Genomic DNA, 56667 nt, shown 5'->3' on the forward strand with positions numbered 1-56667 from the left:
ACGCTCCGCGGCGGGTGCAGCAGGGGAACGACATGGGCTGGCACAAAGAGCAGGTCGGGCCGATCGCGCGTCAGGGCCGGGCCGAGGCGGGCGTGCGTCCAGAGCCGCGGTAGAGGTATACTGCGGAGGGTAAAGTTGGGGCCGAGGGGTGGCAGCGCCGGAGGCAGACCGTTGGTGTACAGCGTGTAGGCGTTCCAGCGGTCAATACGGGCCAGAGCGGCGAGCAGTTCATAGGTGTAACGCTCGGTGCCGGTGCGTTCAACGACGCTGATCCGGCTGGCATCAATGGCGATGCGTGGGGGCTGCATAGCCTCTATTGTAATACACTACGAGCCCCGCCCCCTTCTCCTCACGGAAACCAGACAGTGACACAACCTGGAGAGGTTGTGCTCAAGATTAAAAGACCTCCTATGCCTCGCGTCCTGATCCTGTACGCCTCCCTCGGCGCCGGCCATGGCAGCGCGGCCAACGCTCTGGCCGCGGCGCTTGCCCGTCTCGGCGCCGCGCCGCGGGTCGAAGATGCGCTGGAGTACGCCAGCAGCGTGGTGCGCGCCACCGTCACGCGCGCGCACCTCGAAATGGAACTGAGCGAACGGGGCCAGCAGTTCTATCGGGTGATCTACGAGCGCAGCAATGAGAACGACATCGCCACGGCCTTTCGCCAGAATCGCCTGCTGGGGCTGCTAACCCGGCCCTTTCTCGCCCGCCTGGAGCAACTGTTCGCTGAAGCGCGGCCGGATGCCGTGGTTTCGATGCATCCGATTGCCGGCTACATCCTGGCCCTGCGCCGGCAGCAGGGCCGCCTGAACGCGCCGCTGTACGTGGTGATCACCGACTTCCTGGCCCACAGTAGCTGGCTGGTCCCCGGCGTGCGGCGCTATTTTCTGGCCAGTGAGTTTACCCGCCGGACGCTGGAGCGGCGCGGCCTGGCGCCGGAGTTGTTAGAAGTGACGGGCATCCCCATCAACCCGGAGGTCGCCGAGCCAAAGCAGCGCGCCGAAGTGCGCGCCCGGCGCGATCTGCCCCCGGATCGGCCCGTCATCACCCTCTTTGGGGGCGGGATCGAAGCCCGGCGGGTGCGCCTGGTGGCCGAGGAATTGCTGGCGGGCGAAACGCCGGGCGTCCTGGTGACGGTCGCCGGGCGCAACGCAGAACTGAACGCTGCCCTGCGCGATCTGCGCGATGGCCCATTGATGCGTCTCAGACGCCTGGGGCGGATTGATTACGTGGACGACCTGCTCGTCGCCAGTGATGTGGTGATCACCAAAGCCGGCGGGCTGATCGTTAGCGAGGCGCTGGCCCGCCGCGCCCCGCTGGTGATTGTGGACCCCCTGCTCGGCCACGAGGAGTGGAACGCCGACTTCGTAACCGGCGTGGGCGCGGGCATCCAACTGCGCATGCCGGAGATGGCTGCGCGGGCCGCCCTGGTGCTCCTGCAACAGCCCGAACGCCTGGCGGCGATGCGCCAGCAGGCCGCCCGCGTCGGCTTCCCCGAGGCCGCGTTAACCATCGGGCGCAGGATCATCGAAGATCTTGGTCCAGCTTGAGAATGCGACAACCTTCACAACATTGACTGTTGGCAGAGAAACGGTTACGATAGAAGGTAACTCCATTATGGCGTAAAACTAGAATGTATGGAAAGGCGGGCAGAACAGGTTTCTGCGCGCCCTGGCTGCCGGGAACCGTGACAGCACGACCCTGCAGATCGCATCCCAGGAACGGTACGTTCTTCCTGCCCACAGGGAAGCATGGCGGCTTGTCTTCCAGATTGCACGCCAGGGAACCGCAGGTTTTCCACATCGCAGCTCAATGCAATAACGCTGGCGCCTCAACGTCGCAATGGCGGCTCGTGCGGTGGAGCAGAGCAAGCGTATGGCGCGACGGCATCGAGCACGCGTGGTCGGAGCAGGCAATCTCACCGCTTCAAACCGTCTTGTTGCCGGCCAGCGGTCACGGTTGGACATAGCGAGACGGTTGTTGACCCGGTTGGGTGATGCGGCATTGCCGGAAGCAGTGCTCCAACTGGGGTGTGAGATCCTGGGCGCGGATCGGGGCCTACTGCACCTCCCCCACCCACGGCACGGAATCGAACTCGTCGCGCGGTATCCTGACGATGCGACCCTGCACCCCGCAGATGCGCTCGACAGCCGGCGTCTGACCTGGCAGACGCTCCACAGTTCTCTCCCGCAGATCATTGACTGCGTCCACGATGACGAGGCGCGCTGGGAGTATTGTCACGGCGAGGACTGCCGACTGACTCTGAGTGCGCCGTTGCAGTGGGAGGGCCAGAATATCGCCGTCGTGCAACTCTCCTACGATGGCCGACGACCGGCAATCGAAACCACGCTGTTGAGCCTGGTGTACGAATACGCCGAACTGGCGGCCCTGGCGCTTGTGCAGCACGAGCGCCTTCGCGTCGCACCAGATCGACTGTCGGGCCAGACCGTTTGCTTAGCCGACGCCAATCAGCACGCTTTCGGGTCCGGCGTCTCAGCGGTGCTGGCAGCCGGTGAGGCGGAGCGTGCCAGGATCGCCCGCGATCTGCACGATGGCGCGCGACAGGCGCTCCTGGGCGCGCAGTTGCACCTCGAAGCCATGCGTGAAGCGTTGCAGCGCGGTGATACCAGGGCAATACAGGATCATCTCAGCCACGGGCGGACTGCGCTCAACACGGTCGAACAGGAGCTTGCACGCATTGTCCGCAATCTCCACCCGCCACGGCTGGATAAAGGCGATCTCTCGATTACGCTGACTGAATTGGCCAGACAGTGGACTGCCGCGACGCAGACGCTCACGCTCTGCACGGTTGATCCGTGCCTGCCCCCACTGGAAGCGACGCAGGCCATCGCGCTCTACCGGATTGTCCAGGAGGCGCTGGCCAACTGCAGCCGTCACGCCCGTGCGTCACGGGTGGCGATCAGCCTGCACTGCGACGATAAGAAGCATGTAACCCTGGTGATAGATGATGACGGGCGCGGCGGCGCGTCTCCGCGGGGCGGCGCTGTCGGCCTGTTGAGCATGGCTCAGCGCGCCCACGCCATCGGCGCCGAGTTCTTGCTAGACTCGCCCCCCGGACGGGGAACCCGCGTCGTTGTCAGGCTGCCTCTGGAGCATCGCTGCCCGCGGCAATCGGCGGGCGGCGATGCCTAGCGGCGCCGTTTGGTACTGCGGCCGGCCAGGACGCCGGTTTGCTTCAGGGAGCCGGGGTGCAGAAACCCGGTTTCTCTATTTTCCCGTTACACACCCATACGGTTGTGCTACCCGGTAATGTTCAAGATACAGGAGGCGCTCGTGATACGAGTCTTCGTTACTGATGATCACCCCATCGTGCGCGAAGGGTTGCGCAGCCTGATCTGTTGCCAGAATGATATGACGCTCGTGGGCGAAGCGGATAACGGCACACAGATGCTGGCCTCGGTTGCCGCCGTAGCGCCTGATGTGGTGCTCATTGATGTGCGTATGCCGCGCCTGGGCGGTCTTGATGTTTTGCGCCGCATCCAGGAACAAACGCCCGTGCCGGCCTGTCTGGTGCTTTCGAGCTACGATGATCCCGCCTATGTCCTGGCCGCGATTGAGGCCGGGGCGCGGGGATACCTGTTGAAACACAGCGCCTATGGGGCCATTCTGGATGCCATCCGCGCTGTGGCGCGCGGCGAGCACGTCGTCTCGCCGGCCCTGGTCGGAACCCTGTTCAGCAGCGTGACGGAACTGCGGCGGGAGCGGGTGCGCCAGGATCTGGGCGGCGACGTCAGCGCCCTGCGCATGCTGCGGGCCCTCGCCGACGGCGCGACCACCTCCGAGATCGGCTCGATGCTACACGTCAGCGAAGTCACCGTCAAGCGGCGCATCCAGGAACTCACCGATCAACTAGGCGTCCGTAACCGGACCCAACTGGTCGCCGAGGCCATGCGCCGAGGCTGGATTTGAGCCTCATCAGGCAACATGATCCCTTCGGATCACAGGATTGACCCCTTTGGATCTTCCCTGATGCCGGGTCAGGCGATTAAGCTCATCACGACCTGCGTATATCGTGCCTGGCTGATACTACGGAGGGTGATTGATGGAAGATCAGAGGGCTACTCCGCCAGATGAGGTTGTTGCCGGGACGCAGCCACCGCCAGACGAGGTTGCCGGGACGCAGCTACCGCGTCTCGGTCGGCGCAGTTTCCTCAAACTCGGTTCCGTCGGCAGCGCTGCTGCGGTCCTGGCGGCCTGCGCTGCGCCTCCCGCGCCTCCCACAGTGGCGCCTCCGACGGCCGCGCCGGCGCCCACGGCGCCCCAGGCGCCCACTCCCGTCGCCGTAACCGAACCGGCGCCCGCACCGATGATCGGCGATCTTTTGCCCTACCCGCGGCTGAAGATCGCAACTATTGCCGATCTTCAAAAAGGTGTATTCTTTGCTACTTACCCGGATCAGTTTTCGCCGGTTCAGATCCTCAAGCTGGGTGTAAAGACGGTCGGTGGCGTCGGTCCGGATGAGGATATCGTCGCCTACAGCGGGCTGTGCACCCATATGGGCTGCCCGGTCAGTTATGACCCCGCCACCAGGATATTTATGTGTCCCTGCCACTACAGTTACTTCGACGCCGCCGCCGATGCGATGTTGATCAGCGGCCCGGCCACCCAGCACCTCCCCCGGATCGTGCTGGAAGTGGAAGGGCAGGACATTTACGCCATCGGCGTGCAGGGACTGATCTATGGCCGGCCGCATAATCTGAGTCTGACCAAGCCATAGGAGGTATCGCGATGCCTGTACATCGTCCGGCGGATCGGCTGGTGCTGCCGCCTCCTGATGCCGAGAAGTTTCAGACCGTGTGCCACTACTGCATTGTCGGCTGCGGTTACAAGGTCTACAAGTGGCCCGAAGGTCAGGCAGGAGGCCTGCGCCCTGAGGAAAACGCATTAGGCGTTGATTATACCAAGCCGGTGGCCCCGCTGAGCGCGGATTGGATCGCCCCGGCCCACCAGACGGTCATCACCGAACGCGATGGGCGGCGCTTCCACATCGCCGTCGTGCCTGATAAGGAGTGTGTGGTTAACAAGGGCAACCATTCGGGGCGCGGCGGCACCCTCGGCGCCAGTCTCTACCGGCCCGACGGGCCAACCAGCGTGCGCCTGACCCATCCGCTGGTCTATCGCGCCACTGATCAGGTGGTGACGACCTGGGATGATGCGATCGATCTGACCGCACGGGTCATCTACGGCAGTATCCAGCGCGATGGCAACAACTCGATCTTTATGAAGGTCTTCGACCACGGCGGCGGCGGCGGCGGATTCGAGAATAACTGGGCGGTTGGCAAATTCTTCTTTGAGGCGGTACAGACGGTCAATTGCTCGATCCACAACCGGCCCGCCTACAACTCGGAAGTGCATGCCTCGCGCGACATGGGCGTGCCAGAATTGAATTACGCCTACGTGGACGCCCAGTTGGCCGATACCATCGTGCTCTGGGGAGCCAACTCCTTCGAGACCCAGACCAATTTCTTCCTGGTCCACATGGTGCCTAACCTGCGAGGGGTGACTGTGAAGGATAAGGAGGCCGCCCGCCCCGGTGAACTGGTCGGACCGGGCCGCATCATTATCATTGATCCGCGCCGCACCGGGACAGTGGTAGTGAGTGAGCAGGCCGGCGGTAAGGATCGCGTGCTGCATCTCCAACTCAATCCCGGCACCGACATTGTCGTGGCCAATACGCTGGCGCGGATCATCTACGAGCGCGAGTGGCACGATAAAAACTTCCTGGCCAACCGCGTCGAAGCCGAGACCGTGCAGCCGTTCCTCGACCAGAGCCTGCAGATGGCGAAGGGTCTGGATGAAGTGCTCGCCGAGGCGGAACGCATCACCGGCCTCTCGCGGGCTCAGCTCGAGCAGGCGGCAAGCTGGATCGCCGAGACCAAGGTTGATGGCAGTCGCCCGCGCACCCTGATCCTCTACGAGAAGGGGGTTATCTGGGGGTTGAAAAACTACCAGAATGTCGGCAGTGTCGTCAACCTGGCCCTGCTGACCGGGAACTTCGGCAAGCCCGGCACGGGTTGCGGGCGTCTGGGCGGCCACCAGGAAGGCTACACCCGCCCGAGCTATAAGGGGCCGCGCCCTGCGCCATATATAGACGATCTCTTGAGCCAGGGTCAGGGAAGTGTGTTTTATGTGGCAGGGTGCAATCCGGCGGTGACCACGCTCAACGCTCAGCGTATGCGCGAGACCCTGCAGACCCGTGGTAAACTGGTGCGCGATGCCCTGGACGCCAATTTCGCCGCTGACAATGCCGCCAGAGCGCAGGCTGTGCTCGACGCGATCAGCCGGGGGGGGCTATTCATCATCGTTCAGGATATCTACCCGATCGCGACAGCGCGCTTCGCGCACGTGGTCTTTCCGGCAGCGGCCTGGGGTGAAAGCCCGCTCACCTCGATCAATGGCGAGCGGCGCCTGCGGCTCTTCGAGCAGTTTATGGACCCGCCCGGGGTGGCCGAGCCAGATTGGAAGATCTTCGCGATGCTGGCACAGCGGATCAAGGCCCTGGCCGAAGCCGATGGCAATGCCGATCTGGCCCGGCGCTTCAGCGGCTTCGAGTGGAAAACCGCTGAAGAGGTGTTCCTGGAGGGTGGCGAGGCCTTTGCCGATGGCGTGAAGGCCAGCCCCGAGCGCTACAAAGGGGTGGACTACGCCTTTCTGAGGGCGGCGGGCAACAACGGCATCCAGACCCCGGTCACGATCGTGAATGGAAAACCGGTAGGCCGGGTGCGCTACTTCGAGAATGGCGAACCCTTTCATACCGAGAGCGGCAAGGCGAAGCTCCTGCCCACCCCCTGGCCCGGTTTTCCGGCGATAGTTCAGGCGCAGATCGATAAGTATCCATACTTTCTTATCGATGGGAGGAACAATAACTGGCAAACCTTTTATAATGACCTCCACATTCCATTTCATGCGGAAAGAACGCCCATGTCCTACATCGAGATCAATCCTGAAGATGCGAAAAAAGAGGGGCTTGCACCGGGCGATATCGTGCGACTCTACAACGACTACGGCGAAGCCACGGCTTACACTATAGTGAGCACGAGTGTCAAACCCGGCATGCTCTTCAAGCTCTTCGCCCACCCTCGTTCCACGGCCAACAGCCTGAGTACGCCCTACGTCGATCCGGAGACGACCAATCCGTATTTCAAGGGGACGGCGGTCGGGTTGCAGCGGCTTGGTCGGCTTGAGGATCTCGACAAACGGCTGACGTATCAACCGACGAATTTCGAGCCGATTGTCTGACGCAGAGAGCTTTGCCCGGGTTCCCCGTCCTCCACCCTGCGCGAGCATGGGGAACCCCGGCTGTGTTGTGCGCGACCCGGAGGGTAGAGCGACCATGCCGCCCTGCGGGCGTGAGCGTGGGGAAGCCCGGTTTTCCCCCGTCCCTCTACCGGGCGATGTTCACGTTTGTTTTATCTAGAAGGCCGGAACCAGATGACCCTGTTGATCACTTCAACACCGCTGCGCGCAGTCCTGGAACAATCGGCGGCCATGCACCGCCATCTTTGCCCCCGGCAGGTGCTCGGCGCGCGCATGGGGATGTATGCCAGCGAGCTGCTGGGTCTGGAGTTGCCCCGCTCCGATAAGCGTCTGTTTACCTTCGTGGAAACCGATGGCTGTTTTGCCGACGGGGTGAGCGCGGCGACGGGATGCTGGCTGGGTCGCCGCACGCTGCGCCTGATCGATCTGGGCAAGGTCGCGGCAACGTTTGTGGATACGCGCAGCGGGCAGGCCATCCGCATCCATCCCCACCCGGAGGCCCGCGCGCTGGCTCGCTCCTACGCTCCAGATGCCCGGAGCCGCTGGCATGCCTATCTCGAAGCCTACCAGATTATGCCGGTCGCCGAATTGCTGGTGGCGCGTCCGGTCAGCTTGAATCTGGATCTGGCGGCGCTGATCGGTCGGAACGGCCTGCGCACGCAGTGCCAGCAGTGCGGCGAGGAGATTATCAACCAGCGCGAGGTGCTGCGCGAGGGGCGCACGCTCTGCCCCGGCTGCGCTGGCACGGGCGTCTACTGGTCGGAACTCCAGGCTCCAGAGGTGCTCGAACTGCCTTATAATAAGAAGGAGAAACGTTACGAATTCGTGCCGGCCGTCCCGCTGGCGCGGCGCAATGGGTAGAACGGAACGGCCAACCTACGGAGCGGCGCCCCGCGTTGCCCTCTGGGCAGGCATCCTGCTGACCCTGATCGGTCTGGTCAGCCGTTACCTTATTGGCGCGCGAGAGTTCAGTTCCGTCACCCCCCTGCTGTTCGGCATGCCTATCGCCTTGCTGGGCGTGGTGGCTCTGGAGCCGCAGTATGCCCGACGCGCCATGCAGAGCTTGCTGGTTCTATCGCTGCTGGGCGTGCTGGCGACCTCTTACGTGCTGCCCCTGTTCCGTGACGCGCTCCAGGGCCAACCTCTGCGCGGCAATGTCGCCGTTGTCCTGGCCAACGGCGTGACGCTGCTGCTCTGCGGCCTCCTGCTGGTCGTCTCCTTTGTCGCCTTGCTACGCGCCTGGTGGAAACGGGCGCGTCGCTAGCAGGCCCCCCATCCCTCCTCCCTGCCTCGGTGTGGTCTTCAAATTGCCGTGGCGAGGTGTCGCCGCTGACCGGCGGCGCCCTGTCGCCGCGCATATCATCTTGCTGTAAGAGACAGCCGGAGCGTTTTCTTGTATGATCGCCACAGGTGGCGCGACGTGCGCCGCGCTGTTGTGCGAAAGAGGGTATGGTGCAAGAGGAACTGGCCTATCGCATCCACGGCGGCGCGCCCGTGGTGGGGCAAATCACCTGTCTTGGCGCCAAAAACTTCGCTACCAAGGCCATGGTGGCTGCGCTGCTCGCCGATTCGCCGTCTGAACTGTTCAATTGCCCGCCGATTGGCGACGTGGCGATTACCCATGCCATGATCGAGGCTATCGGCGCCACAGTGCAGGCTATGGAGGGGTGGCTACGAATTGACCCCCGCGGCATCCACACGTCGCGCGTTCCCATTCCAGACTCGGGCAGCAACCGGATACCGATCCTGCTGCTGGGCGCGCTGCTCCACCGTTTCGAGGAGGCGGCCGTGCCCGTCGTCGGCGGCTGCCGCATCGGCGAGCGTCCGGTGGATTTTCACCTGATGGCCATCGAGCGCTTCGGGGGCGAGGTGAGCACGACTGCGGAGGGCTACGTGGCCCGCCGTCGCAGGCGTCTGAAAGGGGCGGTGGTGGAGTTGCCCTATCCCAGCGTCGGCGCCACCGAAACGTGCCTGTTTCTCAGCGTCCTGGCGCAGGGGCGTTCGGTGATCGTCAACGCAGCCATCGAGCCGGAAATCATCGAACTGATTACCATGCTGCGGGCCATGGGCGCGATCATCTTCACCTCGGCCGGCCGCGAGATCCGCGTCGAGGGTGTTGAGCGCCTGAGCGGCACGCGCATGCCCATCCTGGGCGACCGGATTGAGGCCGCCTCGTGGGCCTGCCTGGCGGGGGCCTCCGATGGCGATATCACCGTGCGGGGCATCAATCCAAATATTCTCGGCAACTTTCTGGCCCACTTCCAGCAAGTGGGGGGCGGGTTCGAGCTGCTCGACGCCGAGACGGTGCGGTTCTTTCGCCGCGCGCGCCTCTCGCCCACCATAGTGGAGACCGATGTCTACCCGGGCTTTTCGACCGACTGGCAGCAGCCCTTTGCGGTGATGCTCACCCAGGCCCACGGGATCTCGATCATCCACGAGACTGTCTACGAGAACCGCTTTGGCTACCTGAAGGCCCTCAACCAGCTCGGCGCCAACACCCAGTTAACCACCAGTTGCCTCGGCGGCCTGCCCTGTCGCTACCGCGATCGCAACCACGAGCATAGCGCCATCATCGTCGGGCCGACCCCGCTGCGGTCCGACGGCAACATCATTACCATTCCCGATCTGCGGGCCGGTCTGGCCTACATTATCGCCGCCGCCATCGCCCGCGGCGTCTCGATCATCCGCGGCATTCATCTGCTGGAGCGCGGCTACGGCGACGTGGTTCCCCGGCTGTCGCAGATGAACCTGCGCATCGAACGCGTGCCCGTCGCGGCGCTCTTGTAGAGCGGGCGGGAGAGAGAAAGATCCGCCTCTCACCTTCCTGCCCGCCTGGACCGACAGGGGCGACCGGCCGGTCGCTCCTGTCGGTTTACGCAGCGATGCCCGACTAGAACAGCGTATGCGGCGCGCGGCGACGGGTAGGGAATGTATAGGCCAGGGGAAGGGAGCAGGAAAACCCGGTTTCCCCGACGAGCCTACTCCCGCCCCAGGCGACCTGACGCGCTCGGGAGCTTGCGCGCCCGCAGCCAGTCGCTCAGGGCATAGGGCAGGTATACGAGCAGGAAGGCCAGCACAGCGAGCATGACCAGGGGCGCGATGTACCAGGGCCAGGGGCCGAGGTAGTCGATTAACGATGGAAACTCCGGCGTGCGGGCGATGAAGAGGTAGTTTCCTCCGGTAAGCCAGTTCACCACGCCCACCGCCAGCGCGAAGCATCCGGTAAAGATCATCACCCGGCCGATTGAGCTCCAGGTGGGACGGTAGCCCCAGGCGGCGGCAGCGAACACCACCGCCCACAGAACGACTCCGTGAGAGGTCCAGAAGATCCAGTAGACGAAGTGCGGAAAATTGAAGCCGCTGGCGGTGAGATCCGGAGTGATGAGCGCCTGCGTGCCCCCGGCGAAGCCCCAGAAGTAGAGCACCTCGTAGAGACGGTAGTTGCGGGTGGCAAGCATCAGCGCAGACAGCGGCACCGAGAAGGTGCAGAGGTGCAAAGGAAGGGAGTATGTCACGCTCCAGATCCCATTGGCCAGTTGCCAGAGATCCCAGCCAATCCAGTTAGCGCAGGCGAAGAGCGCCAGTCCCCAGCGCAGGCCGTCGCGCCCCGTCGCGCCGAGGCGGGGCGTAAGCAGGCCAAGCAGCACACAGATCAGGACAATCGCAGCCAGGGGGAGCAGATGCGCCAGGGAGAACAGGGTGAAGGGCGGGCCTTCATAGGCAAGACCAAAGAAATCGGAGCGCATAGGCGCTGTCTTCCGGCGCGCTGGAGACAGTCAGGGCCGGGGCGGTACGGTGGCTAACCGCCGAAGGGTGGAAGGTTGCAGGTACGGGCGGGTGCACTGGCGCACCCGCCCGTTATTGGCTAACCCTCCCGCTGCATGCTTCCATCGGGGAGCCAGCGAATCCGCACCCCATCGACATCAGTCCAGATCTCCTCTTCTTCTTCCTCCTCCTCTTCCTCCCGAACGAAGACCGGGCCGTACCCCTGCGACCACTGGATGAGTTCATCAATGGTGTACCAGCCGGACTGGTAATGGACCTGGTCGGTGGGGTTCAGCCAGAACCGGATCTGACCGTCCATCCACTGCCAGCGCTCGAGTGAGCGCCAGTGCTTTCCCTGGTCGTTGAGCACCGCTTTCAGTTCCTCCAGCATCCGGAGCAATTCGGGCAGGGTGCGCCGGTTGCTGTAGCGTAGCTGCAGCAGGCGCTGGTTTACTGCGTCGCGCAGCCGTTCTAGCTCTTCGATGCTCATGGCCTCAATGTCGATGTCGGTCACAGCAGGCGTCCTTTCTGTGGGTGCCGGTTCAGCCGGGCTGATGCGAGGCCTGTTGCGATGCTGAGGAGAACGTCGGCTGATCCGCTCCGGTACCCAATCCAGAGCTTCGCGACGAGAGCCGGCGGGCGCGTACCGCGGTGTACGTTGTTCGCCCTGTCACGACATCTCGTATACCTATCATACCGCAAGTCTGTTACAAACGGCATGCACATAAGCTGAGATCTCTGTCACTTTGGTGCATCTCTGCCAATAGAACGATAACCCGGAGTGGTATTTCGTTCACGGAAGGTTCGCAAGGGGGCATTGTCGCGTCGCTTACCTTCCAGCTATGGTAAAATAAGAAGCGCCAGCATCCGCATACGTGTATTCATTCTGCGCTCGCGCCAACGATGCCGCGACCCAGTCGCCGATCCGGGTATGTGTCGCGCCCAAAGCGCCTGATGTTGCTCCTAATCACGGTTTCTCGCGTGTGGTGGCGGCATACCCGCGGCGGAAGGATCAGGTCCTGTGCTGATGGTGAACCGTGTGAACGAGCGCACCGAGGACGTGTGCTGTGAACCGCTCCTGGAAGAGCGGCGCCGCCGAGGGGCGCGCCCGCGCCATCTGGCCGGGCTGCTTGTGTCTGGCTATGCTACTCTCGCGCTGCTCTGGTTGCTGTTGAGTTTCCCGCACCTGCACCCCTCCGCTGTTCCAACCCACATGCTCCACGATCTGGCCTTTGTCGGCGTCACCGGCGTCATGTTATTCATTGCCGCCACGAAGATCATCGCCCTTGTCGTCGAGCGTGAACGGCGCGCCGCTGCGCATCTCGAGGCTCAACGGCAGGCGCTCGAACGGGCCAACCGCGCCCTGCGGGCCTTCTCCGAGGCCACTCTGAGGGGCTGGTCGCGGGTGCTCGATCTCCGCGATCATGAGACGGAAGAACATAGCGCCCGCGTCACCGCGCTTACGGTACGTCTGGCCCGGGCGATGGGCATTACTGGCGAGGAGCTGGAGTATATCCGCCAGGGAGCGATGTTGCACGATATCGGCAAGATCGGGGTGCCCGACGCTATTCTGCGCAAGGCGGGCGCCCTTGCCGAAGAGGAGTGGGCGGTGATGCGCCGGCATCCCGAGCTGGCCTACGATCTCCTGGCCCCTATCGGCTTTTCGCGTCCCGTGCTGGACATTGCCTATTACCACCACGAACGCTGGAATGGCAGCGGGTATCCCCTGGGTCTGATGGGGGAGCAGATCCCGCTGGCGGCGCGCATCTTTGCGGTCGTAGATGTGTGGGACGCTCTCCGCTCCGACCGGCCCTACCGCCGTGCCTGGTCGCAAGAGCGGGCCTTGCACTACCTCAAGGCTCACGCCGGTACGCTCTTCGACCCCGGCGTGGTGCGGGCCTTCTGTGCGCTGATCGAGGCTGAGCGCCAGGAAGGGGGCGCTTTCCACCGTCGGGTGGCATAAGCGTGGTTTGCCTCTCGCTACGGGGCGATCCGTTGCCGCTAAACAGCGCAACCCGGAGGGTTGCGCCGCTTAGCGGCGCGCCTGGGCCTTGACGGGCGCGACCGGTCGGAAGCGCCCCATTGGCCGGATTGCCTGCCGGCTGTGCAGTTGTTCGAGCCGGCGCAGGTCGATCAAGACGGCCACTTCGTCGCCGGCCTGAAGCCGTGTGTTCAGGGTGACCTTGATGGTCTCCTCTGCGCGCCGCAGCGCCAGCACCAGCACCCGTTGCTTCTGGCGGAGTTCTTCCGCCGTGTGTCCTTCCAGATGGTCGCCTGGCGTCACGCGCAGGATGGTGGTGGTGTAGATCTGCTCTGCGACTTCGATGGCATAGTCAATGCCGCGCACCACCGCGGCGGCGCTCAGGGTGGGCGCGGCCAGGGCCGGCACGCTGAAGGTGGTATGGGGGCCGAAGAGGGTTTCCAGGCGTTCCGCCAGATCCTCGTTGTAGACGCGCAACACCAGGTCAATGTCGGGCGCCAGGCGTCGCGCCGCCAGGCCGATCTGCATGTTGGTCAGGTCGTCGCCGGTGGCGGCGATCACCGCGCAGGCGCGTTCGATCCCCGCATGTCGCAGCACCGTTTCCAGGCGGGCGTCACCCTGGTAGAGGTCGGCGACCAGTCTGCGCACCTCCTCGAGCAGTTCGCGATCCGTATCCGGGTGCTGGTAAATGAGCACGACGCGCGGGCGCGGGCGCATAAGCGACAGCGCCCGCACGACGCGGAAGCCGATACGCCCCAGCCCGCAGACGATCACCGTGTCGAAGGCCCGGTCGGTATCGGGAAGCGGGACGAGGCTGAAGCTACGTAGCCCTATAATAGGTTGCTGGCCGTTGAAAACGCTCTGGTCAACCAGGTGCACCCGCTCGAGCTGGTCAAGGGGGCCAAGGAGGGCAACCTCGTCACCAGGCTCGATGCGCTCGGAGGGGCGGTGGTTCTTGCCGCTATTCCAACGCGACGGCCCGCCCCTGACATGGTGCAACACGCGCACCTCGAAGCGTTCCTCAAGCTCCTCCAGCGGGCCGACGAAGTCGCTGCCAGGCGGAATTCGTTGCTGCAACACTCCCAGGAGGCGTGGCGCGCCGTCGGCGTGGTTAAACTGCGGCGGCAACGGAAGCACGTGGGCAATCGAGCGCCCCAGGGCCGCCGCGGCCAGGGTGGGAGCGGCCAGCGCCGAGGCGCTGAATACACTGTTGTGCCCAAAGGTTTGTTCCAGGTTCAGGTCAAGTTCGTCGTTGAAAATCCGCAGGATGACCGTGATGCCCGGATGCAGACGACGAGCCGCGAGACCGATCTCGACGTTGGCGAGGTCGTCGTTGAGTCCGGCGATGACGCTGCGAGCGCGGGTAATCCCGGCGTTACGCAGCGTCTCGCGGCTACGGGCGTCGCCGTGGATGACCGGCACGCTGAGCGCCAGGGTGGCCTCCAGGAATTCGCTGTTCCAGTCGCGCTCAATGGCCACCACGTCGTAGCCGGCTTCGAGCAACTCGCGGATGACGCGATAGGTGACGCTGCCAAGCCCGCATACCACCACGTGGTTGCGGTACGTGCGCGCCAGGGATACCTGCCAGCCCTCGCGGCGACTGCCCTTGTCGAGCACGAAGCGTCCAAAGTTGAGAATACCTTGAAACAGCAACGCTAGGCCGAGCAGCGGGGTGATAAAAAACAGCAAGCCGCCAAGCACATCGCCGTCAGGGATGGGGAGGTCGGTCTCCAGCGCCATCATGCGCAGAGTTTCGTAGAGCGCGGAGAGCACCGTGAACTGCCGTATCCCGGCGGCGGCGTGATCGTAGAAAAAGAGGAGATAGATAACGTTGACGAATGTTAAAATGATGAAGCCGATGAGCGTGACGCGCGCCTCACGGGCCAGCACGTACACGTCGTAGATGCTTGCGGCAATCAGGCGCCACAATGGCTCGCGTCGGTGCAGCAGACGTTGCAAACGGGCCTCGCTGCTGCCGATGGGGTCGTACTCGCGGTTCTGCATAGCGCCGGATATCAGTAGTCAAGGCTGGGGTTAGTCCGTGAAGTTAGATTTTTGGATAAACGTTTCCACCTTCTCGACCCTTGAATCACATCTGCGCTCATGCGTTCTGTCCACCCCTAAACCCGGCGGGGGAGGGGTGGAGAGGGGGTGGGTTGAGCAAAAAATGTAGTTCACAGACCATTAAGTAGTCTGTGAACGAAGCTTCCTTGCCTTTCCGCCCCCCTCCCAACCTCCCCCAGTTGGGGGGAGGAGCCGGACTCCCTCCCCCGGCGGGGGAGGGTTGGGGAGGGGGCGGAGTTACCGAAAAACTTCGTTCACAGACCATTAAGGCTTCATTATAAAGTTATACCATACCATGGCCTACAAACCGATCAGCGCGATTATTCTGGCAGGAGGCGCCAGCCGGCGGCTGGGGATTGACAAGCGCCGCCTGCGACTCTGGGGTGAGCATGGCCCAACCCTGCTGGAGCGCACCCTGGCGACGGCTAACGAGCTGTGCGATGAGGCGCTGGTGGTGTTGAACGATCCTGAACTGTGGCCCCCATTGCCGGCGCGGCTGGTGCGTGACGCCTATCCCGGCGCCGGTCCCCTCGGCGGCGTCTACACCGGCCTGGAGGCCTGCACACGCCCGTTCGCGCTGGTGCTGGCCTGTGATATGCCGTTCCTCAGGCGCGAATTGCTGGCGGCTATGCTCGCCGTCCCGCGCGACTATGACCTGCTGGCGCCGCGCGCTCGCGCTCCCCGGTCCACGCGGAACGATCTGGGCCTTGAGCCGTTGCATGCCGTCTACAGTCGCGCCTGCCTGCCCGCGATCCGCCATGCCCTGGAAGCGGGCGAGCGGCACATGACAGCGTTCTTTCCTCACGTGCGCGTTCGCGTGCTGGAACGGGAGGAATACGCCGCCTATGATCCCGATGGTCTGGCCCTGTTCAGCCTGAACACCCCTGAGCAGCTCGACCAGGCGCGGCAGAGGATCGCGGCGATCTCAGCGCACTGACCGGAATGATCGGGGTTGACATGGCTGGATCCGTTTGATACGGCGTGGCCCTCATCCCTCCACACCTCCACACCTTCACACCTCTACACCTAGCCTCATGGCGCCGGCAGCGACCAGAGCAACGTCGCCCCGCTCCGGTCGCCGGAGGCGAGCAGGGCGCCGTCGGGGGCGAAGCTCACGCACCAGATCGCATCGCTGTGACCTTCCAGAATACCCGCCAGCGCGCCGTTGTCCGTGCGCCATAACCTGACGGTCCGGTCGCGGGAGGACGTCGCCAGCATGTGCCCGTCAGGGGCGAAGGCCACCCCGGTGACGGGCAGGGTGTGCCCGGCAAGGGTGTGCAGCACGCGCCCGCTCGATGTTTCCCACACCCGCGCTTCACTTCTGCCGCTGGCGTTCGGGGCCGCGAAGTCGTAACTGGCGGCGACGCGCCGGCCGTCCGGCGCGAAGGCCAGGCTGGTTACGATGGGCATGTTCCCCGCCGCGGGTGCAGGCAGAGTGCGCAATGGCGCGCCGTCCTCCGCCCGCCACAGTTGCACGCGCCCGCCCTGAGCGGCGCTGGCCAGGGTTGCGCCGTCGGGAGCGAAGGCGACGGCGCTGATGGCGTTCAACTTCGGCCCCGGCGTGCCCAGGACGCGCAGCAGGGCGCCATCACTAACGCGCCAGAGCCGAACGGCGCCGTCATTGGCCGCAGTGGCCAGGATCCGCCCGTCGGGCGCGAATGCAACGTCGTTGACCTCCCAGATGTGCCCGTCCAGGGTCTGGAGGGGCAGTCCATCACGCGCGCGCCAGAGCCGCGCGGTGCGGTCGGAGGCGCCCGAGGCCAGCAGTTGCCCGTCGGGTGAGAAGGCAATGCTTGTTACGTACCCTGTATGTCCCTCCAGGGTACGTATCGGGGTGAGATCCCCGACGCGCCATAGCTTGATCTGCCCCCCCTGCGTGGCGGCGGCCGCCAGCGCCCCATCGGGGGAGAAAGTGACATCGAGTACGCTGTCCGAGAAGACGCCAAGAGTGTCCAGCAGGCGCCCGTCGCCGGCCCGCCAGCGGCGCGCGGTCTGGTCCAGCGAGGCCGAGAGCAGCGTGGCGCCGTCTGGAGCAAAGGCTACCGCAGTCACCGAGTGGCTATGGCCGCTCAGGGTATGCAGCAGTGCGCCGTCGTCCGGGCGCCAGAGGCGGATGGTATGGTCGAAGGAGCTGCTGGCCAGGGTCTGGCCGTCGGGGGCGAAGGCGACGGCAGTGAGATAGGCGGTGTGGCCCGTCAGGGTCCGCAGCCGGGCGCCATCGCTCAGCCGCCAGAGATAGACGCTCTGGTCGAAGGAGCCGGCCGCGAGGCTTTGCCCATCGGGGGCAAAGCCGAGGCCCATGAAGCCGCGCTGACCGCCGGCCAGCCTGCCGGCCAGCGTGCCATCGCTTACCCGCCAGAGGGGAATAAACGGCTCGTTCCCTGCGGCTGCCAGCAACTGGCCGTCAGGTGAGAAGGCAACATCAAAGACCCGTGGATGGGTGAAGGAGAAGAGCAAGGCGCCGTCGCTTACGCGCCACAGCTTAACACTGTCGTCGTGCCCGCCCGAGGCGAGCAGTTGGCCATCGGGGGAAAATGCCAGCCCGTAGATGGACGAGTTGTGCGCATCGAACGCGCTGATCTCCGCGCCATCGGCGACGCGCCAGAGGCGGATCGCAATCCTGACCCGCGATGTCTCCATCTGCACGCCGCCGCGCTCCTCGCGACCTGTGGCGCGCCCGACGAACACCCCCGCGACAACGAGTTGCCCGTCAGGCGAGAAGGCCACCCGCTCAACCCCCTCGGCGGGCCCCAGCACCCGCACCGGCTGCCATGAGCTCAGATCATAGAGAACAATCCCCAGACTGGTGGCAAAGGCGACGAGCGCGCCATCGGGTGAGACGGCCAGCGTTTTGATCGTACCCTCACCCAGGCGCGCAAGGGGTCTGTACACCGGCGCTGTGGGCGCGGCGCCCGACGGCCGGCTGCCGGGCAGCAGCCCGCCGCAGGCCGAGGTCAACGCCGCCAGCGTCAGGGTGGTCAGAATGCCGATGAGACGTTGACGGGTCATCATATCAACGGAACCACCTCTTCAGCGAAGATGTGCAGCGGGGTGTGATCATAGGCCACGCGAGGGAAGTAGGTGATAAAATAGGTCGCTCCGGCCTCCTTCAGCGCGTTCAGTTGCTCGGCAACCTGCTGCGGCGTGCCGACGATGAAGTTGCGCCGGGTTTGCTCCAGGTTCCAGTTGTAAAGGGCGCGCACCGGCGCGGTGGCCTGCTCTTCGTTCTGGCCGGGGCCAACAAAGATAATGTTGACGTTGGTTGACTTGATGATCGCCTCGTAGTCGCGACCCACAGCCTCGCAGTGGGCCCGCAGCACGTCGCACTTGCGCCGAAACTCCTCAGGGCTGCCCATGAAGTTCGCGGCGTTGCCGTACTGCGCTACCAGCTTCAGGGTGACCTGCTCGCCCCCGCCAGCGATCCACAGCGAAGGATGCGGCTTGCGCACCCCTTTGGGCTGGTTGATCGCGCCGAGAATATGGAAGTACTCGCCCTCGAAGGTCGGCGTCTCCTCAGTCCACATTTTGACCATAATCCGGGTCGCCTCGCGGAAGGCGCGCATACGATCCCGCCGCTCAGGGAAGCCGTAGCCGTAGGCGCGCCACTCGTGCTCGTACCAGCCGGCGCCGATGCCGCAGTACAACCGCCCGTGGCTCAGCACGTCCACCGTGGAGGCGATCTTGGCGGCCAGAGCGGGGTTGCGATAGCCAATGCAGGTGCACATCTGCCCGACCTTGACCCGCTGCGTGTCGCGGGCCAGCGCAGCGGTGATCGTCCATGCTTCAAACACAGCTTCCTGCTCGATACGCGGTACAGTGTGGAAGTGGTCGTAGACCCAGATCGAGTCGTAGGCCGGAATGGCGTCCACAGTCCGCGCCACGCGGGTCATGGCTTCGTATTTTTCGACCGGATCGGCAATTTCCACCAGGTCCAGCCGCCAACCCTGGGGCACGAAGGCGCCGAATTGAACGCTCATAGCACTCCTCTGTGGTTCTGAGGTGATGACAGGCCCCCCAACGGAGGGTCTGGGAAGGCTTTGCTTTCCCAGAAACACTTTTACCGTGAACATCAGTGGTCTGTAAACGAAGTTTCCTTGCATTTCCGCCCCCCTCCCAGCCTCCCCCCGTTGGGGGGAGGCCCCGGACTCCCTCCCCCAGCGGGGGAGGGTTGGGGAGGGGGCGAGGGTTTAGCGAAAGACTATGTTTACAGACTAAATAGAACCCCTGGTTCCCGCGTTGCGCCTATTGTACCCTATTGGTTCCGGCGCGCTATAATGGCGGTGCGGCCCACCCGTACCAGATGGAGGAGCCAGATGACCGAGTCGATGCCCTTGCTCACCACTCGCCCGGAATGGCAGGCGCTCCAGGCCCATTTCGCAGCCCTGCGCCCGCTGCACCTCCGGGAGCTCTTCGCGCAGGACCCGGAGCGTGGCACGCGCCTGGCTGCCGAAGCTGCCGGGCTGTACTTCGACTACAGTAAGCACCGCATAACCGATGAGACCCTGGCCCTGTTGATCGCCCTGGCGCGGGCCTGCGACCTCGAAGGGCGGATCGAGGCCATGTTCAGCGGCCAGAAGATCAACACCACCGAGGAGCGCGCTGCGCTACATGTGGCCCTGCGCGCCCCCCGCGACGCGACCATCGTGGTGGACGGCGCGAACGTGGTGCCAGAAGTCCACGCCGTGCTCGACCGCATGGCCGTCTTTGCCGATCAGGTGCGCGCAGGGGCCTGGAAGGGCCATACCGGCCGGCCCATCCGCGCAGTGGTCAACATCGGCATCGGCGGCTCTGACCTCGGCCCGGTGATGGCTTACGAGGCCCTGCGTCACTACAGCGATCGCGCGCTGACGCTGCGCTTCGTCTCGAATGTAGACGCTACTGATTTCGCCGAGGCGACGCGCGACCTCGATCCCGAAACCACTCTGTTTATTGTCGCCTCGAAGACCTTCACCACCCTTGAGACGATGACCAACGCCCGCACTGCGCGCCAGTGGCTGCTTGGCGCGCTGGGTGACGAGGCCGCGGTGGCGCGCCACTTCGTGGCCGTCTCCACTAATGCCGCCGAGGTGCAGAAGTTCGGCATTGACACGACCAACATGTTTGGCTTCTGGGACTGGGTCGGCGGGCGCTACTCGATGACCTCGGCGATCGGCCTTTCGACGATGATCGCCCTTGGGCCGCAGGGCTTTCGCGCCTTGCTCGACGGCTTCCACGCGATGGACCGGCACTTCCGCACCGCGCCGCTGGAGCGCAACCTGCCGGTCATCCACGGGCTGCTCGATGTGTGGTACGCCAACTTCTTCGGCGCCGAGACCCACGCGGTGCTGCCGTATGATCAGTACCTCAAGCGGCTGCCGGCCTACTTGCAGCAACTGACTATGGAGAGCAACGGCAAGTCGGTGCGCCTCGACGGCCTGACGGTAGATTACCAGACCGGAGCGATCTACTGGGGCGAGCCGGGCACGAATGGCCAGCATTCCTTCTACCAGTTGCTGCATCAGGGCACAAAGCTCGTCCCCGTTGACTTTATCGGATTCTGCCACAGCCTGAATCCGATCGGCAACCACCACGATCAGTTGATGGCCAACATGTTTGCCCAGGGCGAGGCCCTGGCTTTTGGCAAGAGCGCCGAGCAGGTTGCCGCCGAGGGCGTATCCCCCGAACTGGTTCCCCACCGCACCTTCGCCGGCAACCGGCCCAGCAGCACCATCCTCGCCGAGCGCCTGACGCCGGCCGTGCTGGGGGCGCTGGTGGCGCTCTACGAGCATAGCGTCTACGTGCAGGGGGTCATCTGGGGCATCAATCCCTTCGACCAGTGGGGAGTGGAGCTGGGTAAGGTCCTCGCCGGGCGGATCATCCCCGAACTGGCCGGCGCTGATGCGCCGGCCCTGGCCCACGACAGTTCGACGAATGCCCTGATCCGGCGCTACCGCGCGGCCCGCGGCCTCGGGTGAGTCTGGAGAAACCGGGTTTCCCCCGGCCCCGGACTGCGTCTGGCTGTCACCTCCGTCAGGGATTGAGAGCAGGCGAGTTGTCGGCGTTGGGGCGCCGCACCAGCTCCGCCCGCCAGATCTGGCGGCCCCGGGCCTCCCAGCGACGATGATAGTGGGATTTGACCAGCTCGGTCAGCGCAGCCGACCAGGCAGCGGGTTCGACCAGATGCAGCGCGGGGGCGAGGGGGAGCAGCCTGAGCAACTCGGCATAGACCTCGGGGTGGTCGGTCATGACGCTGAGCACGCCGCCAGGCGCCAGGCAACGCTCCATCTGCGTGAGCAGCTCGGCGGAGATGAGTAACTGGTTGCGCTGGCGATTGCGCAGCAGGGGCGCCGGGAAGTGAACATAGGCGGCCCGCAGGGCGCCGTCGGGCACAATGCGGTAGATCAGGCGCGCGTCGGCGTGGATGAAGCGCACATTCGACAGGCCGGCGCACGCCGCTCGCTCCACGGCCCGCCAGAGGGGCTTGGCGACGATGTCCACGCCAACATAGTTGGCCTCGGGGTGAGCGGCGGCCAGAGCCAGCACCAGGTCGCCGGTGGCGCAGCCGATGTCCAGTTCCAGCGGGCGAGTGTTGCCGAACAGGCCGGGTGAGGAGAGCGGCGGAAAGCATTCGGGATGCAGGTACAGTTCACGGCCCGGCCAGTCGTGCAGGTAGCGCGCGGCGAGTTCGGGCGGCGGCGGGGCGACCTTCAGCCGGGCGGGATAGCGTCCTCGTCCCATCGTTGATGACTGTGCGACAAAGAAACGCGACGCTGACAAGCGTCGCGGGTGGCGGGCCGGGAGGGATTCGAACCCCCGACACCTAGTTCCGAAGACTAGTGCTCTACTCCACTGAGCTACCGGCCCCTGCCGTGGATAGTCTAGCACACGGCGCGAGGAAATGCAAAGCGTGCGGGGAAACCGGCGCACCCCTCCGGCGGGGGGCCGGGGCGTGGAGAAATTCGGTTTCCCCATACTCCCCCGCCTTGACAGCCGGCGCCGGATCTGCTAGATTAGTGTCAGAAAAACACTATAGAGAGGAGCAGCGCGTATGAGCCGGAGCATCAACCTGAGCCACGCCGAGCCGTTTCTGCGCTACCTGGAGGAGTGGTACGCCGCGCTTCCGGTGGTGGATCTGGCCGCAATCGTCGCTGATCGCCCCGAGCGGGTTGCGGTCTTCTCCATCGACATGATCAACGGCTTCTGCAACGAAGGCCCCCTGGCCGGACCGCGGGTGCGGGCGCTTATTCAGCCGGTGGTGGATGTATTTACCCGCGCCTACGCCCTGGGAGTGCGGCAGTTTGTGCTGACCCAGGACACCCACGATCCTGATACGCCCGAGTTCGCCGCCTACCCGCCGCACTGCATCAGGGGCACCGCCGAAAGCCAGACCGTGCGCGAGCTGGCCGAACTGCCGTTCGCCGACACGATCACGGTCATTGAGAAGAACTCGCTCAGTTCGCACCTCGGCACGCGCCTGGGCGACTGGCTGCGCGAGCGGCCTGAACTGGACACCTTCATCATCGTCGGCGATTGCACCGACCTGTGCGTCTACAGCGCGGCGATGCACCTGCGCCTGGAAGCCAACGCCCTCAATATGCGGCGCCGGGTGATTGTGCCCGCGAGCGCAGTGGATACTTACGACACCCCCGTGTCGGTGGCCCGCGAGCTGGGGATCATGGCCCACGATGGCGATCTGCACCACGTGCTCTTCCTCCACCATATGGCCCAGAACGGCATCGAGGTGGTGGGAGAGGTGAAGTGATCCAAGCCTGTTCGACGTTCTCGAAGGAAGCGAGCAAAGAGGGTGCGGGAAGGTGTGGCCCTCCCGCACCCTCCCATTTCCTCGCCCGGTCAACTCACCGGCTCGACCACGATCTCGACAACGTTGGGGTTGTTGCCGGTGATGACGGGGTAGATCCGGGTGGACGTGTAACGCAGTACGCCGTCCACGGTGATGGTGGCGCGGACGGCGTAGCGCCCCGCCGGGTTGATCAATGCCGGGTCGTAGCTGATAGTGAAGGGGAAGGGCGCCTGCCGGCCGTTGGCGACAATCTGCTGCCGCCCGATGACCGTCGCCGGCGCGTCGGCCCGCGAGATGTCCACCAGCGTCACCTCGATGAGCGCCTGCGGCGGCAGCGCGATCCGTTCCCGGTAGGTGACCGTGCCGCGCACGGCGGTTGTTTCCTGGCCCACATTACCCTCCAATCCGCGGAACTCGGCGCCGAGCCGCCCGAACAGGATACGGTTGGCCGAGCGCAACTCGGGATGCAGCTCGAAGCGCGCGCGCTCGAACCACTGCACCTGGTACTCCTTGCCCTCCAGCACCTCGGGCATCGGCTCGGAGAGCGGTAGACCAAACAGGGCCAGGCTTTCTTCGAAGGTCACACCCGGCTGGCCGAGATCGAGCCCGCTTCGCCGGAAGGCCTGCAAGAACTCGCCACAGACCTGATGGCCGGTCTCACGGAAGAATCGGCAGTTCTCAGCATCGGCGTTGTTGGGATCAGCCTTGGGAAAGCTGAACCAGTCACGCCCCTGCTGGGCGAGGCGATCGGCGCCAATGCGGCCAATCAGCACATCGTAGGGCCGGGCGTTCTCGGGGTGCAACTCCAGGCGATTACGCTCGAACCACTGGACCTGAAAGGGCCGGCCCTCGATGCGCTCCTCGCGCTGCGGGGTGATTGGGAAGCCAAAGACCGGCAGGCCTCCGTTCCGCTCCCAGTACTCGCGGATGCGCCCGCTGATACAGAGGCCCGTCTCGGAAAAACAACGCTCATTAGGCTGCGACTGGACCGGGACGGCCGCCAGTGAGCCTGCTACGAGGGTAACGATGAGCAGGCCGAGGGTGAAAAAACCTGTTCGGGTGTGTCTGTCCATGATCTTCTCCCGTAATGAGAGCATGTTCCGAAGCCTGCTGGGGAACGGGCCGCGAGGACTCTGCTCTCCCTGAAAGAGGACGGGGAAACCTGCTTTCCCCGTCCGCCTGCCTGCGGGGAGGCTCTGGGAGGGGAAAGCCCTCCCAGCAAAACACCTCCCGCCCGTCTTGAACGGTCATGCACGGTTTCGAGCTCTTTTCTCCACCGTCGAGCGCCGGCACGTAAGTATACTCAGTCAGCTTGTCAAAAATCTGTCAAAGCTGGTGAAGATGAGGCGGGGTTTCGCTGCGCGGCCGTTTGGGATACCGTTGGGGGGGCAACCTGGTGGTCTACCCGGCCGGGTTGCTCCCCAACCAACTTGCCGAGATCGCCAGGCGCGGCTATAGTGGTAGCAGCCAGCGGCACGGCTTCGTCGGAACCTGCCGTTGCAGGAATGGATATGGTTCAAAACAGGAGATACGCAGATGGCAGCCGGCACAACATCAGATTTGCGCAACGGCATGGTGATTCGCTACAACAACGAGTTGTACCAGGTCGTTGAGTTCCAGCACGTGGCGCCAGGCAACTGGCGCGCCTTCGTGCGGGTAAAGCTGAAGAATCTTGCCAATGGCAAGGTAATCGAAGATCGTCTGCGCGCTGGCGCGGATATTGACATTGTGCGCATTGAGCGACGCCCAATGCAGTACCTCTACCGAGAGGGCGACGATTATGTGTTCATGGATAACAACACCTATGACCAGATTCCGGTCTCGTCGGCCATGGTCGGCGATGCGGCGCGCTTCCTGAAGGAGAATGAGACCGTTGACCTGGTCTATGACTCGGAAAAGGAAACCCTGCTCGGGGTCGAACTGCCGATCTTCGTGATCCTCGAAGTTACCGAGACGGCGGTTGCGGTGCGCGGCGATACGGCCACTAATGTCACCAAGCCTGCTACCCTGGAGACAGGCGCGGTCATTCAGGTGCCGGGGTTCATCAACGAGGGCGATCGGCTGAAAATTGACACCCGCACCGGCGAGTACATCGAGCGGGTGTAGGATGGCGCCCATGTCTGCGCCCGACGCGCCGTTCCGCCTGCGCCGGACGCCTCTGCATCTGCTGCGCATCCTCATCCCCTAATCTCACGGTAGACTCTACGAGATCCGGGACCCCGCCACGCGCAGCATCGGAGAGCCACGCAGTCGTGTGCGCCTTTCTCCCCGCCGCCGATTCGAATCCAACAACAGTCTCCCGGCGCGGCCCGACGCTTCACGGTTTACAGGGCGCGGAGAGCCTATCTCTCCGCGCTTTGTGGTATCCGTCAGCCTGGACACGCATCAAGACAGAAAAGTACGCAGGCGCTGAATAGCTTAGCTTCGCCGACCTTCTCCAGGATGCAGAAAATTCCCGAAACAAAGATTAATATTTTGTAAGGATAATCGAAACCTTAGGGCTTGACAGTCATCATACTGGCTTTGTATGCTCATGGAGCGATTGTTTCACGGGCTGGCATGCGACGGTTGCAGGACCCGACAACCACGGTCAGCATTAGGATGTCGCTGCCCTCCCTCTTGCGCCTGCGGCGCCCGGCACAGGCCGGTGATCTGTATCGCCCTTCAGGTTATGATAAGAAACAAATCCGGTAAAGCCCGCGAAGGCGGGCTTCGCGTCGCTAGCCCGCGGCTTATGGAGATTAAGAAAAGAATCCGATATACCACCAGCATTCCCCTGGCAGCATCACGTGCTGCAGGCTAAAGCCCTCGCTCAGGACGTAGAAGCCCCTGCGGGGCTTTCGTGAACTCAGCCAGGTCTTTAACCCGCAGCGTTCGGCGATGCCGGAATATTTTCTTAACGTTCATCAGCCGCCGGGCTACAGGGCGAATACCGGTTTATACACTTAATCTTCATAACCTGACGCCCAGGGAAGGATATGCTCCTTCCCAGGTCACGCTTTCAAACTCCGCCGATCGCCAAGGGACCAGTGGTTCCTTATTGTCATGCACCGCTGCGAAGTGCGCTCGTCTTAACAGAGCCGTGCCGTTTCGACAGTGCAAACAGGGATAGGTGATGCGACTCGTCCGCTTGCCCTCGCCCGAGGATCTGGCACGCCAGGTGGTGCCGCTGGTACTGCTGGCGTCTGGCGCGCTGACGCTGGGAGGCTTCGGCATACTGCTGCTCCTGCCTACGCCCGCAATGGCAGGAGCGTACCTGCTGCTGGGCGCGCTTCTGGCAAGTATCACGGTTGCTGCAGTGTTGTACCGTCGCGGGCGCGTGGCTGTCTCGGCCATCCTGATCGCTTACATCGCCGCTGTCTTTCCATTGCTCAGCAGCCTGGTTCTGGGGTTTGAGCATAACCCGCTGATCTACCTTTCGGCTCTAGGAGTGGCTCTCGCCGGCTTGCTGGCCGGTCCTCAACCCTTGCGCGCGGTAACGCGCGACAGTCTGGCGCTGATGCTGGTGCTGGCGCTTGCTCCACTGGCCATAGAGGTAAACGGCGGGAACGGGTCGCTTGGAGCGCGCGTCGCCGCCGGGCTGACCCTGGCAACCCTGCTGCTGGGGGTCGCGGTGACGAGTTGGACGAGCATTCATCAACGGCGGGGCCTGCTGGCCTGGAAGATCAGAATGACCTCGCGCTCCAGGCGCCGCGAAACCGCTCTCCAGCGCGCCCGGGCCGATCTGGAGTCAGTGCTCCGTGAACGTGACCGTCTCCACGACCGGCTCTACCAGCAGCAGTTGGAACTGGAAGCCGCCCGTGCCGCCGCCGAAGCCGCTGCGCGCGCCAAGGCCAGCTTCATCGCCACCATGAGCCACGAGTTGCGGACTCCGCTCAACATTATCATCGGCTTCAGCACGGCGATGATCGAACATCCAGAGATCTATGAAGCGCCAGGGCTGCCGCAACCCATTGTCGCCGATTTGGCCGAAATCCGCCGCAACGGTCAGCATCTTTTGCGCTTGATTAATGAGGTGCTCGATCTGGCCCAGGTTGAGGCTGGGCGCCTGGAGTTGCACCTCGCGCCCCTTCCTCTGGTACCGGTGCTTGACGTGATGCTCCAGGCAGCTCGAGGGCTGGTGCAGAACCGCCCCATCCAACTGCGTCGCGAGTACAGCGGCGCCCTGCCCCTGGTGATGGCTGATGAAGTGCGGGTCCGCCAGGTGCTGCTCAACCTTCTTTCCAATGCCTGCAAGTTTACCTATACGGGTGAAGTGGCCCTCGGCGCCTCCGCCAATAGCGTCGAAGTAACGGTCTGGGTGCGTGATACGGGGATTGGCATCGCTCCGGCCGATCAGCAACGTATTTTCAACTACTTCGAACGGGTTGACTGCGACGATGCCCGGTTGTACACCGGCACGGGTCTGGGGCTGGCTATCGCGCGCTGGCTGGTTGAATTGCACGGCGGGCGGATCTGGCTGGAGAGCGAACTTGGCAAGGGTTCAACGTTCTATTTCACCCTGCCGCGCGTGCCGGCGCCCGGGGTTGCATTTGCCCGGCTACCCGCTGGCGCGGTGCAGGATACGGCTAGCTGATGCACGTTGTCGCAGAAGATGGGAAGGAGCGCGAACCATAGAGTAGAGTAGAGAGCAGCGATAATTGCCAATGGCGCCAGGCGGGTTCCCCGATGCTCGCAGGGTCAAGGAGTCGCGGTATGGCTACGATCCTGCTGGTTGATGATGTGTATACCGCTCGATCCCTGCTTGAGCGGGTGCTGCGCCTCGTGGGCCGCTACGACGTCGTAGCAGTCAGCAGCGGCGAAGAGGCGGTACGCGTCGCCCTTGAGGCTTCCCCGGATCTGATCGTGCTCGATGTTATGATGAGCGATCTGGACGGCGTAGCGACGCTCCAGGCCCTCCGCGCCCGTGGGGTCGCCTGCCCGGTGCTGGCCTACACCGCACGCTCGGAACAGTTCCCCGGGGAGTTTGCGCAGCATGGTTTCAGCGCGTATTTGCAGAAGAATGGCGACCTTAGCGCACTGCTCTCCACGGTGCGTAACTTGCTCGGCAGGTCAATCGCCACCGCTCCGGCCACCCTGGCGGCGCCTGACCCGGTTATCGCTACCGAGCTGAAAACAAAGGCGGTAGGTGATGAGGACCGCCATTCCTGATCCTGTAATGCCAATCCCTGTACGTGTTCAGGCTTGGGGTAACCCCACGGACCTGGGAGCGAGGGCGTCCCGCCCTCGTCAGGATGCGAGGGCAAGATGCCCTTGCTCCCAGGAGAAGTGCGAACACGCTCCAATCCCTGTTGAACACCGTGCGGGCGCAGATCCACCGTCAGGCCTCATCGGAACGCTATATACGGCCATCCAACAGCTATAAGACGCCCATTTTCGGGGCGCATACCGGCGCGATGAAAACACTGGCGGCGAACTATTGGCTGTGGGTTGCCGTCAGCTTCCCTTCCGCACCACAAAGACAATCTCGTTAGCGAATTCAAAGGGCTGGAGTTGCCAGGCCGCTGCCGCAGCAATAGCGCGCATATGCGCCGTGTAGGTTGCTGCCATGCCGACGCTACGCCCCCCCAGGGTGCGGGTGGGAAACGATACGACCAGGTAGGGTGCGTCAATCCTGTGCAGCAAATCGCGCCCGGCGTCGCGGCGGATATGTTCCAGCAAGGGCAGCGTTTTGAGCACCAGAGCCACGTCGGCGCGCCAGGGTGGTGGCCCGTTGCTCAAGTCGCAGACGCTGCTCGCGCCGTTCAGTCGCAGCAGGGGCAGGGCCGCGTCGAGGAAGGCGCTCAGATCAGTATACATGTCACAGGCCAGATAGGAGGCGCCTGGCGCAAGCGGCATCCAGGGCGCGGCAAGAGGGTTTAGCCCGCAGGCGAGGTCCATAAGGCTGTGTACCGGGGGCAGAGCGGCGAAGATGGTCGGGTAGAATCGTTCCAGGTCGGGCAGCCGCTCGCGCGTGGAGGCGTGCTGGCCTAACACTTCCCGACAGACTGCGCGAAGCCGCCCTGGATCGCCTGCCGCGTCGCGCAACGCGGCTAGCCAGGCCGAGTATGGCGGCGTTCGCTCCAGGAAAGCCCCGCCAATCTGATGCAGACGCCCTTTGGCGGCCTTGACCGCCGCCTTCAGCGAGCCTCGCGCCGCCAGTTCCTGCGCGCCAATCGCACGCACTACTTCCGGGTGCAGCGCGCGATACTTGCCACTCGCCAGCACCCGGGCGACCAGTCGGTCAAGGTTGTCAGGATCGGGCGTCACGTTGCTCCCGGTTTCTTGCCCGCCGCCGCCTCGGTTGCCACCGGGAGGGTAAAGAAGAAGCTCGAACCCTGCCCCAGTTCGCTTTCGGCCCAGATACGCCCGCCGTGCAGCTCAACCAGCGCGCGAGAGATGCTTAACCCCAGGCCGGTGCCGCCAATGCGACGCGTATTGGTATTGTCAACCCGGTAGAACCGCTCCCAGATCCGTGAGAGATCGTCAGGCGCAATGCCGATCCCCTGGTCGTGCACCGCCACAAGCACAAAGCGGCCTGGCGGGTGGTCGCCAGGCAGTTCGCCGCTCCGCGCCTCGCGCATCTCCAGAATGATCTCCTTCCCCTGCGGACTGTACTTGATCGCGTTGGTAAGCAGATTAAAAATAATCTGTTTCACCTTGTCGCGATCAACGAACACCGGCGGCAGCACCGGGGCCACGTCAAAGAGCAATCGGTGGCGTTCGAGCTGGGTGTGGAGCTGGGTCGTGAGTTCAGCCACGATCCCGTGCAGCGACGTGATCCACTGGTTCAGTTTGACCTTGCCTGCTTCCAGCCGCGAGAAGTTGAGCAGATCCTCCACCAGTTGCGACAACCGGCCAGCTTCCACATACACCGTACTGATGAACTGGCGGCGCTCTTCAGGGCCGAATTCGCGGTTGAGCAACAACTCGGTATAGCCGAGGATCGAGGTAAGGGGCGTGCGCAATTCGTGCGAAACGATTGAAACGAACTCGTTCTTTAACCGTTCAGCCTCGCCCTCGCGGGTCACGTCGTTAATGGCCCAGAGGCGCCCGGTAACGCGGCGCTGGCTATCAAAGGTAGGGGCTGAGAGGATCTGCAGTTCCTGGGCGGGATTCACCAGGTGCAGGCGCAGTGTACGGTGCTCGGTTGGCGAGTGCAGACTGGCGGCGCAGAACTCGGTGAGACGCAGCGGGTCCTGCAGGCGTGGCAGCAGGGTCTCCACCAGATCGATTGGCACGTGGAAGGCCGCAAGGTCTTGCTCGCCGTTAATGCCAAGCAGGGCATACCAGGCCGGATTGGCGCGCAGCACCTTGCCATTGGCGTCGAGCAAGGCCAGACCGGTGGGCAGACTGGCAAACACCTGACCGAGGTAGTTGGCGCTTTCCAGGGCGTTCTGGTAGTGAATGGCGCGATGCAGCGGCAGGGCAGCCCGTTCACAGAGGGCGCGCATAAAGGCCAGTTCTTCTTCACCAAAGGCGTTGGAACGGGAACTGTCGAGGATGATCACCGCGGCGGCTCGCCCGTCCACCAGAATAGGCGCGGCCAGTTCGGCGCGCGCGCCCGGCCCGGCGGGAGGCAGATCGGGCTGCAAAGTGACATCGCGCACCAGCAGGGCGCGCCCCAGGCGTGCAGCGCGCCCGGCCAGCCCGCGATCCCAGCTCAGGCGCTGGCGCTGCTGGGCCGGCAACCGGCGCCAGTGCTCAGGTGAGAACCCCTCATAGACGTGGATGACCAGCTCGCCGGCATCGTGGTCAACCAGGGTAATGGCGCCGGCCTCGGCGCCGGTGTGTTCCAGAGCGTGGCGCAGCAGCAGGCTGAGCAGCTCGTGGAACCCGAGTGTAGTCTCCAGATGCCGGTCAATCGCCGCGAGTTGTTGTTGCCGCAGCGGCGTCAGGGTGAGACCCGCAGGCGTTTCCCCGTCACTGGCCCCCGCAGGCGACTCGACCAGTTGCCGGCCTTCCCGCGCAATAGCCACGGCCAGTTGCGGCGCCAGCGCGGCCACCAGAGCGCAGTGTCCCGGATCGAAGCGGTGGTGATGTTCGGCCCGAAACTCCAGCATGCCCCAGAGCCGCCGCCCCCAGCGAATGGGCGCCCCCAGATAGGCGCCCTGCAGCGTGGGAAGATGCTCACTCAGTCCTGCCGCGGCGCTCACCACAATCGTGCGGGTCTCGATCCCTTCCCCGAGGGCCACCCGGCGCATCAACTCGTCGTCCCACGGATAGGGCCAGCCATCAACCGAATAGAACTGCCGCCGCGCCGTCCCTGGCATGGCCGACTGGAGCCAGCATGTCAGACGGGCATCGCGGAAGCGCAGTTCGGCGCGCAGCACCTCAAACAGCCGGTGGACCCGTTGCTGGAGGGGCTGATCGGCCTGGATGGTGCGGGTTGCCTCAGCCAGAACGGCCAGGGCCTCGGTTGCGCGGTCCGTAGGCAGGGCCATAGCAGCCATCATCGCTGCTGCCGGGAGGCAGGCATCGCTGCATCAACACTGCAACGCCTTCATTGTAGCGCCTGTCGCGTTCCTGTCAAAAAGGTAGTGCTAAACGGCGAAGACGCGGTATAATAGGGCATCCAGCGCCGGCCCGTTCTCAAGGAAGGAGCACCCATGTTCACCCATGTTGACCACATCGGGTTCGCCGTCAATGACGTCGAAGAGGGCATTGCCTTCTACAGCCAGGCCTTCGGTTTGACGGAGTGGGAGCGCATCAGCCTGCCCGATCGCCACATGGCCGTCGGGGTCGCCCGGCTGGGTGATACGTTGCTAGAGTTGATCGCCCCCACCTCCGAAGAGGCGGCCTTCGCCAAGTTTCTGCGCGAGCGCGGGCCAGGGGTGCATCACATCGCCTACCGAGTTGACGACATCCGCGCGGCCCTGGCCGAACTGGCCGCCCGCGGCGTGCCGCTGATTGACAAGGAGCCGCGCCCCGGCATTCACAATACCTTGATCGCGTTCGTACATCCAAAGGCCGGTGGCCAGGGCGTGCTTGTCGAACTTGTTCAACACCAGCACTAGTTCGCCATGACCCACGACGAGCTTGAGAGTCGCCGCCTGCTCTGCAGCACGAGCCTGGGCTACACCGCCTACTACGTCTGGTCGGCGCAGGCGAAGCGCGAACGGAAGTATAACATCGCCCGCCTGCTGAACGCCTTTAGCGCCGTCAAGCGCGTCCGCGCCGAGCGCGCCCTCCGCGCGCTCGGCGAGGTCGGCACGACCGCCAGGAACATCGAGCGCGCCCTCGCCGGTCTCGAACCCGAGGCCGTGGCAACCGGCCCCGTCACCGGCACGCAGCCCTTTTCGCGCGAACTGCTGGGCCGCGCGGCCCGCGCCCTGGCCGAGGGCCGCGACCTGGTGGCGAGTGAACTGGACGACCTCTACGTCTGTAGCACCTGCGGCGAGTTGATGGAGGGCGCGCCCCTGGCCACCTGTCCGGTGTGCGGTACGGTGCGTGAAGGGTTCCTCAGCTTTCGCGCCGCCGAGGCGATGGGAACCCTTGGCCCCACGACGCTGGTGCGTCGGCTGGAACAGACCCCCGAGACCCTGCAGGCCCTGGTGGCCGATCTCGATGACGAGTTGCTCTCCTGGCCTGTGGGCGGATACTCGCTCAAGGAACTGGTAGGCCACCTGACCGATATTGACATCGTCTTTCGCGAACGGGCCTGGCTGATCCTGGAGACGGACAATCCGCGGCTGCCCAGCACTGAGCCTCCCACGCTGGAGAAGGCCGCCGTCTATCGCGCCTACCCGATTGCCGATCTGCTGGAAGCCTTCACCAACAGTCGCCGGCAGACCCTCCAGCTGCTGCGCGGGTTAACGCCTGCCGCCTGGCACCGCACCGGTTACCACACCGTCTTCGGGGTGATTCCGTTGACCCACCAGGGGAACTGGGTGGTGGATCACGAACGCGGCTACCTGATCGAGATGGCTCAGATTCGCCACGAGTTGCTGCAACGGCGCTTTGAACGGCGCCCGATTACCATTCCCGACAATCTGGTTCCCGAGGTGCTGGAGGGGGAGTGATCACAGGTAGCTGCGACGCAGGCGCCGGCGCAGGCGCCTGCGCGTCTCCAGACGCGCCGCGCGGCTGATAAGGGCGACGAAGAAAAGCCCGATCAGCGCCAGAGGGCCGTGGCGCGGCCGCGTCAGCGCGCGCAGAGCCGCGGGGTCGCGCAGGGGCAGCGGCGACGTATCGCGCACCTCGACCTTTAAGTCGTCACCGTGCCATTCCCGCTCCACCCAGAACAGGTGGGGCATGCTGCGCTGGAAGAAATAGTAGGCCGGATTGTACTCGTAGAGGTAGTCGAACAACTCGCCAAACGGCTCGCCCGGCTCCTTCGGGTGCAATACCAGCGTATCGTCCACCAGGTTCACGTACCAGCGGTGGAAGGACCAGTGAAACAGGCGCTCGGCGATTTCCGAGGGACTCTGGATGTAGCCGGCCCTGCACGTCCGGCGGAGTTCGCGGGCAAACTGCGCCGGGTCGTCCATATGCTCCAGAATGTGAGAGCAGATGCTGTAGGCGAAGGCTCCGTCTTTGAAGGGCAGGTGGTGAGCATCGGCGACGACCAGCGGCCGGTCAACTACCAGATCGCCGCCGCGCTCGCGGTTATCGGCGCCGGGAAAGCGATCAACGAGCACATCGGCGCGCGGATGGGGATTGTCGCCGCTCCCCACTTCGAGCACGAGGCCCTCGCGCGGCGGATTGAGCTTCTGACGCATGTTAATTCAGATCGTCGCCGCTGAGACTGTCGCGCAGGATATCCAGGTTCTCCAGGGCCAGGCCGGTGCCGATCGCCACGCAGGAGGCGGGCTGATCGGCCACGTAGCAGGGCACCCCGGTGACCTCGGTAAGCAGTTCGTTGATGCGCCGCAACATCGAGCCGCCGCCCGTCATCACCATGCCTTTGTCAATGATGTCGGAGGAGAGTTCGGGCGGAGTTTCGACAAGCACGGCGCGCACGGCATTGACAATCGCCTCGAGCGGCTCCTGGATGGCCTCGGTGATCTCGTTCGAGTCCACATCAATCGTGCGCGGCAGCCCGGCCACCTGATCGCGCCCGCGCACCTGGGTGGTCAGCGGCCGTTCAAGGGGCAGGGCCGAGCCGATCTCGATCTTCACGCTCTCGGCAGTGCGCTCGCCGATCAGCATGTTGTACTTCCGCTTGATATAGGCGGCAATGGCCTCATCGAACTTATTGCCGCCCACACGCACCGAGGTGCTCACGACGATGTCATTGAGCGAAATCACCGCTACCTCGGTCGTACCGCCGCCGATGTCAATGATCAGATTCCCCGAAGGTTGGGCCACAGGGATGTTGGCGCCAATGGCGGCGGCCAGCGGTTCGCGGATCAGATAGGCGCGCCCCGCGCCAGCCTCCAGGGCCGCGTCGCGCACAGCCCGCATCTCCACGCTGGTGACGCCCGCCGGGATGCAGATCATCACCTCGGGCTTGGAAAACCGAAAGCGACCGGCGACCCGCCCGATGAAATACTTGAGCATGGCCTCCGTCACCTGGTAGTCGGCGATCACGCCATTGCGCATCGGGCGCACTACTTCGATGCTCTCCGGCTCGCGCCCGAGCATGGCCAGGGCCTCGGCCCCCACCGCTCGCACGCGCCCATCTTTGGTGCTCAGCGCTACGACTGAGGGCTCTGAGAGCACAATCCCCTTTCCTTTGACATACACCAGCACATTTGCGGTGCCAAGGTCAATGCCGATCTTGCGGGCCATAGATCCTCGATTGTACGTTGCGGCCGGGAACGGCGTCGCGGAAGGCAGGGCTAATGCAACGTCGTTGGGGCAAGTCTCACACGCTGTTGTAGAAAATGGTAGCGTGTCGGCCAATCCCTACACGAAATACCTTGTCGGGTAGCATACTAGCCCCACCCCTGCCAGCGACGGCGGTACGTATTCAGATTTACCGCAGAGCACGCAGAGGACGCGCTTTTTGAAGCCCTCTGCACCCCTCCGCGCCCTCTGCGGTGTGCACCGGTTCGTAGACGTAAACACTATCCACCAGCCCTGCTAGGTTCCCAGGGCGCATTATAGCGGATCTTTGCCCGTTATTACGGCCGCCGTCCAACGTTCTTGAGCCGCGCCACCTGGAGCCGTACCATTTCTTTGCGCAGCTTGGCTTCGGCGATGGCGGCATCGCGCTCACTCTGGGCCATCTGCCTGCGCTCCTCGGCCAGTTTGCGCGCCGCCTCGGCCCGGGCCTCGTCAATCTCGTCGGCCCGCTCGACCGTATCGGCCAGAATGGTGACCCGCGTGGGCAACACTTCCATAAAGCCGCCCGATACGGCAAAGGAGGTGCGCACGCCGTTCTTGACGATCCCCAGCTCCCCCGGCTCCAGAATGGTCAGCAGCGGGGCATGGCGGGGCAGGATGCCTACCCGCCCGGCCCGGGTCGGAGCGCTGACCAGATCCACATCATCGGAGAGAACCGCCCGCTCGGCGGTGACAATTTCAAGGTGAATGGGCATACGGAACTCCTGAAGCCTCGTGCAGCCTGTCCGAAGAACTTCTGCGGGCGAGCGGGGAAACCAGGTTTCCCCACGCCCCTGCCGGAGGGGAGTGTCCGAGAAGTGGTCAGCCTGAGGCGCGACCCGAATTTCCCGTGTTCCTCTCAGTGCTCTGTGAACGAAGTTTTTCGGCAACTCCGCCCCCTCCCCAGCCGGGGGAGGGAGTCCGGCTCCTCCCCCCAACGGGGGGAGGGTGGGAGGGGGGCGGAAATGCAAGGCAACTTCGTTCACAGACTACTCAAGCCTTCTGGCTGGCCTCGTAGGCCGCCAGCACATCGTCGAAGTCGCCCTGCATGTAGAAGAACGACTCGGGGATGTGGTCGCCCTCGCCATTAAGCAGACGGCGGAAGCTCTCGACCGTCTTGGCCACCGGCACATACCTGCCCGGGCGGCCGGTGAACTGCTGGGCCACCGTGAACGGCTGGGAGAAGAACAGTTCAATCTTCCGCGCCCGGGCCACGGTGAGCTTATCGTCGTCACTCAGTTCCTCCATGCCGAGAATGGCGATGATATCCTTCAAATCCTTGTAGCGCTGGAGCACCCGCTTGACCTCCTGAGCCACGCGGTAGTGCTCTTCGCCCACCACGTTCGGGTCAAGAATGCGGCTGGTGGAGGCCAGCGGATCCACCGCCGGGTAGATGGCCCGTTCGGCGATGCTGCGCTCAAGCGAGATGGTCGCGTCGAGGTGGGCGAACACAGTTGCCGGGGCCGGGTCGGTATAGTCGTCGGCGGGCACGTACACGGCCTGCATCGAGGTAATCGAGCCGCGCCTGGTGGAGGTGATGCGCTCCTGGAGTTCACCCATCTCGGTGCCGAGGGTGGGCTGGTAGCCCACCTGGGAGGGCATGCGCCCGAGGAGCGACGAGACCTCCGATCCCGCCTGGACGAAGCGGAAGATATTGTCAATAAACAGCAGAATATCGCGGCCCTCATCGCGGAAGTACTCGGCCATGGTCAGCGCGGTCAGGCCCACCCGGAGGCGCGCGCCGGGCGGCTCGTTCATCTGCCCGAAGACCATTACGGTCTTTTCGAAGACCGTCGTCGTCTCGTCAATGCGCGCCTCGCGCATCTCGTGGATGAGGTCGTTGCCCTCGCGTGAGCGCTCGCCCACCCCGGCGAACACCGAGTACCCCGACTGTTCCTTGGCGATGTTGGCGATCAGTTCCTGGATCACCACCGTCTTGCCCACCCCGGCGCCGCCGAAAATGGCTGTCTTGCCGCCGCGGGTGAAGGGGGCGATCAGGTCAATCACCTTGATCCCCGTCTCGAAGATCTGCGCCTCAGTGCTCTGTTCCTCGAATGAGGGCGGCGGGCGATGGATGGGCCGGCGTTCGACGGTCGGGGCAATCGGTTCGCCGCCATCAATCGGCTGTCCAAGCACATTGAAGACGCGGCCCAGCGTGGCGGGGCCGACCGGCACAGCGATTGGCTTGCCGGTATCGTAGATCGGCACGCCCCGGCGCAGGCCATCGGTGCTGCCCATCGCCACGGCCTTGACGCGACCCTCGCCGAGTTGCTGCTGGACCTCGCATACCAGGCTGCCGCCGCCTTCAAGCGGTATCTCAAGCGCGTTGTATATTTCGGGGATGTGGTCCTCGAACTCAGCGGTGATCACCACGCCGATGATCTCGCGAACGACACCCTTTGCTTTGATCCCGTTCCCGTTTGTCATGGTCGCAACTCCATCATTGATCGGAGACGGGGCTATGCCTTCCGCTCCCATCCGGGTTATGCTGGTCATTCGGGAAACAACCGGCGCGCGAGGGGCCAGCCCTGCAGATCGAGCCGGTCGAAGACGCGCGCCGCGCAGCTTACATTTCAGCGAGCGCGGCGGCGCCGCTGGAGATCTCCGCGACCTCCTTGGTAATGGATGCCTGGCGAGCCTTGTTGTAGCTCAGGGTCAGGTCACGCACCAGGTCCTTGGCATTGCGCGTGGCGTTGCGCATCGCCACCATCTGGGCCGAGTAGAAACTGGCGATCGATTCAAGGATAGCCTGGTAGATCTGCGTTTCAACGTAGCGGGGCAGCAACTCGGCAAGCACTTCGGCCTGGTCTGGCTCGTAGGTGAAATCAACCTGCCGTCCGCCGCTATCCTCAGGAGCCTCAACAGGCACAAGTTTCTTGAGCGCCGGGCGTTGCACCAGCGTGTTGATAAACTCGCTGTAGATCAGATACACTTCGCTGTACTCGCCCGCCTCCACCCCCCTGAGGGCGGCCGTGGCCACGCCGAGGATCTGTTCCAGCTTCGGCGCGTCGCCAAGTTTGATAGCCTCGGCGCGCAGGTTCTGGCCGCTGCGCGCCAGAAAGTCGCGCCCCTTTTTGCCGTAAGCGAAGGTGTCCACCGTGCGGCCCTGCTGCTGCTGTTCGAGGATGAAGCGCCCCACCCGCCGCAGGACGTTGGAGGTCAGGCTGCCGGCCAATCCCCGGTCGGGAGTGACAACGATGAGCGCGACGCGGCCCGTGTCCGGGCGCGCTTCGAGAAAGGTGCCCCGGCGGGCGTGGCCCACCACGCGGGCGTTCAGGTCGCCAATCAGATCGCGCATGCGGTCGGCGTAGGGTCGCGTCGCCAGCACGTTGCGTTGCGCCCGGCGCATCTTCGAGGCCGCGACCATCTCCATGGCGCGGGTGATCTGGGCAACATTCTTGACCGAGCGGATACGTCGTTTAATCTCACGGCTGGAAGGCATAGTCTCTCCGCCAGGAACAAGGTTCGCGGATGCTTGAAGTCTGGAGCGTCCCGCCCCCTTCGAGCCTCTGCTGCTGGAGGCGAGGGCACGGCAGGAATCATGGTTTCCCACGCTCCTTCAACTGAGTAGTAAAGCAAGTTTCTTCGCATTTCCGCCCCCCTCCCGGCCTCTTCTCAGGTATAGAGTTTTTGAGCGAGAAGGGGTTTTCGGCATTCCTATGCGCTTGCGATCCTCACTCCCCTGTCCCCCTCTCCCGCAAGCGGGAGAAGGGGGAGTTGGGCGTCCCAGTGCCCCGGATGGCGAATGCGACGCAAGCATGCATCGGAAAACCCTACACCTGAGAACTTCCGCCCCCCGTTGAGGGAGGAACCGGGCGCCCTCCCCCGCCGGGGGAGGGTTGGAGAGGGGGTGGGGGTGTAGCGAAAAACTTTGTTTACAGACCAGTGAGCGCAGACAGGGATTTCGCAGCAGAGCTTTGCCCCTATCCGCGGCATAATCCTACTGATACGAACTGGTTGCCTTGAACTCCTTAATCGCCGCCTCCAGGGCGTTCTTCACCTCTTCAGAGGGGAACTTCCGGTCGAGGCGGTTATCGTAGATCAGCTTGCGCACCTCAGGATGAGCCGAGCGCAGGAAGGCCAGGAAGTCATCGCGCCAGGCGGTGATGGCCGCCACCGGCACATCGTCGAGGTAGTTGTTGTTGGCGGCGTAGAGAATGGCCACCTGATCCTCGACGGCCATCGGATGGTACTGCGGCTGCTTGAGCAGTTCCTGGAGACGCTGGCCGCGTTCGATCTGCGCCTTGGTTGTCGGGTCCAGGTCGGAGGCGAACTGGGCAAAGGCGGCCAGATCGCGGAACTGAGCCAGTTCGCCCTTGAGTTTGCCAGCTACCGAGCGCATGGCGCGGGTCTGGGCCGAAGAACCGACGCGGCTGACCGAGATGCCCACGTTGAGGGCGGGGCGCTGCCCGGCGTTGAAGAGGTCAGGTTCCAGGTAGATCTGGCCGTCGGTGATCGAAATAACATTCGTAGGGATGTACGCCGAGACATCATTGGCCTGGGTCTCAATCACCGGGAGGGCGGTCAGCGAGCCGCCGCCATAGTCTTCGTTCAGGCGCGCGGCGCGTTCGAGCAGGCGCGAGTGCAGGTAGAACACATCGCCGGGGTAGGCTTCGCGGCCGGGCGGGCGGCGCAGGAGCAGCGACACCTGACGATAAGCGACGGCGTGCTTCGAGAGGTCATCGTAGACGATCAGCGCATCCTTGACCAGCTTCCCGTCAACCATGACGCCGTTTTCCATCACCTCTTCGCCCATGGCGCAGCCGGCGTAGGGAGCGATGTACTGGAGCGCGGCGCTTTCTGAGGCGGTGGCCGAGACGACAATGGTATAGTCGAGCGCGCCGTACTTCTCCAGGATGCCCACCACCTGGGCCACCTGGGCGCGACGCTGGCCGATGGCCACGTAGATGCACACCATCCCCTGTCCTCTCTGGTTGAGGATGGTGTCCACAGCGACGGCGGTCTTGCCGGTCTGGCGGTCGCCGATAATTAGCTCGCGCTGGCCGCGGCCAATGGGAATGAGGGCGTCAATAGCCACGATGCCAGTCTGCACCGGCGTATCCACCGACTTGCGGGTGATCACGCCGGGAGCGATGCGCTCGATCTCGCGGTACCTGGTGACCGTGATCGGCCCCTTGCCGTCGAGGGGCTGGCCGAGAGGGTTGACCACGCGGCCGAGCAACTCCTGGCCAACGGGCACCGAGATCACCCGGCCGGTTGCGGTCACCATATCACCTTCCTCGATCGACTCGTAATCGCCGAGGATAATCGCGCCCACGGTGTCTTCTTCCAGGTTGAGGGCGTAGCCAAAGATCGACTCGGGGCGGCCGGCTTTCGGCGGGAACTCGATCAACTCCGAGGCGCGCACCTGGTCCAGGCCGGAGATGCGAGCCACACCGTCGCCCACGGCGACAACGGTGCCAACATTTACCTGGCGCGGCCGCAGATCAACCCCGGCGGTGATGCTCTGCCTGAGCCGGGAAAGCAACTCATTGGTCGTGGTCATGGTGCGGCTCCACACATTAGGAATGAGAGCGCCGGCGCTGCGGCGGAGGAACGCGCAGAAGCGCCCACTGCCCGCCGGCCTGGCGCCGTGCTCCGTCAGCTATTCAGCATGCTCCGCTGTATCGCGCTCAAGCGCGTGCGCAGACTGTTATCCAGCACCTGGTCGCCAACGCGAATGATCAGCCCGCCGATAAGCGAGGGATCAACCTCAAACCTGACCGACACATCGGCGCCATAGCGTTGCCGCAGATCGGCGGTGATGCGTTTGCGTTGCGCATCGCTCAGTTCAATGGCGCTGGTCACCGTCGCCTCAAGCTCTTTCGTGGGCGGGCCGGCGAGGTAAGTGGCGAACACCTCGGCAACCTCGCCGACGCGATCAAGCAAGCCTTCGCGAGCGAGGCCGAGGAGAAAATTGCGCACCTGCGGCAGCGCATTCCTGGGCAGGGCCGCGTCAATGCGCTGCGCCGCGTCGGCGGTGGTGACGCCAGCGAGCTTGGGCGCGGCGGCCCGCAACTGTTCCAGGGCCGTTTCCAGCAGCGATTCGTACAGGGTGCCAGCGATCGCCCTGGCGTCAACTGTTGTTGCCATCGTGATTCTCGATTAGCGGTCGTCGGGGCCAACGGCAACCAGGCGACCGGTCAGTTCTGGCGTCCGAGAGCGGCGAGCGATTCTTCTATTAGTTTATCATGTCCGGTCGCCTTCAGCTCGGCGTTGAGCACGCGGGTTGCCGTGAGCGTCACCAGTTCGACGATCTCATCCTTGGCCTCGCGCAACATCTGGTTGCGCTCCTGCTCGGCCTGGGCGCGGGCCTCTTCGCGGATCCGCTCGGCCTCGCTGCGAGCCTGTTTGAGGATCTCAGCCTCCTGGGCCCTGGCGCGCTCCTGAGCCTGGGCGAGGATCTCAGCGGCCTCTTTGCGGGCTTTAGCAATTTCGGCGTCGTAGTCGCGCTTGGCCGAGGCCAGTTGCTGCCTGACCTGGTCGGCCTCGCGCAGGCTGGCTTCAATCCGGGCTGTGCGCTCGTTGAGGATCTTCTGCACAGGCTTATAGAGCAGCACCCAGAGCAACCCCACGATGACGCCAAAGTTGATCAACTGGGCGAGGAACAGGTTCAGGTTGATTCCTAATGCTTCCACGCATCAACCTCCATTGGGGCGAGGGGTCACTGGATAACGCCAAAGGCGATCATAAAGGAGATCACCAGACCGAAAATCGCGAGCGCCTCGGTAAAGGCGATTCCGATGAACATGTAAGTGATGAGCGTATTTTCCATTTCGGGATTGCGGCCCATCGCCTGCAGGGCGCCTGCCACAATAATGCCGATGCCGATGCCGGGGCCGATGGCTGCCAGGCCGATGGCGAGCGCGGTGGCGATGAGATTCAAGCCTTCCATTGTCTCCGATCCTCCTGAAATCTACGCTGAACGCATCTCCTCAGAACGATGGTATGGCGGTCAGGTCGCCTCAATGGGCCTTGGAAGCGTCGGCGCCGCGTCCCCCCTCGCCGCCGTGATGCTCGTCGCCATGGCCGGTGGTGGCGATGCTCAGGAAGGCCATCGTGAGCAGGGCGAAGACCAGGGCCTGGATGAAGCCCACGAAGAGTTCGAAGCCGTAGATGGGCATCGGCAGCACCAGCGGCACCAGGAAGGTTAGCACTGCGATCAGCACTTCGCCGGCGAAGATGTTGCCGAAAAGACGAAGAGCCAGAGCGACAGGCTTGATCAGTTCGGAAATGAACTCAATAATGCCCACGAAGGACATAATGCCATTCAGATTGAAGAACTTGGAGAGATAACCGCCGAAGCCGAGGGTGCGAAAGCCCCAGTAGGTGAAGAAGACAAACGAGAGCAACCCCAGGGCGAAGGTAAAGTTCAAATCAGTGCTTGGCGGGCGCAGCCAGGGTATCAGCGTTGTGCCTTCGGGGCAGGTGGTGTAGGGATTATGCTTTTCGGCGGCCGCGGGGATGAGGGCGATCGAGCCGGCTTTTGGCCCCTCCTCGACCAGGGCCAGGCGCGCCGTTTCCTTATGCTCCTTGGCCATGCACGGCCCGATTGACGTGGCTCCGGGCGCCAGGCCGAGCCAGTTCGCGGTGAGCACGAAGAGGAAGATGGTGGCTACCAGGGGCCAGGCGCGATCAATGAATTTCGGGCTGATATTCTTGAGGAGATTGTAGAGGGCCTCAAGAATGATCTCCATCACATTCTGCAGGCCGCGGGGCACCAGTTGCATATTGCGCGTCGCCAGCCAGGCCAGCACCACCAGGATGATGTCCACCACCAGCGCCGTAAACAGGGCATTGGTGACCTTGAAGCCGCCAATGCTGAAGAGTTTCTCCGCCGCCACTTCCACGTGCGGGTCGCCGCTGAAGAGAAAGAAGCGGCTCGCCACCGCCACGGCGAGCAGTACGATGGCAATGACAAGGAAGCGCATTCGTCCGGACAAGGCTTACCTCCCTCTCAGGGCATCATCGCAGGCATGCCCGCAACCCGCGGCAACCGACATCTCCGTGGTGCGTGCCTGCCCTGGTGCGACCGTGGAACCCTGGCGCTACTCCTGGCGCGACCTGGCTTCGTTCCATTCTTCACAAATAGCATAGCATAGAATGGTCAAGCACACAAGTCCTCACCTGCGCGCCGTTATCTATATCTTGCGTCGGTTGTTTTCCGCGCGCGAGTATACCATAGGCTATCATTCAAGGCAAACCCTACGCATCGCAAACCATGCGTTGCCGTTCCATCCGGGAGGATCTGGGAGAGCGCAGCCCTCTGAAGCGGTTGGTGGCGCCTGTTTGCGGGGAGGATCTGGGAGGGCGCAGCTCGCTCTGGTAGTTGGATGGGCATCGGAACACTCGCGTTCCCCGCGCCCCTGCCTGTGGGGAGGGTCCGCGAGGGCGGCGTCCTCTCAGGTGAGGGTCATCAGCGGATTCGGATGCCGACCCCCCTTCTGCCTGGAAAAACTTTACACCTGAGAGCGCCGCCCTTCGGGAAACCTCCTTTTGCATCCCATCGCTGTGGGCGAAGCCTCGGAGCGCCTAACGGGCAAAGGCGTCACGCAGTTCGCGGATGGCCCGCTTGGCGTTAATCCACACCGCGCCGATTTTGGAACTGGCGACCTTCTTATTGAACACCAGCACCAGCAGGAAGCGCTGCATCACGTCAAAGCAGTACAGATCCACGTTGACGCCCTCATGGATGTAGACGCTCGTGGCATCATGCTCGCGCAACTGCCGAGCCACCTCACCGGTGGTGGAAAAGCCGGTAGAGAGCAGGGGCAGGACGATCATCATCGGCAGGTTCGTGGCGCTGCCCACCTCTACCAGGACCATGCCCGCCCGGTCGGTCAGCATCACGCTCTGGGCGCCCAGATCCTGGGAGAGCTGGCTCATCACCGAGCGAATGGCGCTGATGTTTTGCTCCGTCACCACCAGATTGCCGCCGCTGCTGCGCCAGGACGGGGAGGCGCTTTCGGCAGGCGCGGGGCGCGCGGGCGCCCGTTCCGCGGCGGCCTTGCTCCGCGCAGCCAGGCTGCCCCGTCCATACGAGGCCGGCGCGGAGGTCGCGTGGCGCTCAGAGAGCGGAGGCAGCACCACCCGGGCCGGCGTGATCTCTGGCCGGGAGCGCGGCTGGTCCTCCGGCGGGGCGGGTTGAGGTTGGTCCGCTGGCGGTTCCGGATCGGGCGGGATTGTTGCGGCGGGAGGTTCCGGATCAGGCGGAGGGAGGACGGTATCGGCATCTCGTTGCGCCTCAACCTCAACCGTGTGCTCAGTCATGGCGGCCCCGGCCTGCAACACCGCCTGCAGAGCGGCGACAAGCTCCTCCGGCGCCAGCGGGCCGTGCAGGACGCGATGCACACCGACAGCCTCATCGAGGGGCGCGGCTTCTTCCTCTGACGCCTGGTAGAGAACCACCCGGGTTGGAACCTCGAAATGGGTTATGATTTCGGCGAGTTCTACTCCGCTCCTGTCAGGCAGGTCCACCTCGGCGATCAGCGCCTCAGGCGGTTGTTCCTGCAGTTCCCACAGGGCCTCATCGGCGGACTCGAAGAGTTGGACCGCAACGTCGTCGCCCAACTGTTGCGGCAGGTTCCGTAGTGCCGAGCTTGCTGCGGCCACTACCATCAGTCGGTAGGTCATTGCCTTGTTCTCACCGGCAAGCGTGTTCGTGAAACCTTTAGTCTGATTGCAAGAGTACTTTGCGGCCCACACCACGGCATCCCGCAGGGTTTTGCGGCCGTGAGCCAGTCTCCAGGCCTGTTGCGTTGGGCGCGATGCGCCTGGATGCCGGATAACTCCTAAGGCTGTATCGGCGCGGTCCGGTTTGTACTGTTGGTAGTATACCGTATCGGTGTTACAGACCCTCACAACTCAGCCAGCCGGGCGCGCAGCTTCTCGAGGGTCGCGCGCGCCACTTCCAGGCCCTCCCGTTCGCGCTGCACCACCTGCGCTGGCGCGCGCGCGACGAAGCCATCATTGGCAAGTTTCGCTTCGCGGCGGGCCACGTCGGCCTCAGCCGCCTCGAGTTCTTTGCGCAGCCGGGCGCGTTCAGCCTCCAGGTCAATCAGACCGGCCAGGGGCAGGTAGCATTCGACGTTGCCGATAACGATTGACGCCGCCTGGGTGGGCCGATTCTCCAGACGCTCAACGATCGTCAGCTCATCGGCCTGCACCCGGCCCAGGCGCGCAATCAGCGGAGCCTGGTCGCGCAGCATAGGGGCCTGCTCGCCACCGGCAATCGTCGCTGTGACCCAGCGCGCTGCTTCGACCTTGAATTCGCTGCGCACATTGCGGATCGCCACGATCAACTCTTGCACCAGGTTCCAATCCCGCTCGGCGGCCTCGTCCAGCGGCGCGGGTTCGTTTACCGGATAGGCGGCGAGCATGATCGAGCGCGGCGCGTCGGGGTAGTGGCTGGCCGTGGCGGCATCGCCGACCAGGTACTGCCAGAGTTCCTCGGTGACGTAGGGCATAAAGGGATGCAACAGGCGCAGGCTTCCTTCCAGCACGGTGTAGAGCGTGGCCCGCGTCGCCCGCTGCGCCTCGGGTGCGCCCTCGAGTTGCACCTTGGCCGCCTCAACGTACCAGTCGGCGAATTCGCCCCAGAGGAAGTCGTGGATCTGTCGCCCGGCCTCGCCAAAATTGTAGCCCTCCATCAGCCGGTCCACATCGCGCACCAGCCGGCCATAGCGGGAGAGGATCCAGCGGTCGGCAAGGGAGAGGTCTGTCGGCGGCAGGCCGTAGGCCAGTTCGCGCTCCTCGCCGAGTTTGCCCAGGACGAAGCGGGTGATGTTCCACAGCTTGTTGGCGAAATTGCGCGCCCCCTCAATGCGCTGCGGGTTCAGGTTCACGTCCTGGCCTGGCGTGCCGCTGGTCGCCAGAGTGTAGCGCAGCGCATCGGTTCCGTAGCGGTCCATCACCTCCAGGGGATTGACCACGTTGCCGTAGCTTTTCGACATCTTGCGCCCATGCTCGTCGCGCACCAGGCCGTGCAGATAGACCGTGTGGAAGGGCGGCACGCCGGTGAGATAGCAGCCCATCATCATCATGCGCGCGACCCAGAAGAAGAGGATGTCGTACCCCGTCTCCATCACCGAGGTGGGATAAAACTCGCGCATGTCCGGCGTGTCATCGGGCCAGCCCAGCGTCGAGAAGGGCCAGAGGCCCGAACTGAACCACGTATCGAGCACATCGGGGTCCTGCACCCCCTCGGCGGGCGGCTGCTCGTCGGGGCCGGGAACGACGAAGCTGCCATCGGGCATGTACCAGACGGGGATGCGGTGGCCCCACCAGAGCTGGCGAGAGATGCACCAGTCTTCGATGTTTTCCAGCCAGTGGAAGTAGACCTTCTCGAAGTGCTCGGGGATGATCCGGGTGCGACCCTCGCGCACGGCGGCAAGGGCCAGGTCGGCCAGGGGGCGCGTGCGCACGAACCACTGTTCGGAGAGCAGCGGTTCGATCACCTCGCCGCCGCGCTGGCTGATGCCCACGCTCATGGTGTGCGGCTCGGCCTTGACCAGCAGGCCCTCGCGCTCGAGGTCGGCAAGCAGGGCCGCGCGGGCGGCGAAGCGGTCCATCCCGGCGTAGGGGCCGCCTTCCTCGTTGATCGTCGCATCTTTGTTCATGATGTTGATCATTGGAAGGTGATGCCGCTTCGCCACCTCGTAGTCGTTCTTATCGTGGGCCGGGGTGATCTTCACCGCGCCCGAGCCAAACTCTTTATCCACATAGGCGTCGGCAATGATGGGGATCTGGCGGCCCAGGGCAGGCAGCACGGCCACACGCCCGACCAGGGCCGCGTAGCGCTCATCGTCAGGGGCCACGGCCACCGCGGTATCGCCCAGGATGGTTTCGGGGCGGGTGGTGGCGACGGTGATCCAGGTGGTAGCGCCCTCGGCCCAGCGCCCCGACCCCCAGGGATGCCCCGGCCCGCTCCAGCCGGCGTCCAGCACCGGATAACGCACGTACCAGATCGAGACATTGCGCTGTTCGTACTCCACCTCCAGGTCGCTCACGGCGGTCTGGAGAGCGGGCGACCAGTTGACCAGGTAGGTGCCGCGATAGATCAGCCCGTCGTCGTAGAGGCGCTTGAAGGCGGTATGCACCGCACGCGAGAGGCCGGCATCGAGGGTGAAACGTTCGCGTGACCAGTCGCACGAGGCGCCCAGGCGCCGCAACTGGCGGGTGATCTCGCCGCCATACTTCTCTTTCCACTGCCAGGTGCGGCGCAAAAACTCCTCGCGCCCGACAGCCTGGCGGCTGGTCCCCTCGCTTAGCAGCAACTTCTCCACCTGGGTCTGCGTGGCGATCCCGGCATGGTCGGTGCCGGGGACCCAGAGGGTCTTGTAGCCCTGCATGCGTCGCCAGCGGATCATCAGATCCTCGATAGTGACGAACATGGCGTGGCCGAGGTGCAACTCGCCGGTCACATTTGGCGGGGGTATGGAGATGACAAACGGCGGGCGCGGGGCATCATCGCGGGGGGCGAAGAAGCCGCTTTGCTCCCACCACGCATACAGACGCTGCTCAACCTGCTGATGTTCGTAGGCTTTGGCCATCTCGGCAGGACGCCGGGGGGCGCTGGCCGAAGTGTCTGTCGTCATAGGCTCCTCGACACGCGGGGCATACCTGGGCTTGTTGTATTATAACATCCCCGCGACAGAGCGGACGCCAGTGTAGTGCGGTAAAGCCGCTCGCAACGGCGCGCGCAGACGAAACGTTTAGGGATTTTAGATTTTGGATTTTGGATTGTCGTAGATGATTTTTCGATGTGATCGGGCGCTGATGGGCGTGCGGTTCATTCCACGGGAATGAACGACAGGGCCGCGCGTGCGGGACTCACGGCGCCGGGGCCGGGCGCGGCTGAACGACGATCCGCCAGCAGGCGACATCGTCGAGGGGCACATTGGTGAAATGCACCAGGCCGGTATGGTCGGTTTCACCGCGGAAGCGTTGTTCGGCGGTCTCCAGGAACACCGTGCTGCCGGCCTGATCGAAGGGGTCGGCATCGGCCAGTTCGACGCAGATCCGTACCAGTCCCTGCTCGTCTTGCTCATCCGGCGCGAGCACCTCGACAGTGATGTGAGGGTCGTCATCGCTGCTCTGCGGCACGGTATAGGCATAGCGCAGGCGCAATCCGACGGCGCGGGCCAGGGCCGGGGGGCGCATGAGGGCCAGCAGTGGTTCGGAGAACTGGATGACAATCGTATCCAGAAAGCGGTCAACTGCCGATTGAACGCTGGAAGCCGCTGTGGCCAGCGCGCCCAGAGGCGCAGGCGGAGCGTGCAGGAAGCTCAGGTCTGGCGCCGGCGGCTCAGGGAAAGCGACCGGTTCGTAGCCGTAGAGCGGTTCCAGCGCGGAGAACAACGCCTCGGCTTCAACCCGACAACTGTCGCAGCGCGCCAGATGCGCCTCAACCTCCCGCAGCGCTGCCGTGAGCGGTTGCCCAAGCAGTACTGCGGTCACGTATTCGGGAAGGATCATCAGCGCATGAAGATGACGGACGGCGCTGTCGTTCCTCTCCCGATCATCACCATACCGGGCCTCAGGTTTCATTCCGCGTATCCCTTCTCCGCCAATGTGGCAGATACAAGCAGTATCGAGAGGTTCCTTTTGCCCTTGCGAGTCCCACCCTCAACCTGAAGGGTTGCGCGAAGTCCATTTCGCATCCAACCCCCAATCGTGCGCCAGTCGTTGCCAGGTCGGCGAGGCGCGCAACTGGTTCAGGCCCCGCGAGCGCAGCACATAGACGCTGGCGACCGGTCTGGCCAGGTACACGCTGATCGTCTCATCGTCGAGACCGGCGATAAACTTCAGCCAGACGGCTTCGAGTTGTTGCCGCGCGCGAGGTTGCTGGCGCAGCACCTCGTCAAAGCAGGCCCGCACCTGCTGGCTCAGGTCGGCGCGCATGGCGCTCTGTTCGGGATCGCTATGCTCGGCAGCGATCTGTCGCCGGTCCAGCACATCCAGGGGCAGCGCCGCCAGTCTGGTCCACAAGGGGCGCAGGACATTGCGAAGTTCCAGGGCGGCAATGGCCAGAAAGGCGCCCGGCGTATGATAACTGTCCAGCTTTCTCCAGATGCGCAGCAGGGTTTCATTCACGGCCTCGGCCCGCACGTCTGGCGCCAGATCGGGGCTTTCGCGAAAGGAAAGCCCGTACACATAGCGGTGCAACTCGGCGAATCCCAGGTCTTGCCGCTCGCGCCCCTCATCGCCGCGACACGCGCGGTAGAGGCAATGGCAGTACACGTTGATCGCTGCTCGCCACAGGTCTGTCACCTCGCCGCCCGCGACGCTGGCCTCGGTTCGTCGCGCGAACTCATCAACGCTGAGGAGTTGCCAGCCAAACCGTTGCATCACTGCGGTTACGGTCCGGCGACACTGCGTGCGCACATCGTTCTCGGTCACACCCTCATCGTCGAAGACGCCCTCGGTCATGGGGAAAGAAACACCTTTTGCTAGGGCGTCGCGTTGCAGCGCAGGCCCGTCTTATCCTACGGGTCCGAGACATCAGCCGCCAGGGGTCCGGTAAATTCGGTAGCGTTCAACTGGAAGCGCTTCGCCTTCACCGGTTAGCGCCGGGGCGGTTCCCAGGCCCTTCTGGAGCGGGAGCGCCACGTAGGGAAGAACAGGCGCATAGGTGACATGCCGCACCCAGCGTTGCTCCTGCGAGTCCCAGCGGTAGATCACCAGATCGCCGCGGCGCTCGCGCGCGTCCCGGTCATAGTATAAAACAAGGGTAGCGCTATAATCCATAAGTGAAACATTACTGGCAAGGCTGAACACGTAACTGCGCGCCTCAGCCCCCTCCGGGAGGCGCTGGGGGCCTCCGATGAGGGTGGTGGTGACGATGCGCACCCGTTCGTCATCGTCAGGCGGCGCGTCGGGAGCGGAAGGGAGGACTGGCCGGCGGTTTTCCGGCGTAACGAAGAAGAGCATGGCGTTGCCTTCGGCGGAACCGGCGCTGATCGGCAGGCGTCCGCCTGTGGTCGAGTTTGGCCCGCCCCCCTGCGAGTAACTGACGACGAAGAAGGCGTCACCGGGCCAGCGTAGCAGCACGTGGCCGTCGAGGTGCGGCACGGGGCGCGCCTCGGTGATGAGCGTCGCCGCGTCGAGGTGGTGCAGCGCCAGGGGCGCGAGCGGGCCGTGGGGGCCGCAGGGGTAGATCTGCACGGCGTCGGGCTTGCGCCCGTGCGCTTCGATCCGCGCCGCTACGGCCGCCGGGTCGCGCGCGGCGCCCTCCAGCGCCTGAGGCAGCACGTCAACGAAGAAGGGCCGATCCAGCCCCGGAGGGGTGGCCTCGCTCCATGCGAGCTGCGCCGGCGCCCGCCGCCCTGGCGCGGGCGAGGTCGTCGGGGCGACATAGGCGGCTCGCTGCACACGCAGCACGTCCTGAACCTGGCTGATGAGCAGGAGTTCATCCCCGGCCTCAGCCCCGAGGAGGTGAAAGCCCTCGCGCTGGTCGGCCGCGGAGACTTTGCCCTGGGCGATCAAGCCGCCGGGCATGCCGTCTTCGCCCCGCGGCTTGAGCACGTAGAGCCAGTGGGCCGCATCGGCGCGCCTGGCCGAGCCGCCTGCCACCTGCGCCAGGGGCCTGGCCAGGTCAAGGTAGACCTCCTGAGCCTGCTCGAGGTTGATGCCAACGCCAGAGCGGTAGCGGGTCGCAGGTAGTTCAACAAAGACAGGGAGAGGCAGGGGCAGGGCCAGCGGCCCCTCCATCGGGTGCTGATCTCGAGGATCATCCGCCGGCAGGAGGGGAAAATTGGCCCGCAGGGTTTCGAAAATCGCCTGCCAGGGTGGCAGTTCGCTGATCTGGGTGGCGGCCATCAGACTCGCGTCAACCGGCAGAGCGACGCGCGGCAGGGCCGCCCTGACCGCCGTCGCGCCCTTTGACGCCCGCTCGCTCACCCGCCAGCGCCGCTCGCGCCTGCGCTGGACAAGTATGGTATCCTCCAGATACTCGTCGTTGATGTTGAGCGCGTAGTGGCCCCACTCGTGGATCAGCGCCCGGTAGCCCTCCGGCGTGTCCCAGGTCGAAAGGAGACCGAGATCCTTCTGCCAGATGCCGCGTCCAACCCGAATGCCTTTGAACTTGCGGTCCTCGTGCCAACCGTTGTGCCAGGCGCGAGGATGCACCCGGTTCGAGGCCAGGACCTGGATGTCGGCGCCGTCGAGCAGGGCCGGCCCGCCGATGACGATCTGGCCGAAGGCCATGTAGCCGTTGGTCACGTCGTAGAGGAAGTCCGAGGCCCGTTGCATGGCAACGCGGATCTGCTGGTAGGTCGCCGCCGAAGGTTGCCATTCGAGGGCCACGATAACGTTAAAAAGATAAAGCACTGAGCGGAACAGCGGCTCGCCGTTGATCGCCGTCAGGGAGCGGGCGTGTTCGTCGGGCGCGTAGGCCAGCCACTTCTCGCGGAAGGGGAAGGTCCCCGGAAGCGCGCCTGGCTGATCGAGCAAGGCGGGATCGGCGTGGACGAAGAACTCCTGCTGGGTCGCGGTGCGTTCCGCGTTCGGGCTGTGCAGATAGGTCAGTCTGACCGCCTTGCAGCGCGCCGCCGCCTCGCCGTGGCTGGCCGCGTTGAACTGAAAGGGCAGGTCCAGGCGATAGCGATCATCATCCATGGAGATACTCCTAACCTGGAAGCTTGCTGTATACCGCACTGCACACACGAGAGTCTCATGTCTGTTCCCACATTGCCGGCTATAGTGCGTTGCGCCATCTTTGAACGCTTTGATCCGCCGATGCTGCGCGCCGTACTTGAACTCGACGCTGACGAGGCGGAGGCGGTTCTGGCAATGGCAGAGATTGAACGTCTCGAGCCCGGCGTTTTTGCGTTGCGCTCCGAGGCTCGACGCGCGCTGCTGGCGCGCCTGCGCGCCGAGGCGGCGCCCGAGGAGCGCGCGTTGCACCAGCGCGCCTTTGACTACGCGGCGGGTCGCCTGGCCAGCCAGGGCGCGGAGGCGCCCTGGCTCGTGGCCGCCTGCCTGCATCACCTCGAGGCCCTGCGCGATCTGAACCTCGACTACATGCGCTGGCACGAGGTAAGCGCGATGATCGCCCGCGTGCGCGCCCTGCCCCTTGAGCCGCAAGCGGATCACGCCGACCGGCTGGCGCTGCTGGAGGCGCATCACGCGCTTCGCCAGCAGGCGTATGCGCAGAGCGAGCGCATCATCGAGCAACTCCTGCGGCGCGCCGATCTGTCGCCGCGCCTGCGGGGCGAGGCACTGGTGACCCGCGGCCTCTGCGCGATGATCCAGGCGCGCAACGAGGCTGCCCTCGCCGACTTCGCCGCAGCAGAGGCTCTCGGCGTCGCCAGCGACGATGCGGGCCTGCAGGCTCGCGCCCGGGTGAACGCCAGTTGCGTGTACAACCTGCTCCACCGCTTCGAGCGCGCCCTGGAGCTGAGCGATCGCGGGCTGACCAGCTACCGCCAGGCGGACGATCTCTATGGCGCTGCCTTCGCCCTCTACATGCGCGGCAACAACGCGCTCTACCTGGGGCGCTGGGAAGCGGCTATCGCCGATCTGGACGAGGCCGCGGCGATTTACCGCGCCGCGGAGATGCATGCCCGCCTGGCCGCGATTGACTGGGCGCGGGGCTTTCTGCATCAACTGCTCGGCAACGAGGCTGCGAGCCTGGCAGCCTATGAGCGCGCCCTGACCATTGCCGCCTCCGACGAGCATGGCAATGCCGTCCTCGCCGCCGACATTCTTACCGAACTGGGCCTGATCTACCAGTTGCAGGCCCGCTGGGACGACGCCGACGCGGCCTTCCGCCGGGCGATCGCCCTCCAGGAAGCCCTGGGCAACGCGCTGAGCCGCGCCCTGCTGATGCACCGCCATGCCCAGTTGCTCGACCGCCGCGGCGCCCGTATGGCTGCCCTGGCCACCCTGCGCGAGGCCGTTGATCTGCTGGAAACGCTGCGCGTGGCCACCTCTGCCGAAGACCTGAAGATCAGCCTCCTGGGCACCGCCGAACAGGTGTATGAAACGATCGTCCTGACCTACCTCGCGCAGGACGATCCTGAAAGCGCCTTTGCCTACGTTGAGCGAGCACGGGCGCGAGCCTTTCTCGACCTGGTGGCGCGCCGCGACGCCCCGGCGGACGCGCTTGCGCACCGGCCCACCGTCACGCTGGCCGATGTGCAACGGCAGATGGCCCCCGACGCCCTGGTGCTCGAATACTTCTGCATCGGGGTGCTGCCGCCCGGCGACTCCTTTCTGGCGCGCATTCCCCCTGAGAACACCCGGCTCCTTGAGCTGGTGCGCCCGCAGCCGGAGATCCTGCTCTTCGCCATTACTCGCGAGGCGCTGCAGGTGTACCGGATCGCTTTCGATCCGAACCTGCTGCGCCCTCCGGCCGATGACCCGACTCCAGGCTGGCACCTGGTGACGCAACGCAAGCTGCGCTGGATGTACGACCGGCTGATCGCCCCTGTCGAGAGCCTGCTGGTGAAGCGCGCCGTGGTCCATCTTATTCCGCACGGGCCGTTGCATTACGTTCCCTTTGTCGCCCTGTCCACGCCCCGAGGCGGCGCTCTGCTCGACGTGGCCGGGCCGGCGCTGACCTTCGCGCCCAGCGCCACGGTGCTCTGCGACTGCCTGGCGCGGCCCCAGAGCACCGGGAGCGTGAGTCTGGCGCTCGGCTACAACTATCAGGGCGAGGCGCGACTGTTTCTGGCCGAGCACGAGGCCCAGATCGTCGGCGCTATGCTTGACGCCCGCGTGATCGTCGGCGATGCAGCCAAGCGCGCCGATTTGTTCGCCTCCGGCCCCGCCCTGCGCTGCCTGCACATCGCCGGCCATGCAGTCTATCGAGCCAGCGATCCCCTGGGTTCCTTCCTGTGCCTCGGCGCCGATGACAACCTCGATGCCCGTGCGCTCATGGGCGCGTTGCAGTTGCGTGACACGCTGGTTACCCTGAACGCCTGCACTTCGGGCTTGAGCCAGGTCGCCTCCGGCGACGAGTTGCTCGGTTTGCCGCGAGCATTTCTGTATGCCGGGGCGGCGACCATTGTCTGCGCGCTCCATGAGATTGACGATATCGCCGCCTATGTTCTTATGGTATTGTTCTACGCGAATCTTGCAGCCGGAGCAGCGCCCGCCGAAGCCATCCATCAGGCGCAACTCACGCTTCGCGATTCTGATCGAGACACGGTGGTCGCTCTACTGCGGCGTTCTGGAGCGGCAACGTCTCAGGTCCTCGCCGCCCTGGAGAGCTATGACCAGCGGCCCTTCGCCCATCCGCGCTTCTGGGCCGCGTTTATGCTGATCGGAAAACCCTAGGGGATTTGGGCTTGAGCAAGGGATGGTTCGTCGGGCTGGCACTGCTTCAACGCAGGCGAGAAGCAGTCGTGAAACGGGATAGGCGCTATGCAGACCACCAGACTTGGCCGGAGCGGCCTGGAAGTGAGCCGCCTGTGTCTGGGCGGGAATGTCTTTGGCTGGACCTGTGACGAGGCGACCTCCCAGCAGGTGCTGGACGCCTACGTGGACGCGGGCGGCAATTTCATTGATACGGCGGATGTCTATTCGCGCTGGGCGCCGGGCCACGCCGGCGGCGAGTCGGAGGCGGTGCTGGGCCGCTGGATGCAGGCCCGCGGGAACCGGTCGCGCGTGATTATCGCCACCAAAGTGGGCTCGGCGATGGGTGAGGGGCCAAATATGGGCGGTCTCTCGCGCCAGCATATGATGCGCGCGGTGGATGATTCGTTGCGCCGCCTGCAAACCGACTATATTGATCTCTATCAGGCCCACTTCGATGACGACCGCGTCCCGCTGGAAGAAACCCTGCGGGCCTTTGACGACCTGGTGCGGCAGGGCAAGGTGCGCTACATCGGCGCCTCGAACTACCACGCCTGGCGGCTGGTGCAGGCCCTGTGGGTCAGCGACCGCTATGGCTACGCGGCGTATATCTCGCTCCAACCGAAGTACAATCTGGTGGACCGCGACGAATTTGAAGGCGATCTGGAGGCGGCCTGCCGCGCCTTTGGTCTGGGGGTCATTCCTTATGCGCCGCTTGGCGGCGGCTTCCTCACCGGCAAGTACCGTCGCGACGGCGCTCTGCCCGTTACCGAGCGCGCCCCCAAGGTGCAACAGCGCTACATGCATGCCCGTGGCTGGGCCGTGCTGGAGGCGGTGCAGCGGGTAGCCGAAGGGCGGGGCGCGACGCCCGCGCAGGTGGCCCTGGCCTGGCACCTGGCCCGTCCGAGCATCACAGCGCCGATTGTGAGCGCCACCAGCGTCGAGCAACTCGTTGAGTTGCTCGGAGCGCTGGAGCTGCGGCTGAGCGCCGACGAGCTGGAATATCTGGCGAGAACATAGGCCCTGCCGGGGAGGGTTCGGGTGGTGCAGCCGCCTGAACCTTCTGGGCGGCAACGTAGCCGCCCTGCGTTCACTGCGGGTCAGGGTGCTGCGCGCAGGCTCTCTACTTCTCGCAGGATCAGTTGATAGCTGTTGTCCTTTCTGTTATAGTGCACTATATGCGGAAGTGAAAGAATCTGTACCGCGGCTGGCTGGCTGGCAGGCTGTTCGGCCTGGCAGCGGCCCAAGGTGAAAGGGACGTGACCATGACGACCTCAAAGCCCAGTGTGTCCGGCACGACGCCCGATATCGGCCTGAGCGCAGCGAACGTGCAAGGTGTAGTGGCGCTGCTGAGCCGCCTGCTCGCCGATGAGCACGTGCTGTACATGCGTCTGCGCAACTACCACTGGAACGTCGTCGGAATGGCCTTTGGCCCGCTGCATGCGTTGTTCCAGCAGCAGTACGAGGCGCTGGAACATGACATTGACGAAATTGCCGAGCGCATTCGCTCGCTCGGCGCCCCCGCTCCGGGCACCATGACCGAGTTATTGCAACTCACCACCCTGTCCGAGCGTCCTGGCGAGTATCCCGATGATCGCACCATGGTGGCCAACCTGGTCGCCGATCACGAGGCTATTATCCGCCATCTCCGCCGCGACGTGCGCGCGACCGATGAGCAGTACGACGATATGGGCACCAGCGATTTTCTTACCGCGCTGATGGAGAAGCACGAGAAGATGGCCTGGATGTTGCGCGCCCACATCGAGCAGCGCGGCTAGCCTCTCAGCCCAGGAGGGCTGCGTTTCCGAATAAACGTTGCGCTAGTAGTGAGTGCGAGGGCCGGCGGCCCTCGCACGTTCTTTTGCTGGGACGGGGCAGCTTCTCCGTGCAGCGTTAGCAACGTGTTAGCGTATGTTCAGAGGGACCCGGTCCTTCCGAACTTCCCCTCGGGCAACGGGATGGATCAATTCCTCCACTGGCGCTCGGCTGGCGGCGCAGCGAGGGGACGATAGCCAACGCCAAAGGGCAGCCGTTGCTGGCGACAGAGGGGAGCGCAGAGTTCTTGCGCCGCCGTCTCTACTAGGCGCGCCAGGAGGCGCAGTTCCTCGCGGCTGAGCAGGAGGCCTCCGTTGTGCAGCCAGAGTTGAACGGCGCCATCCGCTCCCAGGGCCAGGCGATAGTAGCCCCGGCGCAGGAACGGCAACTCTTCTTCCTCGCACCATTCGTCAAGCGCGGCAGCGAGATGCGGCAGATCGTAGATCGGCAGGCGAAACGTCGCAGCGTCCCACACCAGGCGCAGATCGCCGTCGGGCGCAACGCCGATCAGGCGCCCGGGGGCGGCCATCGCAACGGTGGCAAGATGAGCATCCATGGAGTCTCCAGTCACAACAGCGTTGTTGCAGAACGCATTCGGCAAGACGGTGGATAGGCTCAGTGTATGCTTCCAGGGCGGTTGTTTGTGTTAACAGGCACTGGCAACAGCTTGCGCCTTCATAACCGTTCGGCTAAGGTTGGGGGGCTTGCGGCTCCCGCAAGGGTTTCCTTTCCGGTCTGGCGCGGCGCATCCTTAGCGCGATGAGAGCATTCGGAAGGGTGATGCCTGTCGGAGCCTTGCTCACCCGCTACGGAATTTGCGAGAGCTTTACCCTTGCTATTAGCAAACACTAAATCCTTAATATAGCATACACGATTCACCAGCGGCGTCTAGTTGTGATTGTTGGAACTACTAAAGCCAGCGGCGCGGGCGCCCCGGGGC

At 64.3% G+C, this 56667-nt stretch carries 46 protein-coding genes and 1 tRNA gene (1 of these 47 cut by a window edge); 20 read left to right on the plus strand and 27 right to left on the minus strand.

Annotation, left to right across the window (positions count from 1 at the left end):
* A protein-coding gene (locus NZU74_15440; GenBank protein MCS6882729.1) for a glycosyltransferase family 4 protein crosses the window boundary here: on the minus strand, window positions 1-308 show its start. Its footprint begins 802 nt before the window's first position; 308 of the gene's 1110 nt are visible here — the first part of the coding sequence; it begins with the start codon at window positions 306-308; its stop codon lies beyond the left edge, outside the window.
* Between the two features lie 102 nt (window positions 309-410).
* Between NZU74_15440 and NZU74_15445 the strand changes: the two genes are divergently transcribed.
* From NZU74_15445 to murA, 8 genes are all read left to right on the plus strand, one after another.
* Window positions 411-1547 carry a galactosyldiacylglycerol synthase gene (locus tag NZU74_15445; protein MCS6882730.1) on the plus strand — a complete coding sequence of 379 codons (1137 nt, stop codon included), beginning with the start codon at window positions 411-413 and terminating at the stop codon, window positions 1545-1547.
* Window positions 1548-1977: 430 nt separating this feature from the next.
* Window positions 1978-3150, plus strand: coding sequence for a GAF domain-containing sensor histidine kinase (locus NZU74_15450; protein MCS6882731.1), 1173 nt, complete (start codon window positions 1978-1980; stop codon window positions 3148-3150).
* A gap of 141 nt (window positions 3151-3291) precedes the next feature.
* Entirely contained in the window at window positions 3292-3927 is a 636-nt protein-coding gene (locus tag NZU74_15455) for a response regulator transcription factor (protein MCS6882732.1), read from the plus strand.
* A 133-nt stretch (window positions 3928-4060) separates the two neighbouring features.
* On the plus strand, window positions 4061-4735 hold the full coding sequence (locus tag NZU74_15460) for an arsenate reductase (azurin) small subunit (protein MCS6882733.1): 675 nt from the start codon (window positions 4061-4063) through the stop codon (window positions 4733-4735).
* Window positions 4736-4746: 11 nt separating this feature from the next.
* The gene (locus tag NZU74_15465; protein ID MCS6882734.1) at window positions 4747-7257 is read left to right on the plus strand and encodes an arsenate reductase (azurin) large subunit; all 2511 of its coding nucleotides are present in this window, start codon (window positions 4747-4749) and stop codon (window positions 7255-7257) included.
* A 192-nt stretch (window positions 7258-7449) separates the two neighbouring features.
* Window positions 7450-8136, plus strand: coding sequence for an FmdE family protein (locus tag NZU74_15470; GenBank protein ID MCS6882735.1), 687 nt, complete (start codon window positions 7450-7452; stop codon window positions 8134-8136).
* Window positions 8129-8539, plus strand: a complete 411-nt coding sequence (locus NZU74_15475) for a hypothetical protein (GenBank protein ID MCS6882736.1) — start codon at window positions 8129-8131, stop codon at window positions 8537-8539. Before NZU74_15470 ends, NZU74_15475 begins: the two co-directional genes overlap by 8 nt.
* Before the next feature lie 185 nt (window positions 8540-8724).
* Window positions 8725-10062, plus strand: a complete 1338-nt coding sequence (murA, locus tag NZU74_15480) for a UDP-N-acetylglucosamine 1-carboxyvinyltransferase (GenBank protein MCS6882737.1) — start codon at window positions 8725-8727, stop codon at window positions 10060-10062.
* A 191-nt stretch (window positions 10063-10253) separates the two neighbouring features.
* On the opposite strand, the gene NZU74_15485 is transcribed toward murA, so the two are convergent.
* Together NZU74_15485 and NZU74_15490 are read right to left on the minus strand one after the other, a co-directional pair.
* Window positions 10254-11021: a TIGR02206 family membrane protein gene (locus tag NZU74_15485; protein MCS6882738.1), complete on the minus strand. Its 768-nt coding sequence runs from the start codon at window positions 11019-11021 to the stop codon at window positions 10254-10256.
* Between the two features lie 119 nt (window positions 11022-11140).
* Window positions 11141-11554 carry a hypothetical protein gene (locus NZU74_15490; protein ID MCS6882739.1) on the minus strand — a complete coding sequence of 138 codons (414 nt, stop codon included), beginning with the start codon at window positions 11552-11554 and terminating at the stop codon, window positions 11141-11143.
* Between the two features lie 513 nt (window positions 11555-12067).
* On the opposite strand from NZU74_15490, the gene NZU74_15495 reads away from it, so the two are divergent.
* The gene (locus NZU74_15495; GenBank protein ID MCS6882740.1) at window positions 12068-13003 is read left to right on the plus strand and encodes an HD-GYP domain-containing protein; all 936 of its coding nucleotides are present in this window, start codon (window positions 12068-12070) and stop codon (window positions 13001-13003) included.
* A gap of 69 nt (window positions 13004-13072) precedes the next feature.
* On the opposite strand, the gene NZU74_15500 is transcribed toward NZU74_15495, so the two are convergent.
* The gene (locus NZU74_15500) at window positions 13073-15025 is read right to left on the minus strand and encodes an NAD-binding protein (protein MCS6882741.1); all 1953 of its coding nucleotides are present in this window, start codon (window positions 15023-15025) and stop codon (window positions 13073-13075) included.
* A gap of 355 nt (window positions 15026-15380) precedes the next feature.
* On the opposite strand from NZU74_15500, the gene NZU74_15505 reads away from it, so the two are divergent.
* Entirely contained in the window at window positions 15381-16022 is a 642-nt protein-coding gene (locus tag NZU74_15505; GenBank protein MCS6882742.1) for a molybdenum cofactor guanylyltransferase, read from the plus strand.
* 95 nt (window positions 16023-16117) lie between these two features.
* Here the strand turns inward: NZU74_15505 and NZU74_15510 are convergent, their stop codons facing one another.
* Together NZU74_15510 and NZU74_15515 are read right to left on the minus strand one after the other, a co-directional pair.
* Window positions 16118-18097, minus strand: a complete 1980-nt coding sequence (locus tag NZU74_15510) for a WD40 repeat domain-containing protein (GenBank protein MCS6882743.1) — start codon at window positions 18095-18097, stop codon at window positions 16118-16120.
* A complete protein-coding gene (locus NZU74_15515) occupies window positions 18094-19062 on the minus strand; it encodes an LLM class F420-dependent oxidoreductase (protein MCS6882744.1) in 969 nt (322 codons plus the stop codon). The genes NZU74_15510 and NZU74_15515 overlap by 4 nt, the downstream gene beginning before the upstream one ends.
* 336 nt (window positions 19063-19398) lie before the next feature.
* On the opposite strand from NZU74_15515, the gene pgi reads away from it, so the two are divergent.
* Entirely contained in the window at window positions 19399-21039 is a 1641-nt protein-coding gene (gene pgi / locus NZU74_15520) for a glucose-6-phosphate isomerase (GenBank protein ID MCS6882745.1), read from the plus strand.
* A 55-nt stretch (window positions 21040-21094) separates the two neighbouring features.
* Here the strand turns inward: pgi and NZU74_15525 are convergent, their stop codons facing one another.
* Window positions 21095-21802, minus strand: a complete 708-nt coding sequence (locus tag NZU74_15525) for a methyltransferase domain-containing protein (GenBank protein MCS6882746.1) — start codon at window positions 21800-21802, stop codon at window positions 21095-21097.
* 49 nt (window positions 21803-21851) lie between these two features.
* Window positions 21852-21928 (minus strand) — tRNA-Arg (locus tag NZU74_15530).
* A 184-nt stretch (window positions 21929-22112) separates the two neighbouring features.
* Between NZU74_15530 and NZU74_15535 the strand changes: the two genes are divergently transcribed.
* Window positions 22113-22826 carry a cysteine hydrolase gene (locus NZU74_15535; protein ID MCS6882747.1) on the plus strand — a complete coding sequence of 238 codons (714 nt, stop codon included), beginning with the start codon at window positions 22113-22115 and terminating at the stop codon, window positions 22824-22826.
* 89 nt (window positions 22827-22915) lie between these two features.
* Here the strand turns inward: NZU74_15535 and NZU74_15540 are convergent, their stop codons facing one another.
* Window positions 22916-23938 carry a YbaY family lipoprotein gene (locus tag NZU74_15540; protein ID MCS6882748.1) on the minus strand — a complete coding sequence of 341 codons (1023 nt, stop codon included), beginning with the start codon at window positions 23936-23938 and terminating at the stop codon, window positions 22916-22918.
* A gap of 463 nt (window positions 23939-24401) precedes the next feature.
* On the opposite strand from NZU74_15540, the gene efp reads away from it, so the two are divergent.
* The 3 genes from efp to NZU74_15555 all read left to right on the plus strand — a co-directional run bounded on the left by efp (window position 24402) and on the right by NZU74_15555 (window position 28016).
* Window positions 24402-24971 (plus strand): elongation factor P, encoded by a 570-nt coding sequence (gene efp, locus NZU74_15545; protein MCS6882749.1) that lies wholly within the window; start codon window positions 24402-24404, stop codon window positions 24969-24971.
* 1009 nt (window positions 24972-25980) lie between these two features.
* Window positions 25981-27441, plus strand: a complete 1461-nt coding sequence (locus NZU74_15550) for a HAMP domain-containing histidine kinase (GenBank protein MCS6882750.1) — start codon at window positions 25981-25983, stop codon at window positions 27439-27441.
* Between the two features lie 119 nt (window positions 27442-27560).
* Entirely contained in the window at window positions 27561-28016 is a 456-nt protein-coding gene (locus NZU74_15555; GenBank protein MCS6882751.1) for a response regulator, read from the plus strand.
* Between the two features lie 285 nt (window positions 28017-28301).
* Here NZU74_15555 and NZU74_15560 read toward each other — a convergent pair whose 3' ends face one another.
* Together NZU74_15560 and NZU74_15565 are read right to left on the minus strand one after the other, a co-directional pair.
* Window positions 28302-29114: a 16S rRNA methyltransferase gene (locus NZU74_15560; GenBank protein MCS6882752.1), complete on the minus strand. Its 813-nt coding sequence runs from the start codon at window positions 29112-29114 to the stop codon at window positions 28302-28304.
* The gene (locus NZU74_15565; GenBank protein MCS6882753.1) at window positions 29111-31288 is read right to left on the minus strand and encodes an ATP-binding protein; all 2178 of its coding nucleotides are present in this window, start codon (window positions 31286-31288) and stop codon (window positions 29111-29113) included. The genes NZU74_15560 and NZU74_15565 overlap by 4 nt, the downstream gene beginning before the upstream one ends.
* Window positions 31289-31453: 165 nt before the next feature.
* Here NZU74_15565 and mce point away from each other — a divergent pair, with 165 nt between their 5' ends.
* Both mce and NZU74_15575 read left to right on the plus strand, forming a co-directional pair.
* Window positions 31454-31861 (plus strand): methylmalonyl-CoA epimerase, encoded by a 408-nt coding sequence (mce, locus tag NZU74_15570; GenBank protein MCS6882754.1) that lies wholly within the window; start codon window positions 31454-31456, stop codon window positions 31859-31861.
* 6 nt (window positions 31862-31867) lie between these two features.
* The gene (locus tag NZU74_15575) at window positions 31868-32866 is read left to right on the plus strand and encodes a DinB family protein (GenBank protein ID MCS6882755.1); all 999 of its coding nucleotides are present in this window, start codon (window positions 31868-31870) and stop codon (window positions 32864-32866) included.
* On the opposite strand, the gene NZU74_15580 is transcribed toward NZU74_15575, so the two are convergent.
* From NZU74_15580 to NZU74_15650, 15 genes are all read right to left on the minus strand, one after another.
* A complete protein-coding gene (locus NZU74_15580) occupies window positions 32867-33565 on the minus strand; it encodes a class I SAM-dependent methyltransferase (protein MCS6882756.1) in 699 nt (232 codons plus the stop codon).
* 1 nt (window position 33566) lies between these two features.
* The gene (locus NZU74_15585; GenBank protein ID MCS6882757.1) at window positions 33567-34577 is read right to left on the minus strand and encodes a rod shape-determining protein; all 1011 of its coding nucleotides are present in this window, start codon (window positions 34575-34577) and stop codon (window positions 33567-33569) included.
* Between the two features lie 335 nt (window positions 34578-34912).
* Window positions 34913-35329 (minus strand): F0F1 ATP synthase subunit epsilon, encoded by a 417-nt coding sequence (locus NZU74_15590; protein ID MCS6882758.1) that lies wholly within the window; start codon window positions 35327-35329, stop codon window positions 34913-34915.
* A 277-nt stretch (window positions 35330-35606) separates the two neighbouring features.
* On the minus strand, window positions 35607-37022 hold the full coding sequence (atpD, locus tag NZU74_15595) for a F0F1 ATP synthase subunit beta (GenBank protein ID MCS6882759.1): 1416 nt from the start codon (window positions 37020-37022) through the stop codon (window positions 35607-35609).
* Between the two features lie 157 nt (window positions 37023-37179).
* Window positions 37180-38055, minus strand: coding sequence for a F0F1 ATP synthase subunit gamma (locus tag NZU74_15600; protein ID MCS6882760.1), 876 nt, complete (start codon window positions 38053-38055; stop codon window positions 37180-37182).
* A gap of 498 nt (window positions 38056-38553) precedes the next feature.
* Entirely contained in the window at window positions 38554-40119 is a 1566-nt protein-coding gene (atpA, locus tag NZU74_15605; protein MCS6882761.1) for a F0F1 ATP synthase subunit alpha, read from the minus strand.
* Between the two features lie 95 nt (window positions 40120-40214).
* Window positions 40215-40706 (minus strand): ATP synthase F1 subunit delta, encoded by a 492-nt coding sequence (atpH, locus tag NZU74_15610; protein MCS6882762.1) that lies wholly within the window; start codon window positions 40704-40706, stop codon window positions 40215-40217.
* A gap of 50 nt (window positions 40707-40756) precedes the next feature.
* On the minus strand, window positions 40757-41251 hold the full coding sequence (locus NZU74_15615) for a F0F1 ATP synthase subunit B (GenBank protein ID MCS6882763.1): 495 nt from the start codon (window positions 41249-41251) through the stop codon (window positions 40757-40759).
* 26 nt (window positions 41252-41277) lie between these two features.
* Window positions 41278-41508, minus strand: coding sequence for an ATP synthase F0 subunit C (gene atpE, locus NZU74_15620; protein ID MCS6882764.1), 231 nt, complete (start codon window positions 41506-41508; stop codon window positions 41278-41280).
* A gap of 70 nt (window positions 41509-41578) precedes the next feature.
* The gene (atpB, locus tag NZU74_15625; protein ID MCS6882765.1) at window positions 41579-42556 is read right to left on the minus strand and encodes a F0F1 ATP synthase subunit A; all 978 of its coding nucleotides are present in this window, start codon (window positions 42554-42556) and stop codon (window positions 41579-41581) included.
* Between the two features lie 589 nt (window positions 42557-43145).
* Window positions 43146-44246, minus strand: coding sequence for a response regulator (locus NZU74_15630; GenBank protein ID MCS6882766.1), 1101 nt, complete (start codon window positions 44244-44246; stop codon window positions 43146-43148).
* A gap of 224 nt (window positions 44247-44470) precedes the next feature.
* The gene (locus NZU74_15635) at window positions 44471-47209 is read right to left on the minus strand and encodes a valine--tRNA ligase (GenBank protein MCS6882767.1); all 2739 of its coding nucleotides are present in this window, start codon (window positions 47207-47209) and stop codon (window positions 44471-44473) included.
* 235 nt (window positions 47210-47444) lie between these two features.
* A complete protein-coding gene (locus tag NZU74_15640) occupies window positions 47445-48161 on the minus strand; it encodes a hypothetical protein (GenBank protein ID MCS6882768.1) in 717 nt (238 codons plus the stop codon).
* A 78-nt stretch (window positions 48162-48239) separates the two neighbouring features.
* Complete coding sequence (locus tag NZU74_15645) at window positions 48240-49043, minus strand: hypothetical protein (protein MCS6882769.1); 804 nt, start codon at window positions 49041-49043, stop codon at window positions 48240-48242.
* Window positions 49044-49115: 72 nt separating this feature from the next.
* Window positions 49116-51230 carry a hypothetical protein gene (locus tag NZU74_15650; protein MCS6882770.1) on the minus strand — a complete coding sequence of 705 codons (2115 nt, stop codon included), beginning with the start codon at window positions 51228-51230 and terminating at the stop codon, window positions 49116-49118.
* 57 nt (window positions 51231-51287) lie between these two features.
* On the opposite strand from NZU74_15650, the gene NZU74_15655 reads away from it, so the two are divergent.
* The 3 genes from NZU74_15655 (at window position 51288) to NZU74_15665 (ending at window position 55690) form a co-directional block, all read left to right on the plus strand.
* Window positions 51288-53894: a CHAT domain-containing protein gene (locus NZU74_15655; protein MCS6882771.1), complete on the plus strand. Its 2607-nt coding sequence runs from the start codon at window positions 51288-51290 to the stop codon at window positions 53892-53894.
* An 87-nt stretch (window positions 53895-53981) separates the two neighbouring features.
* The gene (locus tag NZU74_15660) at window positions 53982-54932 is read left to right on the plus strand and encodes an aldo/keto reductase (GenBank protein MCS6882772.1); all 951 of its coding nucleotides are present in this window, start codon (window positions 53982-53984) and stop codon (window positions 54930-54932) included.
* Window positions 54933-55177: 245 nt separating this feature from the next.
* A complete protein-coding gene (locus NZU74_15665) occupies window positions 55178-55690 on the plus strand; it encodes a DNA starvation/stationary phase protection protein (GenBank protein MCS6882773.1) in 513 nt (170 codons plus the stop codon).
* 185 nt (window positions 55691-55875) lie between these two features.
* Here NZU74_15665 and NZU74_15670 read toward each other — a convergent pair whose 3' ends face one another.
* Complete coding sequence (locus tag NZU74_15670; GenBank protein MCS6882774.1) at window positions 55876-56283, minus strand: hypothetical protein; 408 nt, start codon at window positions 56281-56283, stop codon at window positions 55876-55878.
* Between the last annotated feature and the right edge of the window lie 384 nt (window positions 56284-56667).

This window comes from Chloroflexaceae bacterium (assembly GCA_025057155.1).
Classification (GTDB): domain Bacteria; phylum Chloroflexota; class Chloroflexia; order Chloroflexales; family Chloroflexaceae; genus JACAEO01.

Coding starts and splice junctions, on each gene's coding strand:
- NZU74_15475 (MCS6882736.1), top strand. CDS start 8,129: ATGGGTAGAACGGAACGGCCAACCTACGGAGCGGCGCCCCGCGTTGCC.
- NZU74_15645 (MCS6882769.1), bottom strand. CDS start 49,043: ATGACCGAGGGCGTCTTCGACGATGAGGGTGTGACCGAGAACGATGTG.
- mce (MCS6882754.1), top strand. CDS start 31,454: ATGTTCACCCATGTTGACCACATCGGGTTCGCCGTCAATGACGTCGAA.
- NZU74_15510 (MCS6882743.1), bottom strand. CDS start 18,097: ATGATGACCCGTCAACGTCTCATCGGCATTCTGACCACCCTGACGCTG.
- NZU74_15665 (MCS6882773.1), top strand. CDS start 55,178: ATGACGACCTCAAAGCCCAGTGTGTCCGGCACGACGCCCGATATCGGC.
- NZU74_15650 (MCS6882770.1), bottom strand. CDS start 51,230: ATGGATGATGATCGCTATCGCCTGGACCTGCCCTTTCAGTTCAACGCG.
- NZU74_15445 (MCS6882730.1), top strand. CDS start 411: ATGCCTCGCGTCCTGATCCTGTACGCCTCCCTCGGCGCCGGCCATGGC.
- NZU74_15655 (MCS6882771.1), top strand. CDS start 51,288: ATGTCTGTTCCCACATTGCCGGCTATAGTGCGTTGCGCCATCTTTGAA.
- NZU74_15640 (MCS6882768.1), bottom strand. CDS start 48,161: ATGAAACCTGAGGCCCGGTATGGTGATGATCGGGAGAGGAACGACAGC.
- NZU74_15470 (MCS6882735.1), top strand. CDS start 7,450: ATGACCCTGTTGATCACTTCAACACCGCTGCGCGCAGTCCTGGAACAA.
- NZU74_15575 (MCS6882755.1), top strand. CDS start 31,868: ATGACCCACGACGAGCTTGAGAGTCGCCGCCTGCTCTGCAGCACGAGC.
- NZU74_15565 (MCS6882753.1), bottom strand. CDS start 31,288: ATGGCCCTGCCTACGGACCGCGCAACCGAGGCCCTGGCCGTTCTGGCT.
- NZU74_15555 (MCS6882751.1), top strand. CDS start 27,561: ATGGCTACGATCCTGCTGGTTGATGATGTGTATACCGCTCGATCCCTG.
- NZU74_15635 (MCS6882767.1), bottom strand. CDS start 47,209: ATGACGACAGACACTTCGGCCAGCGCCCCCCGGCGTCCTGCCGAGATG.
- NZU74_15670 (MCS6882774.1), bottom strand. CDS start 56,283: ATGGATGCTCATCTTGCCACCGTTGCGATGGCCGCCCCCGGGCGCCTG.
- NZU74_15550 (MCS6882750.1), top strand. CDS start 25,981: ATGCGACTCGTCCGCTTGCCCTCGCCCGAGGATCTGGCACGCCAGGTG.
- NZU74_15525 (MCS6882746.1), bottom strand. CDS start 21,802: ATGGGACGAGGACGCTATCCCGCCCGGCTGAAGGTCGCCCCGCCGCCG.
- NZU74_15630 (MCS6882766.1), bottom strand. CDS start 44,246: ATGACCTACCGACTGATGGTAGTGGCCGCAGCAAGCTCGGCACTACGG.
- NZU74_15585 (MCS6882757.1), bottom strand. CDS start 34,577: ATGGCCCGCAAGATCGGCATTGACCTTGGCACCGCAAATGTGCTGGTG.
- efp (MCS6882749.1), top strand. CDS start 24,402: ATGGCAGCCGGCACAACATCAGATTTGCGCAACGGCATGGTGATTCGC.
- atpA (MCS6882761.1), bottom strand. CDS start 40,119: ATGACCACGACCAATGAGTTGCTTTCCCGGCTCAGGCAGAGCATCACC.
- atpH (MCS6882762.1), bottom strand. CDS start 40,706: ATGGCAACAACAGTTGACGCCAGGGCGATCGCTGGCACCCTGTACGAA.
- NZU74_15580 (MCS6882756.1), bottom strand. CDS start 33,565: ATGCGTCAGAAGCTCAATCCGCCGCGCGAGGGCCTCGTGCTCGAAGTG.
- NZU74_15660 (MCS6882772.1), top strand. CDS start 53,982: ATGCAGACCACCAGACTTGGCCGGAGCGGCCTGGAAGTGAGCCGCCTG.
- NZU74_15460 (MCS6882733.1), top strand. CDS start 4,061: ATGGAAGATCAGAGGGCTACTCCGCCAGATGAGGTTGTTGCCGGGACG.
- NZU74_15600 (MCS6882760.1), bottom strand. CDS start 38,055: ATGCCTTCCAGCCGTGAGATTAAACGACGTATCCGCTCGGTCAAGAAT.
- murA (MCS6882737.1), top strand. CDS start 8,725: ATGGTGCAAGAGGAACTGGCCTATCGCATCCACGGCGGCGCGCCCGTG.
- NZU74_15590 (MCS6882758.1), bottom strand. CDS start 35,329: ATGCCCATTCACCTTGAAATTGTCACCGCCGAGCGGGCGGTTCTCTCC.
- NZU74_15485 (MCS6882738.1), bottom strand. CDS start 11,021: ATGCGCTCCGATTTCTTTGGTCTTGCCTATGAAGGCCCGCCCTTCACC.
- NZU74_15465 (MCS6882734.1), top strand. CDS start 4,747: ATGCCTGTACATCGTCCGGCGGATCGGCTGGTGCTGCCGCCTCCTGAT.
- NZU74_15495 (MCS6882740.1), top strand. CDS start 12,068: ATGGTGAACCGTGTGAACGAGCGCACCGAGGACGTGTGCTGTGAACCG.
- NZU74_15535 (MCS6882747.1), top strand. CDS start 22,113: ATGAGCCGGAGCATCAACCTGAGCCACGCCGAGCCGTTTCTGCGCTAC.
- NZU74_15515 (MCS6882744.1), bottom strand. CDS start 19,062: ATGAGCGTTCAATTCGGCGCCTTCGTGCCCCAGGGTTGGCGGCTGGAC.
- atpE (MCS6882764.1), bottom strand. CDS start 41,508: ATGGAAGGCTTGAATCTCATCGCCACCGCGCTCGCCATCGGCCTGGCA.
- pgi (MCS6882745.1), top strand. CDS start 19,399: ATGACCGAGTCGATGCCCTTGCTCACCACTCGCCCGGAATGGCAGGCG.
- NZU74_15540 (MCS6882748.1), bottom strand. CDS start 23,938: ATGGACAGACACACCCGAACAGGTTTTTTCACCCTCGGCCTGCTCATC.
- NZU74_15505 (MCS6882742.1), top strand. CDS start 15,381: ATGGCCTACAAACCGATCAGCGCGATTATTCTGGCAGGAGGCGCCAGC.
- NZU74_15500 (MCS6882741.1), bottom strand. CDS start 15,025: ATGCAGAACCGCGAGTACGACCCCATCGGCAGCAGCGAGGCCCGTTTG.